The organism is Nonomuraea harbinensis, assembly GCF_019396385.1.
In the GTDB taxonomy this organism is placed as follows: domain Bacteria; phylum Actinomycetota; class Actinomycetes; order Streptosporangiales; family Streptosporangiaceae; genus Nonomuraea; species Nonomuraea ferruginea.
In genome coordinates this window covers 288358-342311 of the sequence record NZ_JAHKRN010000002.1, presented here as the reverse complement: position 1 = coordinate 342311, position 53954 = coordinate 288358, and the positions used below count along the sequence as shown (strand labels likewise).

Annotated in this window: 54 protein-coding genes and 1 pseudogene; 14 read left to right on the top strand and 41 right to left on the bottom strand. The window is 72.5% G+C overall.

Features of this window, described 5'->3' with window-relative positions:
* Positions 1–123: 123 nt before the first annotated feature.
* From KME79_RS03445 to KME79_RS03430, 4 genes are read right to left on the bottom strand one after another with little or no spacing between them, the layout of a single operon-like run.
* Positions 124–1011: a branched-chain amino acid ABC transporter permease gene (locus KME79_RS03445; protein WP_148030490.1), complete on the bottom strand. Its 888-nt coding sequence runs from the start codon at positions 1009–1011 to the stop codon at positions 124–126.
* Complete coding sequence (locus KME79_RS03440; RefSeq protein ID WP_219543269.1) at positions 1008–2858, bottom strand: AMP-dependent synthetase/ligase; 1851 nt, start codon at positions 2856–2858, stop codon at positions 1008–1010. The genes KME79_RS03445 and KME79_RS03440 overlap by 4 nt, the downstream gene beginning before the upstream one ends.
* Positions 2855–3619, bottom strand: coding sequence for an ABC transporter ATP-binding protein (locus KME79_RS03435; protein ID WP_219543268.1), 765 nt, complete (start codon positions 3617–3619; stop codon positions 2855–2857). The genes KME79_RS03440 and KME79_RS03435 overlap by 4 nt, the downstream gene beginning before the upstream one ends.
* Entirely contained in the window at positions 3616–4407 is a 792-nt protein-coding gene (locus KME79_RS03430) for an ABC transporter ATP-binding protein (protein WP_308248768.1), read from the bottom strand. The genes KME79_RS03435 and KME79_RS03430 overlap by 4 nt, the downstream gene beginning before the upstream one ends.
* 89 nt (positions 4408–4496) lie before the next feature.
* On the opposite strand from KME79_RS03430, the gene KME79_RS03425 reads away from it, so the two are divergent.
* Positions 4497–4754: a UBP-type zinc finger domain-containing protein gene (locus KME79_RS03425; protein ID WP_148030487.1), complete on the top strand. Its 258-nt coding sequence runs from the start codon at positions 4497–4499 to the stop codon at positions 4752–4754.
* Positions 4755–4764: 10 nt separating this feature from the next.
* Here KME79_RS03425 and KME79_RS03420 read toward each other — a convergent pair whose 3' ends face one another.
* A complete protein-coding gene (locus KME79_RS03420) occupies positions 4765–5994 on the bottom strand; it encodes a chromosomal replication initiator protein DnaA (RefSeq protein WP_219543267.1) in 1230 nt (409 codons plus the stop codon).
* Positions 5995–6208: 214 nt separating this feature from the next.
* Between KME79_RS03420 and KME79_RS03415 the strand changes: the two genes are divergently transcribed.
* The 3 genes and pseudogenes from KME79_RS03415 to KME79_RS03405 all read left to right on the top strand — a co-directional run bounded on the left by KME79_RS03415 (position 6209) and on the right by KME79_RS03405 (position 9653).
* Entirely contained in the window at positions 6209–8200 is a 1992-nt protein-coding gene (locus tag KME79_RS03415; RefSeq protein ID WP_219543293.1) for an ATP-dependent DNA helicase, read from the top strand.
* Positions 8201–8443: 243 nt separating this feature from the next.
* Positions 8444–8947, top strand: a pseudogene (locus KME79_RS03410) (serine/threonine-protein kinase); the annotation flags it as partial.
* A gap of 106 nt (positions 8948–9053) precedes the next feature.
* A complete protein-coding gene (locus KME79_RS03405) occupies positions 9054–9653 on the top strand; it encodes a DUF4328 domain-containing protein (RefSeq protein ID WP_219543266.1) in 600 nt (199 codons plus the stop codon).
* A gap of 42 nt (positions 9654–9695) precedes the next feature.
* On the opposite strand, the gene KME79_RS03400 is transcribed toward KME79_RS03405, so the two are convergent.
* The 8 genes from KME79_RS03400 to KME79_RS03365 form a co-directional block, all read right to left on the bottom strand.
* Positions 9696–10454 (bottom strand): SGNH/GDSL hydrolase family protein, encoded by a 759-nt coding sequence (locus KME79_RS03400; RefSeq protein WP_219543265.1) that lies wholly within the window; start codon positions 10452–10454, stop codon positions 9696–9698.
* Positions 10455–10557: 103 nt separating this feature from the next.
* Positions 10558–11634: a 3-dehydroquinate synthase gene (aroB, locus tag KME79_RS03395; protein WP_219543264.1), complete on the bottom strand. Its 1077-nt coding sequence runs from the start codon at positions 11632–11634 to the stop codon at positions 10558–10560.
* Entirely contained in the window at positions 11631–12131 is a 501-nt protein-coding gene (locus KME79_RS03390; protein WP_148030481.1) for a shikimate kinase, read from the bottom strand. Before KME79_RS03390 ends, aroB begins: the two co-directional genes overlap by 4 nt.
* Positions 12128–13309, bottom strand: coding sequence for a chorismate synthase (gene aroC, locus KME79_RS03385; protein WP_148030480.1), 1182 nt, complete (start codon positions 13307–13309; stop codon positions 12128–12130). The genes KME79_RS03390 and aroC overlap by 4 nt, the downstream gene beginning before the upstream one ends.
* 92 nt (positions 13310–13401) lie before the next feature.
* Positions 13402–14109 (bottom strand): prepilin peptidase, encoded by a 708-nt coding sequence (locus KME79_RS46830; protein ID WP_219543263.1) that lies wholly within the window; start codon positions 14107–14109, stop codon positions 13402–13404.
* Positions 14110–14268: 159 nt separating this feature from the next.
* Positions 14269–14802 carry an SseB family protein gene (locus KME79_RS03375; RefSeq protein WP_219543262.1) on the bottom strand — a complete coding sequence of 178 codons (534 nt, stop codon included), beginning with the start codon at positions 14800–14802 and terminating at the stop codon, positions 14269–14271.
* Positions 14803–14977: 175 nt separating this feature from the next.
* Positions 14978–15151 (bottom strand): hypothetical protein, encoded by a 174-nt coding sequence (locus tag KME79_RS03370; RefSeq protein WP_187281055.1) that lies wholly within the window; start codon positions 15149–15151, stop codon positions 14978–14980.
* 76 nt (positions 15152–15227) lie between these two features.
* Positions 15228–16313 carry an FUSC family protein gene (locus KME79_RS03365; RefSeq protein ID WP_219543261.1) on the bottom strand — a complete coding sequence of 362 codons (1086 nt, stop codon included), beginning with the start codon at positions 16311–16313 and terminating at the stop codon, positions 15228–15230.
* An 84-nt stretch (positions 16314–16397) separates the two neighbouring features.
* Between KME79_RS03365 and KME79_RS03360 the strand changes: the two genes are divergently transcribed.
* Positions 16398–16940 (top strand): TetR/AcrR family transcriptional regulator, encoded by a 543-nt coding sequence (locus KME79_RS03360; protein ID WP_219543260.1) that lies wholly within the window; start codon positions 16398–16400, stop codon positions 16938–16940.
* Here the strand turns inward: KME79_RS03360 and KME79_RS03355 are convergent.
* Genes KME79_RS03355 through KME79_RS03335 form a run of 5 tightly spaced genes read right to left on the bottom strand, consistent with a single transcriptional unit; the run spans position 16937 to position 20079 of the window.
* Positions 16937–17605: an alpha/beta fold hydrolase gene (locus KME79_RS03355; RefSeq protein WP_219543259.1), complete on the bottom strand. Its 669-nt coding sequence runs from the start codon at positions 17603–17605 to the stop codon at positions 16937–16939. The genes KME79_RS03360 and KME79_RS03355 overlap by 4 nt on opposite strands.
* A gap of 10 nt (positions 17606–17615) precedes the next feature.
* Entirely contained in the window at positions 17616–18023 is a 408-nt protein-coding gene (locus KME79_RS03350; protein WP_308248766.1) for a UCP033725 family protein, read from the bottom strand.
* Entirely contained in the window at positions 18005–18451 is a 447-nt protein-coding gene (locus tag KME79_RS03345) for a hypothetical protein (protein ID WP_261808420.1), read from the bottom strand. Before KME79_RS03345 ends, KME79_RS03350 begins: the two co-directional genes overlap by 19 nt.
* Before the next feature lie 10 nt (positions 18452–18461).
* The gene (locus tag KME79_RS03340) at positions 18462–19253 is read right to left on the bottom strand and encodes a carbon-nitrogen hydrolase family protein (RefSeq protein ID WP_219543258.1); all 792 of its coding nucleotides are present in this window, start codon (positions 19251–19253) and stop codon (positions 18462–18464) included.
* On the bottom strand, positions 19213–20079 hold the full coding sequence (locus tag KME79_RS03335) for a DUF418 domain-containing protein (protein WP_219543257.1): 867 nt from the start codon (positions 20077–20079) through the stop codon (positions 19213–19215). The genes KME79_RS03340 and KME79_RS03335 overlap by 41 nt, the downstream gene beginning before the upstream one ends.
* Before the next feature lie 142 nt (positions 20080–20221).
* Between KME79_RS03335 and KME79_RS03330 the strand changes: the two genes are divergently transcribed.
* The gene (locus KME79_RS03330) at positions 20222–21388 is read left to right on the top strand and encodes a pyridoxal phosphate-dependent aminotransferase (RefSeq protein WP_219543256.1); all 1167 of its coding nucleotides are present in this window, start codon (positions 20222–20224) and stop codon (positions 21386–21388) included.
* On the opposite strand, the gene bar is transcribed toward KME79_RS03330, so the two are convergent.
* The 3 genes from bar to KME79_RS03315 form a co-directional block, all read right to left on the bottom strand.
* A complete protein-coding gene (bar, locus tag KME79_RS03325) occupies positions 21385–22500 on the bottom strand; it encodes a barbiturase (RefSeq protein ID WP_219543255.1) in 1116 nt (371 codons plus the stop codon). The two genes, KME79_RS03330 and bar, sit on opposite strands and share 4 nt — an antisense overlap.
* Positions 22501–22598: 98 nt before the next feature.
* Complete coding sequence (locus KME79_RS03320) at positions 22599–24089, bottom strand: carboxyl transferase domain-containing protein (RefSeq protein ID WP_219543254.1); 1491 nt, start codon at positions 24087–24089, stop codon at positions 22599–22601.
* A gap of 34 nt (positions 24090–24123) precedes the next feature.
* Positions 24124–25281 carry a CaiB/BaiF CoA transferase family protein gene (locus KME79_RS03315; protein ID WP_148030470.1) on the bottom strand — a complete coding sequence of 386 codons (1158 nt, stop codon included), beginning with the start codon at positions 25279–25281 and terminating at the stop codon, positions 24124–24126.
* Between the two features lie 77 nt (positions 25282–25358).
* On the opposite strand from KME79_RS03315, the gene KME79_RS03310 reads away from it, so the two are divergent.
* Positions 25359–25928 (top strand): uridine kinase family protein, encoded by a 570-nt coding sequence (locus tag KME79_RS03310; protein WP_219543253.1) that lies wholly within the window; start codon positions 25359–25361, stop codon positions 25926–25928.
* A gap of 84 nt (positions 25929–26012) precedes the next feature.
* Here the strand turns inward: KME79_RS03310 and KME79_RS03305 are convergent, their stop codons facing one another.
* The 4 genes from KME79_RS03305 to KME79_RS03290 form a co-directional block, all read right to left on the bottom strand.
* Positions 26013–27167 (bottom strand): DegT/DnrJ/EryC1/StrS family aminotransferase, encoded by a 1155-nt coding sequence (locus KME79_RS03305; RefSeq protein ID WP_219543252.1) that lies wholly within the window; start codon positions 27165–27167, stop codon positions 26013–26015.
* A gap of 116 nt (positions 27168–27283) precedes the next feature.
* The gene (locus KME79_RS03300; RefSeq protein ID WP_219543251.1) at positions 27284–28003 is read right to left on the bottom strand and encodes an amidohydrolase family protein; all 720 of its coding nucleotides are present in this window, start codon (positions 28001–28003) and stop codon (positions 27284–27286) included.
* A complete protein-coding gene (locus KME79_RS03295; RefSeq protein WP_219543250.1) occupies positions 28000–28728 on the bottom strand; it encodes an amidohydrolase family protein in 729 nt (242 codons plus the stop codon). The genes KME79_RS03300 and KME79_RS03295 overlap by 4 nt, the downstream gene beginning before the upstream one ends.
* 10 nt (positions 28729–28738) lie before the next feature.
* Entirely contained in the window at positions 28739–30709 is a 1971-nt protein-coding gene (locus tag KME79_RS03290) for an outer membrane protein assembly factor BamB family protein (protein WP_246639162.1), read from the bottom strand.
* Between the two features lie 83 nt (positions 30710–30792).
* Between KME79_RS03290 and KME79_RS03285 the strand changes: the two genes are divergently transcribed.
* Genes KME79_RS03285 through KME79_RS03270 form a run of 4 tightly spaced genes read left to right on the top strand, consistent with a single transcriptional unit; the run spans position 30793 to position 35344 of the window.
* Positions 30793–31557, top strand: coding sequence for an amidohydrolase family protein (locus tag KME79_RS03285; RefSeq protein ID WP_246639161.1), 765 nt, complete (start codon positions 30793–30795; stop codon positions 31555–31557).
* Entirely contained in the window at positions 31554–32264 is a 711-nt protein-coding gene (locus KME79_RS03280; RefSeq protein WP_219543247.1) for an amidohydrolase family protein, read from the top strand. Before KME79_RS03285 ends, KME79_RS03280 begins: the two co-directional genes overlap by 4 nt.
* 55 nt (positions 32265–32319) lie before the next feature.
* On the top strand, positions 32320–34281 hold the full coding sequence (locus tag KME79_RS03275) for an NHL repeat-containing protein (RefSeq protein WP_219543246.1): 1962 nt from the start codon (positions 32320–32322) through the stop codon (positions 34279–34281).
* Between the two features lie 52 nt (positions 34282–34333).
* Positions 34334–35344, top strand: a complete 1011-nt coding sequence (locus tag KME79_RS03270) for a S66 family peptidase (RefSeq protein WP_219543245.1) — start codon at positions 34334–34336, stop codon at positions 35342–35344.
* Here KME79_RS03270 and KME79_RS03265 read toward each other — a convergent pair.
* Together KME79_RS03265 and KME79_RS03260 are read right to left on the bottom strand one after the other, a co-directional pair.
* A complete protein-coding gene (locus tag KME79_RS03265; RefSeq protein WP_148030460.1) occupies positions 35325–35885 on the bottom strand; it encodes an NUDIX domain-containing protein in 561 nt (186 codons plus the stop codon). The genes KME79_RS03270 and KME79_RS03265 overlap by 20 nt on opposite strands.
* A gap of 9 nt (positions 35886–35894) precedes the next feature.
* Positions 35895–36779 (bottom strand): dihydrodipicolinate synthase family protein, encoded by an 885-nt coding sequence (locus tag KME79_RS03260; RefSeq protein ID WP_372452398.1) that lies wholly within the window; start codon positions 36777–36779, stop codon positions 35895–35897.
* Here KME79_RS03260 and KME79_RS47360 point away from each other — a divergent pair.
* Positions 36757–36831 carry a hypothetical protein gene (locus KME79_RS47360; protein WP_364230404.1) on the top strand — a complete coding sequence of 25 codons (75 nt, stop codon included), beginning with the start codon at positions 36757–36759 and terminating at the stop codon, positions 36829–36831. The genes KME79_RS03260 and KME79_RS47360 overlap by 23 nt on opposite strands.
* A 6-nt stretch (positions 36832–36837) precedes the next feature.
* Here the strand turns inward: KME79_RS47360 and KME79_RS46825 are convergent, their stop codons facing one another.
* The 4 genes from KME79_RS46825 to KME79_RS03240 form a co-directional block, all read right to left on the bottom strand.
* On the bottom strand, positions 36838–37710 hold the full coding sequence (locus KME79_RS46825; RefSeq protein ID WP_308248765.1) for a carbohydrate ABC transporter permease: 873 nt from the start codon (positions 37708–37710) through the stop codon (positions 36838–36840).
* The gene (locus KME79_RS03250; protein ID WP_148030458.1) at positions 37707–38573 is read right to left on the bottom strand and encodes a carbohydrate ABC transporter permease; all 867 of its coding nucleotides are present in this window, start codon (positions 38571–38573) and stop codon (positions 37707–37709) included. The genes KME79_RS46825 and KME79_RS03250 overlap by 4 nt, the downstream gene beginning before the upstream one ends.
* Before the next feature lie 16 nt (positions 38574–38589).
* A complete protein-coding gene (locus KME79_RS03245) occupies positions 38590–39834 on the bottom strand; it encodes an ABC transporter substrate-binding protein (protein WP_219543243.1) in 1245 nt (414 codons plus the stop codon).
* A 62-nt stretch (positions 39835–39896) separates the two neighbouring features.
* Positions 39897–41096 (bottom strand): DegT/DnrJ/EryC1/StrS family aminotransferase, encoded by a 1200-nt coding sequence (locus KME79_RS03240; protein ID WP_148030456.1) that lies wholly within the window; start codon positions 41094–41096, stop codon positions 39897–39899.
* Positions 41097–41155: 59 nt separating this feature from the next.
* Here KME79_RS03240 and KME79_RS03235 point away from each other — a divergent pair, with 59 nt between their 5' ends.
* Entirely contained in the window at positions 41156–42361 is a 1206-nt protein-coding gene (locus KME79_RS03235) for a hypothetical protein (RefSeq protein WP_308248764.1), read from the top strand.
* Positions 42362–42398: 37 nt separating this feature from the next.
* Here the strand turns inward: KME79_RS03235 and KME79_RS03230 are convergent, their stop codons facing one another.
* The 7 genes from KME79_RS03230 to KME79_RS03200 all read right to left on the bottom strand — a co-directional run bounded on the left by KME79_RS03230 (position 42399) and on the right by KME79_RS03200 (position 50389).
* Positions 42399–43472 (bottom strand): dihydrodipicolinate synthase family protein, encoded by a 1074-nt coding sequence (locus KME79_RS03230; protein ID WP_246639160.1) that lies wholly within the window; start codon positions 43470–43472, stop codon positions 42399–42401.
* 15 nt (positions 43473–43487) lie between these two features.
* A complete protein-coding gene (locus KME79_RS03225; protein WP_219543241.1) occupies positions 43488–44495 on the bottom strand; it encodes an NAD-dependent epimerase/dehydratase family protein in 1008 nt (335 codons plus the stop codon).
* Between the two features lie 60 nt (positions 44496–44555).
* A complete protein-coding gene (locus tag KME79_RS46820) occupies positions 44556–45449 on the bottom strand; it encodes a Gfo/Idh/MocA family protein (protein ID WP_219543240.1) in 894 nt (297 codons plus the stop codon).
* Between the two features lie 175 nt (positions 45450–45624).
* Positions 45625–46194: a hypothetical protein gene (locus KME79_RS03215; RefSeq protein ID WP_219543239.1), complete on the bottom strand. Its 570-nt coding sequence runs from the start codon at positions 46192–46194 to the stop codon at positions 45625–45627.
* Positions 46195–46239: 45 nt separating this feature from the next.
* Complete coding sequence (locus tag KME79_RS03210; RefSeq protein WP_148030451.1) at positions 46240–48048, bottom strand: hydantoinase B/oxoprolinase family protein; 1809 nt, start codon at positions 48046–48048, stop codon at positions 46240–46242.
* Positions 48041–50044: a hydantoinase/oxoprolinase family protein gene (locus KME79_RS03205; RefSeq protein ID WP_219543238.1), complete on the bottom strand. Its 2004-nt coding sequence runs from the start codon at positions 50042–50044 to the stop codon at positions 48041–48043. Before KME79_RS03205 ends, KME79_RS03210 begins: the two co-directional genes overlap by 8 nt.
* A 6-nt stretch (positions 50045–50050) precedes the next feature.
* Positions 50051–50389 carry a hypothetical protein gene (locus KME79_RS03200; protein ID WP_246639159.1) on the bottom strand — a complete coding sequence of 113 codons (339 nt, stop codon included), beginning with the start codon at positions 50387–50389 and terminating at the stop codon, positions 50051–50053.
* Positions 50390–50551: 162 nt separating this feature from the next.
* On the opposite strand from KME79_RS03200, the gene KME79_RS03195 reads away from it, so the two are divergent.
* The gene (locus KME79_RS03195; protein ID WP_219543237.1) at positions 50552–51202 is read left to right on the top strand and encodes a thymidine kinase; all 651 of its coding nucleotides are present in this window, start codon (positions 50552–50554) and stop codon (positions 51200–51202) included.
* Here KME79_RS03195 and KME79_RS03190 read toward each other — a convergent pair.
* The 3 genes from KME79_RS03190 to KME79_RS03180 form a co-directional block, all read right to left on the bottom strand.
* Entirely contained in the window at positions 51187–51855 is a 669-nt protein-coding gene (locus tag KME79_RS03190) for a DsbA family oxidoreductase (protein ID WP_219543236.1), read from the bottom strand. The genes KME79_RS03195 and KME79_RS03190 overlap by 16 nt on opposite strands.
* Positions 51856–51894: 39 nt before the next feature.
* On the bottom strand, positions 51895–52791 hold the full coding sequence (locus KME79_RS03185) for a hypothetical protein (protein ID WP_219543235.1): 897 nt from the start codon (positions 52789–52791) through the stop codon (positions 51895–51897).
* Between the two features lie 267 nt (positions 52792–53058).
* On the bottom strand, positions 53059–53811 hold the full coding sequence (locus tag KME79_RS03180; RefSeq protein WP_219543234.1) for an SRPBCC family protein: 753 nt from the start codon (positions 53809–53811) through the stop codon (positions 53059–53061).
* Positions 53812–53954 lie beyond the last annotated feature (143 nt).

Genomic DNA, 53954 nt, shown 5'->3' with positions numbered 1-53954 from the left:
CCGCGCCTGGATCCGCGTGATCTGGCGCTGCTGGCTCGACGGTGTCCCCTACGACCCCGCCAAACACGGCGCCGCAGCGGCGCTCAACGAGTTCGTTGCTGCCTGAGGTTGACACAGGGAGTGTCATACCCGCTCGACCTCCCGGGTGCCGAACAGCCCGTACGGCCTGACCAGCAGGACGACCAGCATGACCACGTACGGGGAGACGACCGCGAAGTTCTGCCCCAGCCACGGCAGGTAGGCGCCCTGGTACGACTGGAACAGCGACTCGACCACCCCGATCACCAGCCCGCCCGCCACGGCGCCGCCGAGCGAGTCGAGCCCGCCCACGATGATCGCGGGCAGCGCCTTGAGCGCGACGATCCAGGTGGTCTGCTCGATGCCCTGCCCGGTGCCGACGAACATGCCGGCGACCGCGGCCAGGAACCCGGCCAGCGCCCACGACAGCGCGAACACCGCGCCGACGGAGACGCCCTGGGCCAGCGCCGTCTCCTGGTCGTAGGCGGCGGCCCGCATGGCGAGCCCGTACCTGCTGTACCGGAAGAACGCGAACAGCAGCGTGACCAGCACCGCGGCGGCGGCCATCATGGCCAGCCAGCGCTGCTGCACCACGAGCGGCCCGAGCGAGACCAGGTCGAACCCCCACGGGTCGCCCACCTGGCGCACGTCCCTGCCGATGAGTCCGTTGACCACCACCCGCACCACCACGTCGACGCCGAGCGTGATGATCGCCACCACGAACACCGGCCGGCCCACCATCGGCCGGATCGCCGCCCGTTCGATGCCGAGCGCGACGGCGGCGATGAGCAGCGCCCCCAGCAGCGCCCCGAGGTAGAACCCGGTGACGGGGGCGAGGTAGCTGACCGCGACCGCGCCGGCCAGCATGAGCGCGGGCTGGGCGAAGCTGATCACCCGGGTGGCCTTGTAGATGATCACGAAGCCGAGGGCGAGCAGCGCGTACACGGACCCGTTGCCCAGCCCTCTGATGATCGTCTCCAGCGTGCCGGTCACCGCGCGTACATCCCTTCGACCAGGTCCTCGAAGAGCTTGGCGACGGCGCTCCGCTTGACCTTCTGCGTGGCGGTCAGCTCGCCGTCCTCGTGGTCGAGCTCCTTGGGCAGGAACGCGAAGCGCTTGACCTGCTCGGCCCGCGCGAACCGGGCGTTGACCTCGTCGACGACGCCCTGCACCAGCGCCCGCGTCTCGGGCTTCCCGGACAGGTCGCGGTAGGTGGTGTACGGGATGCGCCGCCGCCTGGCCCACTCCCCCACCGTGTCCAGCTCGATGCCGATGAGCGCGACGAGGTGGGGGCGCTGGTCGCCGATGACGACGGCCTCCTTGACGTACGGGGACGCCTTGAGCGCGTTCTCGATCTCGCTGGGGGCGACGTTCTTGCCGCCGGCGGTGATGATGATGTCCTTCATCCGGTCGGTGATCCGCACGTGGGTGCCGTCGACCCATTCGCCGACGTCACCGGTGTGCAGCCAGCCGTCCGGGTCGAGCACGTCGGCGGTGGCGCCCGGCTTGCCCCAGTATCCGGCGAACGTGCCCCGGTGCCTGGTCATGATCTCGCCGGTGGCCTCGTCGATCCTCAGCTCGACGCCGGGGTGCGGCTCGCCGACGGTGCCGAGGCGGACCCGGCCGGGCCGGTTGGCGGTGGCGACGGCGGTGTTCTCGCTCATCCCGTACACCTCGTGCATCGGGATGCCGATGCCCATGTAGAACTGGAGCACGTCCGGCGCGATCGGGGCGGCGCCGGAGGCGGCGTAGCGGACGCGGCGCATGCCCAGCCGCTCGCGCAGCGCCCGGTAGCAGAACACCCACCCGGCCGCGTACAGCAGCCGGGTGGCGGCGGTGTGCGTGCCGCCGGTCCGCACCAGCGTGTCGCCGATGCGGTCGGCCACCCGCAGCCAGAACCGGCCGGTCGCCCGCTTGACCGGTGAGGCGGACCCGAGCCGGATGTCGACCTGGGCGAGCACCTTCTCCCAGATGCGCGGCACCCCGAACAGGATCGTCGGCTGCACCTCGCGCAGGTTGGCCTGGACGGTGTCGATGGACTCGGCGAAGTTCACCTGGATGCCGGCGCCGGCGTTGAACCAGACGGTGAAGGCCCGTTCGGCGACGTGGCACAGCGGCAGGTACGACAACGTCAGGTCGCGCGGCGAGGGCGGCGGGTCGGCGAAGCCGCCGCCCAGCACGAGCGTCTCGACGCCGAACTCGATGTTGCCGACGGTGAGCATGACGCCCTTGGGCGGGCCGGTGGTGCCCGAGGTGTAGATGAGGGTGGCCACGTCGTCGGGGCGCGCGCCGGCCGTCCGGCCGTCGAGCGCGCCGGGGTACGCCTCGCGGTGCCGGGCGCCGAGCGCCAGCAGCTCCTCCCACGGCATCAGCCGCGGGTCGGTGTAGCGGCCGCGGATGCCGCGCGGCTCGATGTAGACGACGTGCCGCAGCTCGGGGCACTCGCCGATGACCGCCAGCGCCTTGTCGACCTGCTCCTGGTCCTCCGCGATGAGGATCTTCGCGCCGGAGTCGGCCAGCAGGTACGCGACCTCGGCGGGCGGGTTCGTCGGGTAGAGGCCGACGGTGACGCCGCGGGCCGCGACCGTGCCGAGATCGCCGTAGAGCCATTCGGGACGGTTCTCGGCGTGGATGGCGACCCGGTCGCCGGGCTCGACGCCGAGCGCGAGCAGCGCGTGCCCGACCAGCTCCACCCGCGACCAGTAATCGGCCCAGGTCACCTCCTTCCAGATGCCGAAGTCCTTGTGCCGCATGGCGACCGCGTGCGGCGTCGCGGCGGCCCGGTCGCGGACCCTGGTGACGAGGCTGGTGAGCGTGGCGGCGACGGGGGTGGCGGTCATGCGGTCCCTCCCAGGTAGGCCTCGATGACCCGCGGGTCATGCTGCACCTCGGCCGGGGAGCCGAGCGCGACCGGGCGGCCGAAGTCCAGCACCAGCACCCGGTCGGCCAGGTCCATCACGAGCCCCATGTCGTGGTCGACGAGCACGATCGGGATGCCGAGCTCGTCGCGGATGTCGAGGACGAACCTGGCCATGTCCTCGGTCTCCTCCAGGTTCATCCCGGCGACCGGCTCGTCGAGCAGCAGCAGCTTCGGCTCCATGGCCAGCGCCCGGCCCAGCTCGACCCGCTTCTGCACGCCGTACGGGAGCAGCCGCACGGGATGGCGGCGCCACGCCTCCAGCTCCAGGAAGTCGATGATGTCCTCGATCTGGGCGCGGGCGGCCAGCTCCGCCCGGCGGGCCCGGCCGAGCCACCACAGGGCGGACAGCGCGCCGTAGCGGAAGTGGTGGTGGCGGCCGAGCATGAGGTTGTCCAGCACGGTCAGGTTGTGGAACAGCTCGACGTTCTGGAACGTCCTGGCCAGCCCCATGGCGGCGATCTCGTGCGGGCGGCGGTCCAGCAGGTCCTCGCCGAGGAAGGTGACCCGCCCGGACTGCGGCCGGTAGACGCCGGACAGCACGTTGAACACCGAGGTCTTGCCGGCGCCGTTGGGCCCGATGACGGCCAGCAGCTCGGCCGGCCCGACCTCGAACGAGACGCCGTCGATGGCCTTGACCCCGGCGAAGCCGAGGTGCACGTCCTCGACCCGCAGGATGCTCACGACAGCCACCGCTTCCTGCGCTTGTAGTGCTTGACCTCGCGGAAGGAGCGGACCGCGCCGAGGTAGAACTCCTTGATGTCCTCGTCGGCGAGCAGCTCGGCGGACGGCTTGTCCATGACGATCTTCCCGGTCTCCATCACGTAGCCGTGGCTCGCGATGGACAGCGCCATGGCGGCGTTCTGCTCGACGAGCAGCACCGTGGTGCCCTGCCTGTTGATCTCCACCACGAGGTCGCGCACCTGGGCGACCAGCGACGGGGCCAGGCCCAGGCTGGGCTCGTCCAGCAGCAGGTAGCGGGGGCCGGCCATGAGGGCGCGGCCGACGGCCAGCATCTGCTGCTCGCCGCCGGACAGGTAGCCGGCCACGCTGCCGCGCCGCTCGCGCAGCACCGGGAACAGGCCGTAGACCCGGTCCAGGTGCGACAGCGCCGCGGTGTGGCCGCCGACCCTGAGGTTCTCCTCGACGGTCAGCTCGGCCAGGATGCGCCGGCCCTCCATGACCTGGCTGATGCCGCGCCGGACGATCTGGGCGGGCCTCAGGTGGTGGATCGGCTCGCCCTCAAGGGTGATCGCCCCCTTGGTGACCTCGCCATCGTGCACGTCGAGCAGCCCCGACAGGGCGCGCAGCAGCGTCGTCTTGCCCGCGCCGTTCGCGCCGAGGAGCGCCACGATGGAGCCGGGCGGGACGGCGAGGCTCACGCCGCGCAGCACCAGCATGACGTCGTCGTAGACGACCTCGAGATTGCGGATTTCGAGCACCGCGGCTCCCGGGATTGTGGTCCAGATCACTCCCCGATGAGCACAGAGTCCACGTTCACCCGACACGCAGCAAGAGGCGCGGCCGAAATCGCTGCGAACCTGTGTTTAGGATCGCGGACATGGCTATGTGCGAACATCTGATTCAGGCGGACGATCCCGAGGCGCGCACGCCCGAGGGATGCGAGGAATGTCTGGCCGAGGGCGGCCGGTGGGTGCACCTGCGCCGCTGCCTCGACTGCGGCCACATCGGCTGCTGCGACTCGTCCCCGGCCAAGCACGCCACCGCCCACTTCCACGGCACCGGTCACCCGGTGGTGCAGTCGTTCGAGCGGGGTGAGACCTGGCGCTGGTGCTACGCCGACAGCCAGATGGGCTGACGCCGGGCGGTCACCACTCGCGGCGGTCGCGCGGGTCGTCGTACTGCTGGTCCGGGCGCAGGCGCTCGCCGGTCGAGAACAGCGGCTCACCGAGGTACGGGCGAGTCCTGTCGGGCTCCTGCTGGCCCATCGACAGCAGCGGGTCGACCGGGTTGGGGGCGCCGCCGCCGTAACGCTCCTGCCCGTAGGCGGCGTTCTGGCCGTAGCCGGGGTCCTGCCCGTACGAGGAGTCGTGCCCGTAGCCCGGGTCCTGCCCGTACGAGGGATCCTGCCGGTAATGGGGATCCTGGCCGTAGCCCGGGTCCTTGGCGTAACCGGGGTCCTTGGCGTAACCGGGGTCTTGGCTGTGACCGTAGCCCGGGTCCTGCCCGTAGGAGGGGTCCTGGCCGTACGTGGGCTCCTGGCCGCGGAACGGGTCCTGGCGGCGGCCGGCGCCCGGGATGCCGTGCATGGGCGTGCCCAGGCCGGCGCCGCCGCTGGGCGAGGTGCGCGGCTGCGCGGGCGGTGCTGGTGGTGCGGCCTGCTGCTGGTACTGGCCGCCGCCGTAGGAGTCGCCGCGCTGCTCGTAGGCGGGCTCGGCGGGGCGGGCCTGCGACGGGAAGCCGAGCGGGTCGGTGTGCGGGGGCTGGCCGCCGGGCAGCTGGTAGGCCGGCTCGTCGGCGTACTGCGGGCCGGCGAACGGCTGGGCGTCGTGCTGCACGTACTGCGGGCCCGAGTAGGGGTCGCGGTAGCCGGCGTCGACGGCGTACTGGGGGCCGGTGAACGGGTCGTTCGCCTGCTCGGCGTACTGCGGGCCGGCGAAGGGCTGGGCGTGCGGCGGGGTGGTCTCGGCGCGCGAGGCGACCAGCTTGTCCTGGTGGTTGAGGTTGCCGCGGGCGACGAGCACGTCGTTGGGGCCGAGCGGCGCGGCGGGCCGCTCGTCGTGGAGGGGCGGCGGGGCGGGCCGGTGGTAGGTGCCCGTGCCGGGGATGACCTCGGCGGCGGGGTCGGCGGCGGGCACGTCGGCCGCGTGACCGTCGGGCTCGTGCTCGCCGGTGGCCTCGGCGTATCCCTCGTCAAGGGTGTCGAGCAGCCTGCCGACGTCGTCGAGCGGCATGCGGAAGCTCGCGGTGCACATCTCTCCCCGCCACAGGCTGAGCACCAGGGTGCCTTCGTGCCAGGTGACCCTGAGGCACCGCTCCTGGCCTCGGGCATCGAAGAAGACTTCGCCGAACGACGGCAACGGGACAACTTCCGACATGGCAGACATACTGCTAGTACCAGCCTTTATCCGTCCACTCAACCCCGGAAAACCCTACCAAAACGGACTTCCCATCCCCACCTTGAACCCACTTTTTCCCATGGTCCCCAGGTGGAGTTCCACCGCCAGTGTGCCACGGGACGCGGCGGAGAGGTCCGCGAATTCCGGGATGCGCATGGCCGATCACCTCACGTCCGGCGCGACGGGCGCCGGAATGCGGGTAGCGTTTACTGCCGTGCCGGACTCCCATCTCCCGTCAGCCGACTCCCTGCTCAGCGTCGCGGTCGACGCGCTCGGGGGGACCGAGCGGCAAGGCCAGATCACGATGGTGAAGGCCGTGCAGCAGGCCATCGACGACGGCGACCACCTGGCCGTCCAGGCCGGCACCGGCACCGGCAAGTCGCTGGCCTACCTGGTGCCGTCGATCCGCCACGCGATGGACGCCGACAAACCCGTGGTGGTCTCCACGGCCACGATCGCGCTCCAGCGCCAGCTCGTCGACCGCGACCTGCCCCGGCTCGCCGAGGCGCTCGGCAAGGAGCTGCCGCACGAGCCGACGTTCGCCATACTCAAGGGCCGCCGCAACTACCTGTGCCGCTACAAGCTGACCGCCGCCTGGCCCGAAGAGGACGAGCAGGACCAGCTGTTCGACGCCCGCGACGTGAGCGCGACCGGCCGGATGGTGCAGCGCATCCAGGAGTGGGCCGAGGAGACCGAGACCGGCGACCGCGACGAGCTGGTGCCCGGGGTCAGCGAGCAGGCCTGGCGGCAGTTCTCCGTCAGCGCCCAGGAGTGCCTGGGCGCCGGCCGGTGCCCCAGCGGCGCCGAGTGCTTCGCCGAGCTGGCCAGGGCGCGCGCGGGCGAGGTCGACGTGGTCGTCACCAACCACGCGCTGCTCGCCATCGACGCGATGGGCGACCTGCCGGTGCTGCCCGAGCATCGGCTGGTCGTCGTCGACGAGGCCCACGAGCTGGTCGACCGGGTTACCTCGGTGGTCACCGGCGAGCTGTCGGAGACCACCGTCGCCCTCGCGGTGCGCCGGGTGGGCCGCCTGATCGACCAGCCGGTCGCCGACCAGCTGATGGAGGCGAGCGAGGACCTCAAGGCACTGCTGGCCGCCGCCCCGCCTGGCCGCGTCGACGAGCTGCCCGAGGTGCTCGGGCTGACGCTCGCGCTCGTCCGCGACAGCGCGGCCCGCTGCCTCACCGCGCTCGGGCCGCGCGGCGGCGACAAGGACGACCCCGACAGGGCGGGCCAGCGCAAGGCCGCGTTCACCGCGCTGGACGAGGTGCACGACACGGCCGTGCGCATGCTGGAGGCCTACGGGCACGCCTCGGAGTCCGACCGCGCCGAGGTGGTGTGGCTCGACGGCGGCACCGACCGCCGCCCGCCGACCCTCCGCGTCGCCCCGCTCAACGTCGGCGGCATGCTCCGCGACAAGCTCTTCGGCGACCGCACCGTCGTGCTCACCTCCGCCACGCTGGCGCTCGGCGGCAGCTTCGACGGCATGGCCCGCCAGTGGGGGCTCGGCGACGACGACTGGCAGGGCATCGACGTCGGCTCCCCGTTCGACCACCCCCGCGCGGGCATCCTGTACGTCGCCAAGCACCTGCCGCAGCCGGGCCGCGACGGCCTGCCGCAGGCCTACCTCGACGAGATCGCCGAGCTGATCGAGGCGGCCGGCGGGCGCACGCTCGGCCTGTTCTCCTCGATGCGCGCCGCCAAGGCCGCCACCGAGGCCCTCCGCGACCGCCTCGACGTGCCGCTGCTGTGCCAGGGCGACGACTCGACGATGCTGCTCGTCAAGCAGTTCGCGGAAGACGAGCCGACCTGCCTGTTCGGCACACTGTCGCTGTGGCAGGGCGTCGACGTGCCGGGGCCGTCGCTGCGCCTGGTCATCATCGACCGCGTCCCGTTCCCGCGCCCCGACGACCCGCTCACCTCGGCCAGGCAGCGACACGTCGCCGCCAGGGGCGGCAACGGCTTCATGACGGTCGCGGCCACCCACGCGGCGCTCCTCCTCGCCCAGGGCACGGGGCGCCTGCTGCGCTCCCAGGACGACAGGGGCGTGATCGCCGTGCTGGACCCGCGCCTCGCCACGGCGCGCTACAGCGGCTTCCTGCTGGGCTCACTGCCCCCGTTCTGGCGCACCACCGACCCGGGCGTTCCCCGCGCCGCCCTGCGCCGGCTCTCGTCCGGCGACTGAACCTCAGGTCTACAGTCAAGATCTTTTCGGGAACCCCCTCGGGCTGAGCGCCGATAGCGAGCCTTCGGCCCGCCTGTCCCGCCGTCACTCCGGCGAAGGGCGTCGAACCTCCCGTCGTAGCCGGCCGCGGTCGGTGTAGAGGCGGTCTTCGGGGACGCCGGGGGTCGAAGTCCCCTCCAGGACACGCGCCTTTTTGGGATCATCACCACCGGCTGTCAAGATCTCAACGCGGAAAGCGGTGCCATGGCCAACCCCCTACGCGACGGCGACCCGACCCAGATCGGCCCGTATCGGCTGCACGCACGGCTCGGCGGGGGCGGGATGGGGCAGGTGTTCCTGGGCCGTTCCCCGGGCGGGCGCCTGGTGGCCGTCAAGGTGGTGCGCCCCGAACTGGCCGACAACGCGGACTTCCGGCGCCGCTTCGCTTCCGACGTGGAGGCCGCCCGCAAGGTCGGCGGGTTCTACACCGCCCAGGTCGTGGACGCCGACACCGAGGCCGCCCGGCCGTGGCTGGCCACCGCCTACATCCCCGGTCCTTCCCTGCACCAGGCCGTCGAAGAGCACGGGCCGCTCCCCCTGGAGTCGGCCGCGGTGCTGGGAGCGGGGCTCGCCGAAGGACTCGCCGCCGTGCACGCCTGCGGGATGGTGCACCGCGACCTCGAACCCGCCAACGTCATCCTCGCCGAGGACGGGCCCCGCCTGATCGACTTCGGCATCGCCCGCGCCCTGGACGCCACGAGCCACACCCAGACCTCCACCGTGCTGGGCACCGCCGCGTTCATGTCCCCCGAACAGGCCATGGCCCAGAAGGATCGCCATCTATGTGCTCCTTGCCCTCTTCGCCGTGGTCTCCGTGAGCACGGTGGTTCACCAGTTCGACATCGCCGACGACGCGGGACGGTGGCGCTCGGTGGAGACCTACGGCGACCTTCACGAGTCCGACGAGCTGATCAGCACGATCACGTGGGTGGCCCAGATCGTCTCCGGCCTGGCGCTGACGGCGTGCTGGGTGCTCTGGTTCTTCCGGGTACGAGTCGTCGCCGAACAGTTCGCGCCTGGCCGGCTGCGCTACCGCCCCTCCATGGCGGTATACGCCTGGTTCATCCCGATCGCCGGCCTGTGGCTTCCCAAGCAGATCGCCGACGACGTCTGGCACGCCTCCAGCCCGCCCGGACGCGGCCGCGCGACAGCCCCGGCCGGTCTCCTGCACACGTGGTGGGCCATGTGGCTGGTCACGTTCCTGACCTGGCCCCTCTTCTGGATCGACTGGACGACACTCCTCGCCACCCAGTACGAACGCAGGGAGGACAACGACCTTTACCGGATATACGAGTTCACGCCGGCCGGCTGGGCCAGCCTGGCCCTGCACATGGCGGTCGTGCCGACGGCGATCGTCACCGCTCGGTTCGTGCGGCGGCTGAGCGCCATGCAGGCGGCCAGACTCAACGGCTGAGCGGGCCGCCGGGCAGAAATCCTCCGGGATGTGAACGGGGTTCTACACCGTCCAGTGAGACAGCTCCGGACGCTTGGGAGACATCCCGTCGCCGGAGGAGACGCCGCGGACGCGGCGCGACACCCACGGGACGAGATACTCGCGGATCCACTGGGCGTCCTCGCGGCGGCGGGCGCGAGGGTCGACGACGCGCTCCGGCCACACCTTGTGCCACTCGTCGAACGGCACGCCGAGGACGTCGAGGACGCGGGCCGCCACCAGGCGGTGACCGTCGGCGTTCATGTGGAGGCGGTCCGGGCTCCACGCCCGCCAGTCGCGCAACCCCTGCATCGACCACTGGTCGACCAGCCGGCACCCGTAGAGGTCGGCGATCGAGCGGATGTGCAGGTAGTAGATGGCGAAGCGGCCGCGCAGGCGGCGCATCAGCGGCGTGTCACGCGGGTCGACCCCGGTGAACAGCAGCACGTCCGCGCCGGTGGCGCGCAGCGCGCGGACCGCGCCGGAGAGCTTCTTGGCCATCACGTCCGGGTCGCTGCCGGGACGCAGGAGGTCGTTGCCGCCGGCGCAGAGGCTGACCAGGTCGGGCGACATCTCGACCGCCTGCGGCACCTGGTCGGCGACGATCTGGTCGAGCAGCCTGCCGCGCACCGCCAGGTTGGCGTAGCGGAAGGACGAATCGTCCAGTGCGAGCCGTTCGGCGACCCGATCGGCCCAGCCGCGGAAGTGGCCGTTGCTGCCGGGGTCGTTCAGGCCTTCGGTGAAGCTGTCACCGAGAGCGACGAAGGAGCCGTAATGCCTCATGACCTGCTGTTCATCTCCGCGTTTCTCGTGCTGCGGCGTGGGCCCCACGACTGTAGTGGCTCGGCCGCGCCCGCGCGCGCCGCCACCCCGGCGCGCGCCCGTTTCATGACCGCCCGATGACCTTGTACGCGTCCTCCAGGAGCTCCTCGGGCGGGCCTTCCAGCCGGGCGGGCACGGCCAGTTCGTCGAGGACGACGAAGCGCTGTTTGGCCCCGCGGTTCTTCTTGTCGAGGCGCATGTGGTCGCGCAGCCGGGGCCAGGCGTCGGCGTGGTAGCCGGTGGGCAGGCCGACCGAGGTGAGGATGGCCCGGGTGCGCTCGACGAGGTCGGCGCGGCCGTCGAGCCTGGACAGCTCGGCCGCGTACATCATGCCGATGGCGACGGCCTCGCCGTGGCGCATCCGGTAGTGCTCGGCCCGCTCGATGGCGTGGGCGAGCGTGTGGCCGTAGTTGAGGATCTCGCGCAGGCCCGACTCGCGCAGGTCGGCGCCGACGACCTCGGCCTTGACCCGGATCTTGCGCTCGATCAGCTCGCGGGTGTGGGGCCCGCCGGGGCGGGCGGCGGCCTCGGGGTCGGCCTCGACGAGGTCGAGGATGACGGGGTCGGCGATGAACCCGCCCTTGATGATCTCGGCCAGGCCGGCCACGTAATCGGCGCGGGGCATGCCGTCGAGCACCGACAGCTCGCACAGCACCCCGGCAGGCGGCAGGAAGGTGCCGACGAGGTTCTTGCCCTCGGGGGTGTCGATGCCGTTCTTGCCGCCGACCGCGGCGTCGACCATGGCGAGCAGCGTCGTGGGCACCAGCACCACCTGGACGCCGCGCAGCCAGGTGGCGGCCACGAACCCGGCCAGGTCGGTGGTCGCCCCGCCGCCGACGCCGACGACCGCGTCGGACCGGGTCATGCCGTGGCGGCCGAACGCCGACCAGAGGCCGGCGGCCACCTCCGCGGTCTTGCACGCCTCGCCGTCGGGCACCGGCAACGCCACCACGTCGTAGCCGGCCTCGGCCAGGACGGCGGTGACGGGGCGGGCCAGCTCCGGCAGGCTCTCGGGGTGGATCACGGCGACGGTGGAGACGCCGGGCCTGAGCAGGCCGGGCAGCTCGCCGTGGACCCCGGTGCCGACCACGACGTCGTACGGGCTCTCGCCCTTCACGGTGATGCGGGTAGCCGCGGTCATCGGCCCAGCCCTTCCACGATCTCGTCGGCGAGCTCGGCGGGCTCGCGCTTGTCGGTCGCCACGGTGAGCACGGCGAGCCGCTCGTAGACGGGCCGCCGCTCCTCCATGAGCTTCTTCAGCCGGCTGCGCGGGTTGAGCACGAGCAGCGGCCTGGCCGAGCCGAGGCCGACGCGCTGGACCGCGTCGGCCAGGCCGACCTGGAGGTAGACGACGGGGCGGCCGTCGAGCATGGCCTGGGTCTCCTCGCGCAGCACGGCGCCGCCGCCGAGGGACAGGACGCCGTCGTGCTCGTCCAGCGCCCTGCGCACCGCCTCCAGCTCCAGCTCGCGGAAGTGTTCCTCGCCGTCCTCGATGAAGATGTCGCTGACGGGCTTGCCCGCGACGGCCTCCACGTCGGCGTCGGTGTCGCGGAAGGTGACGCCGAGGCGCTCGGCGAGCAGGCGGCCCACGGTCGTCTTGCCGGACCCGGGCGGGCCGATCAGCACGGCCTTGATCATTTGATCACCATGGATGAGAGGTAGCCGGACAGGTTGCGGGCGACTTCCTCGACGGAGTCGCCGCCGAACTTCTCCACCGCCGCGTCGGCCAGCACCAGCGCGACCATCGCCTCGGCCACGACGCCGGCGGCAGGCACGGCGCACACGTCGGAGCGCTCGTGGTGGGCCTTGGCCGCCTCGCCGGTCTTGACGTCGATGGTGGCCAGCGCCCTGGGGACGGTGGAGATGGGCTTCATGGCGGCGCTGACGCGCAGGATCTCGCCGTTGGTCATGCCGCCCTCGACGCCGCCGGCGCGGTTGGTGAGGCGCCGCACGCCGTCTTCGGAGGTGTATTCGATCTCGTCGTGGGCCTCGGAGCCGGGCCTGCGCGCGGTCTCGAAGCCGTCGCCGACCGCCACGCCCTTGATCGCCTGGATGCCCATGAGGGCGGCGGCGAGACGGGAGTCGAGCCGGCGGTCCCAGTGGGTGTAGCTGCCGAGGCCGGGCGGCAGGTTGTAGGCGAGGACCTCGACGACGCCGCCGAGGGTGTCGCCGTCCTTGTGGGCCCGGTCGATGCGCTCGACGATGGCGGCGCTCCCGTCAGGGTCGGCGCAGCGGACCGGGTCGGCGTCGATGCGGGCCAGCTCGCCGGGGCCGGGCAGGGTGGTGGCGGGGCTCTGGACGCCGCCGATGGAGGTCACGTGGCTGAGGAGGTCGACGCCGAGCGCCTGCTTGAGGAAGCGCCTGGCGACCTCGCCGAGCGCGACGCGGGCGGCGGTCTCGCGGGCGCTGGCCCGGTCGAGGACGGGGCGGGCGTCGTCGAAGCCGTACTTCTGCATGCCGGCCAGGTCGGCGTGGCCGGGGCGGGGCCGGGAGCGCGGCGCGTTGCGGGCCAGGCCCTCCAGCTCGGCCGGGTCGACCGGGTCGGCGGCCATGACCTTCTCCCACTTGGGCCACTCGGTGTTGCCGATGCGGATGGCCACGGGGCTGCCGATGGTGCGGCCGTGGCGGACTCCGCCGACGATCGTCACCTCGTCCTGCTCGAACTTCATCCGGGCGCCGCGGCCGTAGCCGAGACGGCGGCGGCGCAGGGCCTCGTCGATGGCGGCCGTGGTCACCTCGACGCCTGCGGGCAGGCCCTCCAGGATGGCGACGAGCTCAGGGCCGTGGGACTCTCCGGCGGTCAACCAGCGCAACATGAGTCCAAGTCTTCCATGCGCGGCCGGGTGCGACGTCCGCGCGTTCACCTGCCGAGACGTTCCGGGATCGAGACTTTCGTCGACGGAGACGTTCAGGGCTGGAGACAGAGCGCGGCGAACGCTCCGAGCAGCATGAAAGGACCGAACGGAAACTCGGTGCGCCGGTCGCCGCGCCGGGTGACCAGCAGCAGGATCGCGTAGAGCGCGCCGAGCAGCTGCCCGCCGACGGCGGCGACGACCCATGCCTGCCAGCCGGCCGCGGCGCACGCCATGCCGATCAGCCCGGCCAGCTTGACGTCGCCGAGGCCCAGGTCGGCGGGCCTGATCAGCCAGAGCAGCCCGTAGCAGGCGGCCAGCGCGAGCCCGCCGAGCAGCGCCCTGGCCGGCTCGCCGGTGGGCAGCAGGGTGAGCGCGAGGATCGGGTACGAGGGCAGCGTGATCACGTCGGGCAGCCGGGTGGTGCGCCAGTCGACCGCGGCCAGCGCCGTCCCGGCGACGGCCGCGTACGCGTACGGCCATCCGGCCCGCCACACCACCAGCGTCAGCACGACGGCGGTGATCAGCTCGTACGTGGGCGGCCAGGCGGGGACGGGCACCGTGCGCAGAGTGGCCAGGAGCGCCGCGCGCCCCTCGGCGCGCGCGTCGGCCGGTTCCTGCTCGAACGCCCCGGCGAGCGTCCGCGCATAACGCCCCGCCACGACCCCCAGCAGTACGAGGGCGGCGGGCGCGAGCCAGGACGACGGTCCGGCGAGCACCAGGGCGTCCGGCGATGCGGCCTCCACCACCGGGTGTACGAGCACGCGCCGCACTCTAATGCGCGACGGCCCGCCCCGCCGGAAAAGCCGGGACCGGACACCTGACCACCACCGGCCGCAGTGCAGCCGAGACCGGCTGCTGTCAGCTGTCGCCTTCCAGGCGCCGGGACCGCCGGTCGGGAACCTGGGACCGCGTGCTGGTCGCTAGCGCCCGCGGGCGACCTTTCTGGCGAACCAGCCGCGCTTCCTGACCGGCTCGGGTCTGGCCACGGTGAGGCCGTCGAGGGTGCCGGACTCGATCGCGGCCAGGGCGCGGAGCACCTCGCCCTCGATCACGAACTGGACCGGCCCGGCCACGTCGACGACCACGGCGGCGGCGCCCTCGGCGGCGGCGGCGCGGCAGACCTGGAGCGTCGTGGCCTGGATGGGCCGGGCGTCGGGCCGCCACAGGCGCAGCGGCTCGGTGCCGGTGAAGGCCAGCACCGCCTCGCGCCCGTCCTTGCCGACCAGCTTGGGGAGCGCCATCTCGCTCTCCTTCTCCTGCCGCACGCCGTGCGCCCCGATCTCGGACGAGGTCAGCAGGGCGACGACGGGCACCAGCAGCCGGCTCTCGCCGAGCGCGTTGAGCACCCGCTCGGGCCCCGCGGCGCCGGCCTGGTAGGCGGCCAGCGCGGCGCTCACCAGCGGCGGCGTGCTGCCGTCGTCGCCGGCGTCGAGGGGATCGGGAATGGTCAGCACGCCTCCGACCCTATCCGGACGCGGCCCCGCCCCCGTCCCCGGAGCGTGCGGCGTTCCTCGCCGGAAGACTGGAGCGCGCGGGCCGCCGCCCGGCCCACGGGATGACGGGTCGTGCGCCGCCGCCTTCTCCCGCATCCCGTCCTTGAGCTCCAGCAGCCGCTCGGCGGCACAAGGCTCATGTCAGGTCGTCGAGGCCCTTGCCCGACTCGCGCATGGCCCGCTCCATCGCCGCCCTGCCCTGGGTCCTGGGCTCCCTGCCGGGCTCCTCCACCGGCTCACGGTCGTCCTCCGCCGGTTCCAGCAGCGGCTCGGCGTCGGTCTTCGGGGCGTTCTCGTCGGGCGTGCTCATCGGTCGTCCTCCCTGGTCAGAGCCGTTGACTGCGCTCTTCTACCCGTCGGGGGACGAGGGAACCCGCACGCGGCCGTCAGCCGGCCACCGGCGGCAGCGCAGCGGAGCTCTCCTCCTGGTCGGATCCGGTCGCCCGCAGCAGGTCGACGACGATCGACCGCAGCTGCGCCACGATCACCGCGGAGGAGAAGCCGACGCCGTCGTCCGGCCGCTGCCGGGTGGCCACCGCCAGCAGGGCCTGCCGGGCGAGCACGGGCTCGCGGCCCGCCCCCAGCTCCAGCTGGAGGAGCAGCGCCGCCTCCGACACCTCGCGCATGGACTCGGCCAGCGACGCCGGCGGCGGCTGCGGCTCGCCGAGGGCGGCGATCGTGCGCCGGGCCAGCACCCTGGCGTTCCTGAGCGCGTGGTCGACCGGCTCGGCGGCGGTCTCGTACCGCGCCAGGACGGCCCGCCGGTGCCAGTGCATCGGCGAGATCAGGATGATCTCCTTGCTGGTCTCCAGCGCCTGCTCGAACTCCGCCACCACCGCCTGCGTGCCGCGCGCCTCCTCCAGCGCCTCGGCGGCCAGGTCGGCGTCGCGTTTCTCGATCGCCTCGGCCGCCTGCTCCAGCGCGGTGGACAGCGCGTCCAGCACCCCGGAGGCGTGCTTGGCCGCGAGGGCGAGCGGGCTGGCCGGCATCAGCGCGACCGCGGCCAGGCCCACGGCGCCGCCGACGAGCGCGTCCACCATCCGGTCCAGGCCGCCCATGTCGTCGCCGGGCAGCACGGCCGCGACGAGCACGGCGGAGGAGGCGACCTGCGCCACGAACAGCGCCCCGCTGTCGAGCAGCACCGCGGTCGTCATGGCCAGCGCCACCACGAGCGCGATCTGCCACGGCCCGGACCCGATCCAGGCCACCAGCAGGTCCCCCACGCCGACGCCGAGGCTGACGCCCACCACCAGCTCGGCCACCCGGCGCAGCCGCTGGCCGAGCCCGATGCCGACGCTGATGAGCACCGCGATGGGCGCGAAGAACGGCCGGACGTGGCCGAGCAACTGGGTGGCGACGAGCCACGCCACGCCCGCGCCCACGGAGCTCTGCGCGATGGCGGGGGCCATCAGCCCGAACGTCCCCACCCGGCCCCGCATGTGATCGCCGAGCTTCGTTCCCACCCTTGTCATCCTTGCCGATCATAATGACATTCCGGTCACCTCGGCCATAGTGGCCGATATAGGCCCAGGATGCGCATGGCTATTGTCGTGAGCATGAGACCGAGGAGCCGGGAGGGGACCCGGCGGCGCATCCTCGACGCGGCCCGCCGCCTGTTCGCCGAGAACGGCTACGACCAGGTGACGATGCGCATGCTCGCCGCCGAGGCACACGCGAACGTGGCGCTGATCAACCGCTACTTCGGCTCCAAGCGGAAGCTGTTCGCGGAGGTGCTGGCCGAGCAGGGGCGCTTCCCCGGCGTCCTCGACGACGGCGGCGGCGACCTGGCGGTGCGGCTGGCCGAGTACGTCGCCGACCGGCTCGGCTCCGACTCCGACAACCCGGTGCTGGCGACGCTGACCCGCTCGGCCTCCAGCGCCGAGATCGGCACGCTCGCCGCGGACCGGGTGCGCACCGCCCTGCTGGAGCCGCTGACCGCCCGGCTGGACGGCGGGCAGGCCGAGCTGCGCGCCGCCATTGCCACCGCGCTCATCATGGGCATCGGGCAGTTCCGCCAGCTCATGGGCCCGGTCACGCCGGTGCGGCGCGACGAACTGGTGACGCGGCTGACCGCCGTGTTCCGCGCGTGCCTGGACTAACCGTCCAGGAAGTCGTCGACCACCTGCCGGAAGGCCACGCGCTCGGTGGTGTGCACCAGGTGACCGGCCTCGATGGTGACCAGGCGGGCGCCGGGGATGCGCGCCGCCAGCAGATCGGCGCGGAACGGGCTGGCCTGCCCGCCCGAGATCACCAGGGTCGGCGCGGTGATCCGGGCCAGCCCGTCGAGCCAGGCCGGGTCGGGGTGCAGGAACTGCCGCTCGGTGTCGTGCATCATGCGCCAGTCGAAGCCCGTGGAGTCGTCCTCGACCAGGACCGGCCGGTCGCGCATCGGCACGGGCAGCGCCGAGTCCTCCACCACCAGCCGCGTCACCCGCTCGGGGTGGCGCATGGCCAGGTGGTAGGCGACCATGCCGCCGAGCGAGTGGCCGATCACCGTGGCGGTCGCGGCGTCGTGCAGGTCGAGCAGGGCGGCGACGTCCTCGGCCATCTCCGGGATGGGGTAGGTGCCGGGGAAGTCGCTGGCGCCGTGGCCGCGCAGGTCGGGGACGAGCACGTGGTAGCGGCCGGCGAAGTGGCGGGTGAAGCCGTTCCAGTCGTTGTGGTCGGCGGTCCGGCCGTGCAGCAGCACCAGCGCGGGCGCCGCCGGATCGCCCTCTTCCCGGTAGGCCAGCCGGATCCCGTTGACGTGGGCTTCACGTATCACATCAGGGACCCTACGGCACCGGGATGCGCTCGACGCGGATGGAGAAGACCTCCTCGCGCGGCACCACGACCTCGTAGGCGCCATGATCGACCATCCAGTAGCCGAGCGCCTCGGCCTTCATCCCGCTGTGGCCGGTGTAGGCGATGTGCAGGCCGTCGTCGTCCTCGTCGAGCACGCTGCAGGGCTCCCCGCCGAACGTGCCGACCGTACGGATGAGCACCAGCCACTCCAGCTCGGAACGGGCGACCGTGCGCCGCCAGTAGCCGGAGGCGGACTCGAACCCGTCGAGCTCCTCCTCGCTCAGCAGCACGACCCGGTCGTCGGGCCCGAGCGCCGCGGGCAGCGTCAGCTCTCCGAACCGGGCGACGAAGCCGGACGCGACCGGCGTGATCTCCTCGCTCATGCCGAAGGCCGCCACGTCAGCCCGTCGTACTCGGCGAACGGCCGCTCGCCCGAGCCGGTGACATGCATGATCCGCGCGCCGGCCGGAATCGGCATCGGGACGGTGTGGAACTGCGGCACCACGTGCTCGCGCGAGGTGGTGAACCCGTTGCCGGCGAACGGCGGCGCGTCGCTCCAGTCGCCGCCCATGTGCGGGCCGTACGGGACGGAGTAGGTGTCGACGTCGCGGGCGTGCCAGCGCAGCACGTAGAGCTCCGGCACGTCGGAGGTCAGCTCCGAGCCGTCGAACGACAGGTCGAGGCCATGGTAGAAGTCGCGTGGGGTGGTCAGTCGCGCGCAGTCCTGCACGCGGTAGACGTAACCGGAGATGACCGTGCGCTTGCCCGACAGGTAGGGGACGAGCAGACGCGGCGGGACCACCTTCTGCATCTGCGTTCCGCTCACGATGACCACTTTACGATCTGTTGACCCCGAGAACGCGATGTTCGAGGCAGGGCAGGGCGGACCTGGCCCGGGCGGTGACCTCCGGGTCGAGCTCCACCACCTGCACCCCGGCGGACGAGCCGAGGTCGGCCCTGACCACGCCCAGCGGGTCGACCAGCATGCTCCGCCCCACCCCGTAACCGTCGGACGACTCGGCCGGGTTGGGCGCCTGGCCGACGGCGGCGGTCCACATGGTGTTCTCCAGGGCGCGGGCGCGCACCAGCGTCACCCAGTGGTCCTCCTTCAGCGGCCCCGAGCCCCAGGCGGCGATCACCGCGAACATGTCGGCGCCCTGGTCGACCAGCGCCCTGGTCAGCTCGGGGAAGCGGATGTCGTAACAGGTGACCAGCCCCACCCGCAGACCCGCCAGCTCGACCACGACCGGCTCGGCGCCGGGCGCGACCAGCCCCGACTCCTTGGCGCCGAACGAGTCGAACAGGTGGATCTTGCGGTAGGCGCCCCTGAGCTCGCCGGAGGCGTCCAGAGCGACGGCGGTGTTGTGGACCAGGCCCTGGCCGGGCTCGAAGACGCCCGCGATCACCGCCACGCCGTGCCGCCTGGCGGCCTCGGCCACGCCGGTGACGAACGGCCCGTCGAGCGGCTCGGCCAGGTCGGTGATGCGTTTGCCGTAACGCGTGAGCGTCGCCTCCGGGAAGATCGCGAGGTCGGCGCCCTCGGCCCGGGCGAGCGCCTCGCGCACCCGTGTGAGGTTGACCGAAGGGTCAGGTGACACCGGGACCTGGCAGAGGGCGATTCTCGTCACGGCCCGACTCTAGCCGGTTGGGCACGCGGCGGAACCGGGTGAGCATGCGCCAGATCCATTCCAGCGGCCCGTAACGGAACCGGCGCAGCCACCACCGGCTGAACACCGCCTGCACGGCCACGGTGACGCCCGCCACGGCGAGCACCGACCAGCGGGTGGGATCCGCGTCGACCAGCCCGCCTGCGAAGAAGATGACGAGCGTGCCCGTCACGTAGTTGGTCAGCGCCATCCTGCCCAGCGGCTCCAGCACCGCCGACAGCCACGGCCGCAGCACCAGGACCAGCCCGGCCGAGTAGGCGGCCGCGCCGGCCAGCGCGCCGAGGGTGTAGAGCGTCCAGTCGCCGGACCACGACGCCGCCGCGGAGAGCAGCACGCCGCACACCGCGCTCACCCCGAAGGCGGGCAGCAGCAGCTCCCGCTGCGGCCGCAGCTGCATCAGCGCCATGCCGACGAGGAACATCCCCGGGATGAGCAGCACCCCGCCGCCCGCCATCACCCCCCACGCGGTCACGCCCAGCCCGAGCAGCAGCACCGGCACCCCGCGCCACAGGAACGAGGCGGGCAGCAGCACGATCAGCCCGTAGAAGGCGTAGTCGGTGAGCACCTCGCCCGGGTACCAGATGTGCTGGACCAGCCCGAAGACCATCAGCCAGAGCAGGCGCGACAGCAGCGACCACCGCCCGGCCCGCTGCAGGTACAGCACGAAGCTGATGCCGAACAGCAGCGAGAAGATCGGGTAGAACCGGCTCTGGAAGAAGGACTCGACCGTCCAGTCGATCCCGGTGTAGGTCTCCTTGGCGGCGTGCTGCCACGTGTTGACCAGCATGATGCCGCCCACCGCGAAACCGCGGAGAGCGTCCAGCTCACGAATACGCGATGGGGAACTCAGGTGAACCACCCTACTGAGGGAACTCCGCGACCCGGCCCGCGCGCGTCGGCCCGCCCGGCCGACACCTTACTGTGAACATGTGACGGAACCACTTGTCTCCAGGATGCGCTCCTTCGGCACCACCATCTTCGCCGAGATGAGCGCGCTAGCCGTGCGGACCGGAGCGATCAACCTGGGCCAGGGCTTCCCCGACACCGACGGCCCGGCCGCCATGCTCGACCACGCCGTGCACGCGATCCGCTCCGGCGCCAACCAGTATCCTCCTGGCCCCGGCGTGACGGAGCTCAGGCAGGCGGTCTCCGAGCACCGCGAGGAGCACTACGGCCTCTCCTACGACCCCGACGGCGAGATCCTGGTCACCGTCGGCGCCACCGAGGCCATCGCGGCCTCGATCCTGGCGCTGTGCGAGCCGGGCGACGAGGTGATCGCCTTCGAGCCCTACTACGACTCGTACGCGGCCTCGATCGCGCTCGCCCAGGCGCGGCTGGTCGGCGTGACGCTCCGCCCGGACGGCGGGCGGTTCGCGTTCGACCCCGGCGAGCTGCGCGCGGCGATCACCCCGCGCACCCGGGTGATCCTGGTCAACTCGCCGCACAACCCGACCGGCACCGTCTTCACCCGCGAGGAGCTGACGCTCGTCGCGGAGCTGTGCCGCGAGCACGACCTGATCGCCGTCACCGACGAGGTGTACGAGCACCTGACGTTCGACGGCGTGGAGCACGTCCCGCTGGCCACGCTGCCGGGCATGCGCGAGCGCACCGTGATGATCTCCTCGGCGGGCAAGACGTTCTCCGTCACCGGCTGGAAGACCGGCTGGATCTGCGCCCCGGCCCCGCTGGTGGGCGCCGTGCAGACGGTCAAGCAGTTCCTCACCTTCACCGCGAGCGCGCCCTGGCAGGCCGCGGTGGCCTACGGGCTGCGGCACGAGCGCGAGTGGGTGGCGGCGCTGCGCGCCTCGCTGCAGGACAAGCGCGACCGCCTCATGGAAGGGCTGGCCGCGGCCGGGTTCGAGGTGTTCCGCCCGGCCGGCACCTACTTCGTGCAGACCGACATCCGGCCGCTCGGGTTCGACGACGGGGTCGCGCTCACCCGCCGGCTGCCCGAGCTGGCCGGTGTCGTCGCCATCCCCACCCAGGTGTTCTACGAGCACGCCGAGCGGGGCCGCCCCTTCGTCAGGTTCGCCTTCTGCAAGAAGGACGAGGTCATCGACGAGGCGGTGACCCGGCTCAAGCGGCTCTCGGGCTAGTCGGCGCCCAGGTCGGCGCCCAGGTCGATGATGGCCGCGACCGGGCCGCCGCCCGACGGGCCCTGGTGCACGGCGGCCACCGACACGAACACCGCCGGGTCGCCGGTGACCGCCGCGGCCACGCCGCCGACCGTCGCCTTGATCTGGCGGTGCCAGTGCACGTCGGAGTCGTCGAGCATGATGTTGCGCCGCCCGCGCACCCGGCCCGACGGGTCGGCCTCACACTTCATGAACACGTTGACCAGCCGCCCGCCGAGGTCGGAGTGGTGGGGACGGTCCGGCAGCGGCAGGCCCGCGTCGCGGATCGCCTCCCAGATCCCGTCGGCGTCGAGCGCGTCGCGCATGACGCTGTGGCCGATGCGGTAGCGGCCGCCGATGCCGCGCACGTTGCCCACCAGCACGATCTGCGCCCGGTCCAGCTCGACGCCGGACGAGCAGGACGCCACCGACGAATACAGCGAGAGGTCCTTGTGGATCTGGTCGGCGCGCGGCATGTCGATCTCGCCGAGCGCGACCGCGATGCCCAGCGCGGTGGTCGAGTTCGACAGGTCCATCGACGGGCCCGTCTCCTCGATCGCGGTGTCCTCGCCGCGGCTCTTGGCGTCGGTGATCGTGGCCAGCGTCAGCAGCGGCGTCTTGGTCTGCACGTAGTGGACGTCGCGCGGGTCGTCGATGCCGGCGATCTTCATGGCCTCTCGCACGCCCGCCGCGACCTTCTCCACCATGGCCGGCCTGCCGATGTCCTCGGGCAGGATCACCTCGCTCATCGCCACGCCGACCGACAGCCGCGGCTCGTCCGACGGCGGCGCCGACGCCGGGTCCACGCTCGCGAAGATCGTCGCGTGCGGGCTGAGCACCCCGTCGGTGCCGCCCGACCAGACCAGCGGCACGCTCTCCGGCGCCGGATGACCCTTGACGGACAGCACGTCGCGGAACGCCCGATCGGCCAGGATGCGGGTGTAGTCGTTGACCCCGCCGTTGCCCTCGGTCTTCCCGATCACCGCGAGCACCCGCCGCGCCTCGATCGCCCCGTCGTCGATGAGCCGCTCCAGCCCCGAGGCGTCCGTGACGCTCTCGATCGGCACCTTGCGCACGTCAATCGGATCCGGCATCCCGCGCCCCTTCTCACCAGTGCAACCGCGTCGAACGGCATACCCGGGGCTCACACTAATGACGCAGGAAACGGTCTTTCACTGGCAATGTCTGCCAACTAGCCGCCCAGGTTGCGGTAGCGCTCCAGCCGGACGGCCTTGCGGTCCGCCGGGCTCCGCCGCAGCAGCATGGCGATCTCGTACTCCAGAGCCCGCCCCACCCGCTCGCTGAAGGCGTGGTGCTCGTACGCGGCGTCCGGGCGTTCCGGGATCACCCGGTCCACGATGCCGTCGCGGCGCAGGTCGGTGGCGCGCACGCGCTGGGCCTGGGCGATCTCGGGGGCGAAGTCGACGCTGCGGTAGAGGATCGTCGAGGCGCCCTCGGGCGGCAGCGGCGACAGCCACGCGTGCTGGGCGCTCAGCACCCGGTCGGCCGGCAGCAGCGCCAGCGCCGCGCCGCCCGCGCCCTCGCCCAGCAGCAGGCAGACCGTCGGCGCGTCCAGCATGACCAGCTCGGCGAGACAGCGCGCGATCTCGCCGGACAGGCCGCCCTCCTCGGCCGCCTTCGACAGCGCCGCCCCAGCGGTGTCGATCACCGTCACCAGCGGCAGCCGCAGCTCCTCGGCCAGCCGCATGCCGCGCCTGGCCACCCGGAGCCCGCCGGGGCCGAGCGGGGAGCGGGCCCGCTGCCCCCGCCGGTCCTGCCCCAGCACCACGGCAGGGGCCGCGCCGAACCTCGCCAGCGCCAGCACCAGCCCCGGTTCGTTCTCGCCCGCGCCGCTGCCGCTGAGCGGGGTCACCTCGGTGGCGGCCAGCTTCAGCAGCTCGCGCACGCCCGGCCGGTCGTCGCGGCGCGACCGGGTGATCGCCTCCCACGCCTCGACCGGCCGCAGGTCCTCTTCCGGCTCCTCGCCGGCCGGGACCCGCTCGCCGCCGGCCGTCAGCACGCCGAGCGCCCTGATCGCCACCTCGCGCACGTCCTCGGCCGGCACCACCGCGTCGATCAGGCCGTTCTCGTACAGGTTCTCCGCCACCTGCACGCCCGACGGGAACGAGTAGCCGTACAGCGACTCGAACACGCGCGGCCCGAGGAACCCGATGAGCGCGCCCGGCTCCGCCGCCGTGACGTGGCCGAGCGAGCCCCACGAGGCGAACACCCCGCCGGTCGTCGGATGCCGCAGGTAGACCACGAACGGCAGGCAGGCCGCCCGGTGCTCCTGCACGGCCACCGTGATCTTGATCATCTGCGCGAAGGCCAGCGCGCCCTCCTGCATCCGGGTGCCGCCCGACGCCGGGGCGGCCAGCAGCGGCAGGCGCTCCCTGGTGGCCCGCTCGACCGCCGTGACCAGCCGCTCGGCCGCCGCCACCCCGATCGACCCGGCCATGAACGAGAACTCGCACGCCACCACCGCCACCCGGCGGCCGCCCAGCAGCCCCTCCCCCGTCACCACGGCCTCGTCGTAGCCGGACTTGACCCGCGCCGCGGCCAGCTCCTCGGCGTAGGAGGAGCCCGGCTCGGCCGGCTCGGCGGGCGGCGCGTCCCATGACCGCCACGACCCTCTGTCGAGGACCGTCTCGATCATCGTGCGCGCGTCCGGACGGCTCACCATCGCTCCTTCGTGTCGGCCCTCGGGCGGAACCTGATCATCGCTCACGCTCTTGGAGCCAGTTCAGCACGGCCTCCTCGTCCTGGCCGAGCATCGGCGGCGCGGTGTGGCGCATCCCCGTCAGCCCGTCGAAGCGCAGCGGCGGCCCCGGCAGCTCGATCCTGCCCAGCACCGGGTGGTCCACCTCGACCAGCAGGCCCTGGGAGCGGGTCTGGTCCCACGCGTAGACCTCGTCGATCGAGCGGATGGCCCCCGCCGGCACCCCGGCCTCGCCCAGCCTGGCCAGCCAGTGGGCGCGGTCGTGGGCGCCCAGGGCCTTCTCCATGTCGGCGATCAGCTCATCCCGGTGCGCGAATCTGTCCCTATTGCTGGCATATTTCGCCATATCAGGATCGATGTCGAGTAGCTCGGCCACCTTTCTCCACTGGCCGTCGTTCGCCGCCGCGATCTGCAGCATCCCGTCGGCACACCGGAAGGCGCCGTAGGGGGCGATCGAGGCGTGGTGGTTGCCGTTGGCCCCCGGCACCTTCCCGCCGACGGTCCAGGCCGTGCCGTGGTAGGAGTGCACGCCGGTGACCGCCGCCAGCAGCGACGTGCGCACCACTCTCCCCTCGCCCGTACGCTCCCGCTCGTACAGCGCGGCCACCACCCCGTACGCGCCGTGGATGCCCGCCAGCAGGTCGGCGATCGAGGCGCCGACGCGGTAGGGCTCGTCAGGCGACGGGCCGGTCAGCGACATCAGCCCGGCCTCGCCCTGGGCGATCTGGTCGTAGCCGGGGCGGCCGCCCTCCGGCCCGTCGTGGCCGAACCCGGTGATCGACAGGATCACCAGGCGCGGGTTCAGCTCGTGCAGCCGGTCGGCCGTGAAGCCCAGGCGGTCGAGCACGCCGGTGCGGAAGTTCTCCACCAGCACGTCGCACTGCCGGACCAGGCGCTCGACCAGGTCCTTGCCCTCCGGGGTCTTCAGGTCGACGGCGATGGACTGCTTGTTGCGGTTCGCCGCCAGGAAGTATGTCGATATTTCGTGATCCGGACCTACGAAGGGCGGGCCCCAGCCGCGCGACTCGTCCCCGCCCTCCGGATGCTCCACCTTGATCACCCGCGCGCCCAGATCACCCAGCATCTGCGCGGCATGAGGGCCCGCCAGAGCCCGCGACAGATCGAGCACCACGATGTCACCGAGGGGTCCGGGCAACGTCAACCTCCTGCGTGCGGGTCGGAGCGGGAGCACATTGTCTCAGCCCCACCACCCCAGTCATCTACCCTGGGCCCGTGGAATCCCTGGCCCGCCGCATCCGGGCGCTCCCCCCGTCATGCGGCACGGTTCGGCTGGTCGCCGTCGACGGCCCCGCGGGGTCCGGCAAGACCACGTACGCCAACGCGCTCGCGGCCACGCTCGGCTGCCAGGCCGTGCACGCCGACGACTTCCCCGTACCCTGGCACGAAGGCCCCGCCACCTGGTTCGCCGCCCTCTTCGACCAGGTTCTCGAACCGCTCCGGCAGGGACGGCCCGGCGGTTTCCGACGCTATGACTGGGTTCGCGGCGCCTACGCCGAGCCGGTGGCGGTTCCCGTCGCGCCGGTGCTGATCATCGAAGGCGTGGGCACGGCCAGGAAGTCCGCGGCCGATCTGCTCGCCTACGGCATCTGGCTGGAGGCGCCCGACGACGTCCGGCTCCGGCGGGTGCTGGAGCGCGACGGGCCGGGGCTGGAAGAGCGGTGGCGGGAGTGGTTCGAGGCCGAACGCGCCTGGTTCGCCGCCGACGGCACGCGCGCCCGCGCCGACCTGATCGTCGCCACGGCGCCTTCCGGCGGCGGCCCCATGGGTGACGCGCCGCGTTGACGGCGGTCCTATAGGTGACGCATCGCGTTGATGCCGGCCGACGCCTTTACAAAGTAGATTCGCGCCCGGGACGCGGCGCGGCGATCAGGACTTCAGCACCTTGGCCAGGGCCTCCGCGACGTCGGCGGCGCGGGCCGGGTCGTCCATGAGCATCGCCTGACGCACCCACACCACGCTCCCGGCCGCCTCGTCGGCGGCGGGGCACGGCCCGGTCCTGGCGCCCTCCGCGGCGAGCGCGGCCATGGTGCCGAGCGGCGGGTATCCCGCGTCCAGCGGCACCCCTTCGGCGGCCATGGCGGCCAGCAGGAAATCACGCTCGACGGGCACGCCGATCCGCAGCATGACCAGGTGCCGCGAGTCCCGCGTCGTGCCCGGCGGCGGCCCCAGCATCGTCACCGGCAGGCCGGCCAGCTCGCGTTCGAGCGCGGCGCAGAAGGCGGCGCGGCGGGCGAGCTCGTCGTCCAGCCGGTCCAGCCACGGCAGCAGGAGCGCGGCCTGGATCTCCGTGAGGCGCAGGTTCCAGCCGACCGAGGGGTGGCCGTACCACTGGCCGCCGGGGCGGCGGCCGACGTTGCACACCGACCAGATCGCCTCGTACGCGGACTCGTCCCGGCAGACGACGAGCCCGCCCTCCCCCGCCGTCATCGCCTTGCTGGACTGGAAGCTGAACACGCCCGCGTCGCCCAGCCCGCCCACCGGCCGGTCCTTGTAGGCGGCGCCGTGGGCCTGGGCGGCGTCCTCCACCACCGCGAGTCCGTGACGGGCGGCGAGGCCGGTGATCGGGTCCATGTCGGCGGGGCTGCCGGCCAGGTGGACGGGCATGACGGCGGCCGTCCTGGGGGTGAGCGCGTCTCGTACGGCATCCGGTGACACGTGGAGGTGGGCCGGGTCCACGTCCGCGATCACCGGGACCGCGCCCGCGAGCAGCACGGCCGTGGCCGAGGCGACGAAGGTGTAGGCGGGCACGATGACCTCGTCGCCGCGACCCACGCCCAGGCCCTTGAGCGCGGCGAACAGGCCCAGCGTGGCGTTGCCCGCGGCGACCCCGTACGGGACGCGGGCGGCGCGGGCGAACGCGGCGACCAGGTCCGTGACCACGGAGCCGCCCTGGGTGGCGCCCCACCGCCCGCTCTCCAGCACGTCCATGACGAGCTCGCGCTGACGGGGGTCGAGCGGCGGCGGCCACGCGGGCCAGGGGTCGGTGCGGACCGGCGAGCCGCCGTGGATCGCGAGCGTCACGGGAGATCCCTTCTTCGGCGCGGGTTTCGGTACGGGCGGGGGTTCCGGCGTGGGCGAGCGCGGGGCGGCCGGCGTCTCCCGCCGGTCCTCCGCGCGTCTCGGGGTGCGGCGGGAGGTCAGGGGAGGCGCGGGCCCAGGATGCGGGCCAGGTTGCCGCCCTGGATGAGGGCGCGGTCGGCGGGGGCGAGGGGAGCCAGGGCGACGCGGCCGTAGCCGATCCTGAGGTCGAGGAAGCAGGCGTCCGAGCCGAAGACCACCCGTTCCGCCCCCGCCAGCGAGGCCAGGCGGGCGATCCAGCGGCCGGTCGACTTGGAGCCGCACACCTCCAGGAACACGTTCGGGTGGCCGGCCACGAGGCGGGCGGCGCGGGCGAACCCGGACGGCCACAGGCCGGTGTGGCCCATGAGGATCGGCACGTCCGGATGCCGGGCGGCGACAGTGGCGAACTGTTCAGGGTCGCTCCACGGAGAGTCCGTCTGCCCGTGGGAGAGCACCGGCAGGCCGAGCTCCCAGACCGGGTCGTACCGAGGGTCGTCGAGGCGGCACTGGTGGACGTCCGGGTGCAGCTTGACGCCCCACACGCCGTCGAGCGACAGCGGGGTGCGGTGGTGCGGGTTGTAGACCTGCCAGACGCCGAACCGGCCGGGGTGGCGTTCGGCGATCTCGAGGGCCAGCCGGTTGCCGCGCCCGGCGTCGGGGCCGACGGCGAGCAGGTGGCTGATGCCCATGGCGGTGACGCCGATCCGGTCCATGGCGGCGACCAGGCCGCCGGCGGTGGGGTCGGGGATGAGGAAGTCGGGCCAGGTGCCGACGTGGCCGTGCGCGTCGAGGATCATGGGCGGCCTCCGAGCAGCCTTTCCAGGGAGCCCGCCGCGATCAGGTCGGTCTCGCGCGGGGTCAGGCCGAGGTGGTCGAGGAGGAAGCGCGGGCCGCAGTCGTCGGCCACGGGGGCGCCGGTGCCGAACACCAGCCGCTCCGCGCCGAACCGCTCGGCCAGCCACTCCACGCCGCCCTGGGTGTTCACCGTGCCGGTCTCCACCCGGACGCCCGGCGCCTCGGCCATCAGCTCGGCCAGCGCGCGCAGGCGGCGGTAGCCGGGGTTGAGCACGAGGATCCGCAGGCCGGGCAGCCGCTCGGCGAGGGTGCGGAGCTGCGCCGTCGAGGTTTCGTCGAGGTCGACGGCGACGGCCGGGCCGGGCGCCGCCCCCGCGCCCAGGGCGGCGAGCCAGCGGAGCGCGACCGGGCCGGTCAGGTCGAACCGGTGGCGCTCCGGGCAGAGCCGCACCATGCGCACCCCCCACGCCCGCACGGCGTCCGGCGTGGCGGGCGCGCACGCCCCCGGCACGCCGGGCACCACGACGGGCACCGGGACGAGCCGGGGGTCGCCGAGCGCGAAGAGGGCGTCGTTGCCCGCCTCCGCGTCGGAGTAGAGGCTGAGGGTGTGCGTCACCAGCGCCCTGGCGATGCCCAGACGGTCCAGGTCGGGCCGCGGGTCCACCGGCAGGTCGTCGAACGGCACGGGGCCGGCCAGCCGGTGGGCGTCCACGATCAATTTCGGCACAGACCGAAATCTAAGACCCGGGAGTGGGAACCGTCAAGGCGGGGCAGCGCGGGTCCAGCCGGATCCGCGCCAGGTCGCGGCCCGCTATCGCCCAGGCGTGCCAGGAGCCGGGCTCGAAGTGGAGCTGCGGGTTGGTGTGCCACTCGTCGCCGAGACCGGTGGCGAGCAGCGTGGCGCCGCGCTCCGCGTCGAGCTCGTAGGCGTTGCCTCCCTCCCGGAACACCGAGGCGAAGACCCGCCCGCGGTGCACGGTCAGCTCGCCGTACCCGGACAGTTTGCCCTGCTGGACGATCTGCCGGGTGGCCGGGTCCAGGGCGATCCAGGCGCCCGAGTCCCGCTTGTACGACGCGTACAGGAGCCCGTCGTGCACCAGGACGTCCTGGAAGGTGCGGTGGCCCGGCACCGGGTCGGCCTGCCACAGGACGGTGCGGGTGCGCAGGTCGAAGGCGGCGATGGACGCGGTCGGCGTGCTCGTGCCGAACACGTCGCCGGCCAGGTAGACCACGCCCTCGTCCGCGTCGAGTGACAGGCTCATGAGGTTCTGGCCGGGGATGACGTCCTGGTAGACGTCCGCCTCGCCGGTGCGGGGGTCCACGACGGACAGCGCGCCGGGGATGGACGCCGACAGCGACGAGGTGGCGACCAGGAGCTTGCCGGTGCGCGGGTCGTACTCGATGTCCCAGGGCCGCTTCTGCTCGTGGCCCAGGTAGCCGAGGCTGCGCACCTCGTCGGTGCGGATGTCGACGGAGACGATCTCGCCGGTGGGGTACATGGCGGCGTAGATCTTGTTCCCGTGCCTGACCATGGCCTTGGGCTCGCCGGGGACGCGGATCCTGCGCTGCTCGCCGGTGCGGAGCGCGCGGACGTCCATGGCGAAGTGGCCGCCGACGTACAGGGCCCGGTTGGGGACGAGCACCATGCTCTGCGGCCGTTCGGCGCCGGCCGGCATCCCCGCGTCGATCAGGTCGGTGAACTCGGCGGCGCCGGTGCGGGCGTCCAGCGACCACAGTCCGCCGCTGCCCGCGAACGACAGCAGGGTGTCCTCGCCGGTCACGTGGAGCAGGCGGGTCTCGTCCCCGTAGGACGGCGGGTCCACCACGCGGGTCAGCGCGGTGTCGCCGGTCCGGTAGCGGTAGACGGTGCCGTCGGGGCGCGAGGCGGCGTAGACGGTGCCGTCGGCGGTCACGGTCAGGGCGTCGAGCAGGCCGGACTCGACGGTGACGCGCCGCAGGTCCGTGCCGTCCTTGCGGACGTCGATGAGCTCGCCGCCGGCGGCCGCGAGCACCCGGTCGCCGTTGAGCGTGACCACCCCGAACGCCGCGCCCGCGTCGGCGAGCCGCCGGATCTCGCCGCTCGCGCGGTCGATCCGCATGAGGAGCCGCTTCTCCAGCAGGCCGGCGTACACGTGGGTGTCGTCGGCCGCCACCGCGCGGACGTAGTGCTCGCCCGGGGCCAGCACGCCGAACCTGCGGACCGCGCCGCTGCCCGGGACGTACTCCCAGACACGGCCGTCGGAGGAGGTGCCGGCGTAGAGCGTGCCGTCGGGGGCCGCGGCCAGGCTCCACACGAAGCCGCCGGCGGCGCCGAAGGAGTGCAGGTGCGCCACCTCGCCGGTGGCGATGTCGAAGCTGTAGAGGTCGGGCACCGGGTACGTGCCGACGTAGACCTTGCCGCCGGACACGGCGACCGCCCAGCCGCCCTCGGGCTCGCCCGTGGCCGGTCCGTCGGGCAGCGTGACGCTTCTGATCACCTTGCGCGTGGCCAGGTCGAGCTCGGCCAGCACCGGCGGCTTGGGGCCGCGGCTGACGAGATAGGCGCGGCCCTCGTGGACGGCGGCGCCGACGACGGCGGCCGTCACCGAGGCGGGCCCGTACGTGGTCACCGCCGGGTCGCCGCAGCGCGACGGCGCGGCGGAGGCGGGCGCCGGGAAGACGAGCGCGGGTAACAGGACCGCCGCCACGGCGAGCAGGGATCGGATCATGCCCATACCTCGTTCATTCGTGCTTGATTTTGGGCCAGACCGTAACTTTATGAACGGGATACGTCAATGGCATGATGGCCCGCATGTCGATGGAGGAGGGGGCCGCCATGGCTTTCGACGCGTGGAGTCTGATAGGCGACCTGGAGGTGGCGCTGGACGTGGACGTGCTGGTCGGGGCCTATCCCGACCGTGACGGGCCGCCCGGCGGCGCGGAGTCGGTGGGCGGCCTGCTGGCGGAGCACCGCACCGCGGCCGGGGCGGTGGCGAGCCTGCGGGCGGCCCTGTTCGACATGCGATCGGGCAACGACGAGGTGCTGGCCCTGGGCGGCGACCCGCGCTGGCTGCCCGTCGGCACGGTGGACCTGCGCGACCCGATCGGCGCGGGCCGCGAGCTCGACCGGCTGGCGGGCGCGGGGGTGCGGGCGGTGCGGTTGTTCCCGGACGAGCAGGGCGTGGAGGCGTCGTTCCCGTCGGTCCGGCATGTCGCCCGGCGGGCCGCGGAACTCGGGCTGGTGGTGCTGACCGGCGGGGACGTGCGCCGCTTCTGGCAGCCGTTCGCGGGTCTCGGCGCCCGGGTCGTCTTCCTCGACACGCACTTCTACCATCTGGGCGACTTCCTGGTGGCGGCGCTGGACGAACCGGGGTTCCACACCTCGACCCGGCTGCTCAACTCCCCCGACGCGCTGGAGACGGTGGCCGCCGAGGTCGGCGCGGAGCGGCTGCTGCACGGCACCCGCGCGCCGCACTACGAGCCGATCGTGCCGCTGCTCCGGCTGGCGACGAGCGGGCTGGGACCTGACGAGGTGGCCGCCGTGGCCGGGGGCAACGCGAGGAGGCTGCTTTCATGATCATCGACGTGCACGCGCACTGGGGGCCGTGGTTCTTCACCATGGACGTGGCCGGGGCGAGCCTGGCCACCATGGACCGCTACGGCATCGGCAAGGCGATCGTGTCGGCCACCGAGGCGGTGATCTACGACGCCCCGGCGGGCAACCGGGCGCTGGCCAGGATGCTCGACGGGCAGGACCGGCTGTACGGGTACGTCACGGTCAACCCGCGGCGGCTCGGCGAGGCGGCCGGGGACCTGCGGGAGCTGACCGGCCCGTGGGTCGGGGTCAAGATCCACACGGACTACACGGGCTCCCCGGTGACCTCGCCGCGGATGCGGGCCGCCCTGGAGCTGGCCGCCGAGGCGGGCCTTCCGGCGCTGGTGCACACCTGGGGCGCCTCGGTGCTGGACCTGGCCCAGGTGTGCCTGGACATCCCGGAGCTGCGGGTGATCGCGGGCCACATGGGCGCCGACGGTCACCGCCACGCGATCGAGGCCGCCAACGCCTGCGACCGCCTCTACCTGGAGCCCTGCTGGTCGCACGCGCCGGCGGGCCGGATCGCCGAGGTGGTGGCGGCCGTGCCCGACCGGCAGCTGCTGTTCGGCACCGACTCGACGCTGATCGACCCGTCGTCGGCGTTCGGCGCGGTCGCCGCGGCCGGGCTGACCGGCGTGACGGCGGAGCGGGTCGCCTGGCGCAACGCCGCCGAGCTGTTCAAGATATAGACATTACGGCCCAGTCCGTTATAGCGTGCGGCGAAACTTCACCTGGGAGCCGCACATGATCCCCCGCCGTCGATTCCTGCAGGCGGCCGCCGCGTCCACGGTGGCCGCCGCCCTGCCCGCCGCCCTGCCCGCCGCGCTGCCCGCCGCACCCGCGCACGCCACGCCGGTCCCCGAGGGGACCCTCACCGACCTGGGTCCCGCCAGCGTCGCCAGCCCGCTCGGCAACGCCGAGTTCGTCGGCGGCGTGCTCTACGCGGGCTCGCGCGGGCTGTCGCCCAACGTGGTCGGCGCGTACGATCTCGCCGAGGATTCGGTCACCGCCCATTTCGACATCCCGACGGGCATCGGGGTGTGGGCGATGTGCAAGACGGGCACCGACGTCTACGTCGGCACCCACTCCAAGTCCGACCTCTACAAGCTCGACACGGTGGCGGGCACGCTGACCAAGGTCGCCTCGGTGCCCGACCACTTCATCTGGAGCCTGGCCGCCTCCCCCGACGGCAAGGTCTACCTGGGCACCTCCGAACCGGGCAAGGTCAAGGAGTACGACCCGGCCACGGGCGTCGTGCGCGACCTGGGTGAGGCCGCGCCCGGCGAGGCGTACGTGCGCGCCGTCCAGGCCGACGACCGCTACGTCTACGCCGGCGTCGGCGCCAACGCCCACCTCATCGCCATCGACCGGGCCACCGGCGAGCGGCGCGACCTGCTGCCGCCCGAGCTGGCCGACCGCGACTGGGTGTCGAGCATGAGCGTCTCCGACACGCACATCGCCGGCGGCATGAACTCCCTGGCCGAGCTGCTGATCCTCAGCAAATCCGACCCTTCCGACCACAAGGTCGTCAAGGCCACGGCCCCGGGCGAGAAGTACATCGTCTCGGTGCTCATCCACGACGGCTACGCGTACTTCGCGGGCCGCCCCACCGGCACCTTCTACCGCTGCCGCCTGGACTCCGGCGAACTGGAGGTGCTCGGCGTGCCGTACTTCGAGGCCGCCACCCACCGCATCCTCGCCCACGAGGGCCGGATCTACGGTGTGCAGGACAACGCGGTGTTCGTCTACGACCCCGAGACCGGCGCCATCGACTACCGCAACCTGGTGCAGCGCGGGTTCAGGGCCGCGCCCGAGGAGCCGATGTCCGTGCACAGCGACGGCCGGCGCGTCTACGTGGGCGGCAAGAGCGGTGCCGACATCCACGACCTGGCGACGGGCGAGGTCACCAGGCTCGCCATCCCCGGCGAGCCGAAGACCATGCTCACGCTCGGCCACACCACCTACCTCGGCGTCTACACCCAGGCCGCGCTCTACGCGCACCGCTCGGGCCAGGCCGAGGCGGAGTTGCTCGCCCGGGCCGGCAACCAGCAGGACCGCCCGCGCGACCTGGCCTACGACGCCAGGACGGGCCTGATCGTGATGCCCTCCCAGCCGGAGCCCGGCCACATGAACGGCGCGCTGACCCTCTACTCCCGCCGCACCGGCGAGTACACCGTCCAGCGGCCCGTCGTCGAACGCCAGACCGTCTACTCGGTCGCCACCAGGCACGGCACCGCCTACCTCGGCACCCTGATCCAGGAGGGCCTCGGGCTGCCTCCGGTCACCACCACCGCCCGTCTGGCCGCCTACGACCTCGTCCGGCGCAAGCTGCTGTGGGAGCTCGAACCCCTGCCCGGCGCCCGCTCGATCATCTCGCTCTCGCTCGGCGTCCTGAATCTGTACGGCATCTCCAGCACGGGCGAGGTGTTCGAGTTCGACCTGCTGCGCAAGAAGGTCACCAGGACGCTCAAGGTCGGCAACCGCGGCAGCGACCTGCACGTCGTCGGCCGGGTGGCCTACTGCACGGACGGCGACAAGGTGTACAAGATCGACCTGGTCACGTTCACCGTCAGGCCGATCGCGGAGGGCCTGGCCGGGCAGTGGTTCGGCGGTGAGCCGAAGCTGGCGCTGGATCCCTCGCGCAAGGCGTTGTTCGGGGTGAAGGGCCGCGACCTGGTCCGCATCGCCATCACCGGCCGCCGATGAGGCGGCGTGAACCCTGTGGTTTCGGATGATCCACGGGTGATAGGACGAGGGGATGCGATATCCATCCCCTCTGCGCCCCGGTGACCGGATCGGCGTCACCTCCCCGTCCAGCGGCGTGGACAAGACCCTGCACGACCGGCTCCGGGTCGCGATCCGCACCGTCGAGGCGCGCGGCTACGAGGTCGTGACCGGGTCGTGCATGGACGGCGCCGGCCACGTCAGCGCGCCCGCGGCCGAGCGGGCGCGCGAGCTGACGGACATGCTCACCGACCCCGCGATCAAGGCCGTGGTGCCGCCGTGGGGCGGGGAGACCGCGATCGACCTGCTGCCGCTGCTCGACTGGGAGGCGCTGCGCGCGGCGGAGCCGACCTGGGTGGTGGGCTACTCCGACCTGTCGACGATCATCACCCCGCTGACCCTGCTGACCGGCGTGGCGACGATCCACGGCAACAACCTCATGGACACGCCGTACCGGGTGCCGGACGGGCTGCTCGGCTGGCTCGACATCGTGGCGCTGCCGTCCGGCGCCATGTTCACCCAGACGCCGCCGGGCCGCTACCGGGCGCAGGGTTTCGACGAGTGGCAGATCTCTCCCGAGGCGGACGAGTTCACCCTCGACACGCCCGGCGGCTGGACCCGGCTGGACGGCGACGGCCCGGTGACGGCCGAGGGCCGGCTGATCGGCGGCTGTGTCGAGACGCTGTGCGACGTCGCCGGGACGCGGTACGCCGACACCTCTTCCTTGTCCGCCGACGGGCTCATCGTGTACGTCGAGGCGGACCAGCACGACGCCGGCACCATCTGCCGCCACCTGCACGGGATGCGCCTGGCCGGGTTCTTCGACGGCGCCACCGCGATCCTCGCCGGGCGCACCCGCGCCCCCGGCCTGCTCACGCTGACCCAGCACGAGGCGGTGCTCGACGCCCTCGGCGGGCTCGGCGTGCCGATCATCGCCGACGTCGAGTGCGGCCACGTCCCGCCGTACCTGCCGCTGGTCAACGGCGCCCGCGCGCGCGTCACGTACGCCGGGGGGCGGGGCGAGATCACCCAGACGCTGGCGTGACGCGCTCGTGCAGGGTCAGCAGGGTGTAGGCCGCGACCGACCCCGAGTCGCCCACCTCGCCGGCGCGGAGCATGTCCTCGAACTCGGCCCGGCTCACCCACCGCCGGCGCATGTCCTGCTCGGTGTGCTCGCGCTCGGCGGCCCCCGCCTCCAGGCCGGTGGCGAGGTAGACGTGCAGCCGCTGGGTGGCCAGGCCGTGGGCGTTGTCGAGCGCGCCCAGCGGGGTCCAGGTCCGCGCGCGCAGGCCGGTCTCCTCCGCGAGCTCCGTCCGCGCGACGTCCTCGGGGGTGGGCTCGGCGGCCGAGCCCTGCGGGAAGCTCCACGACCGGCGGCGCACCGGGTAGCGGTACTCCTCCACCAGGTGGAAGCCGTCCCGCTCCATCGGGATGACCAGGGCGAAGTCTGGCTTGTCGACGTAGCCGTAGGTGCCGCGTGATCCGTCGGGACGTTCGATCTCGTCCTCCCGGACCTTCATCCACGCGTTGGCGTAGACCACCTTGGTCGAGAGCTGCCTGATCGTTCCGGCTTCCGCATCGCGCATGATCCGATGCTAGCTGTCTGGTTTGTCCGCTGGTGGTGTGACGGATCGGAGTACGGTCTCGCGCTCTCCGACCGGCAGGGCGGGGCCGTACGGGTCATGGGCGTGATCGGGCGGGATGCGGCCTTCGGCGGCGGCGAGCCAGAGCATGCGCTGGACGTAGCACTCCATGGGGTCGGTGAACGTGGCCGCGGCCAGGCGGTCCAGGCGGGACGACGCCTCGTGGAAGGCGGGCAGGTCCGGACCCCGGAAGGCGCGCATCACGGCGGCGGTCAGCCCGACCTGGGCGGCGGCGATACCGACCAGAGCCGCTTCGGCACCCCACAGCAGGGACGGGGCGAACATGCGGTCCTCGCCGGTGATCGCGAGCCGGCCCGCGTCCCTGGTGAGGGCGATGGCGCGCTGGCAGCCCATCGCGTCCGAGAGCAGGGCCGTCTTGAGGCCCGCCACACCGGGATGGGTGAGAAGGCCGCGCATCACCTCGGGCGGGCAGGGCCGGGTGTAGAGGTCGAAGGCGATCATGGGGAGCCGGGCCGCCCGCCAGACGGCGTCATGGTGCGCGAGCCGGTCACCGGGCGACGGGAACACCAGCACCCCGGTGGCCCCCAGCTCCGCCGCGAGCCTCGTCTGCTCCGCTGCGCCGTCAGGCTCGCCGTCCTCCGGGATGGCGCCCTGTCCGGGTGTGCCGCCCACGCCGACCAGGACCGGGACGCCGAGGGCGACCGCGCGCCCGATCACGGCGGCGCGCGTGTCCGGCGTCAGGAAGGGGCCGCGGCCCGTGTGGGCGAGGACCGCCAGGGCGCCGGCGCCGTCCGCGACGAGGGAGGCCAGGTAGCGGGTCACGACGTCCGGGTCCACCTCGCCCGCGGCGGTCATGGGCGTGGCCGCGGCGGCGATCAGCGTGCCACGGAGGCGATCCCGGAGCTCACGTGCAGCAATATCCACATAAATGAGCTTATTTGAACCCGGTCATCGCGATGCTGTTCACCAGATACCGCTGCAGCAGGAAGAACACCAGCAGGCACGGGATCACCGAGATCGTCGCCGACGCCATGAGCATCGACAGCTGCATCTCCTCGGTGCGCAGCGTGGTCAGTCCCACGGTCAGCGTCCTGGTGGCGTCGCTCTGGCCGACGACCAGCGGCCAGAGGAAGTCGTTCCAGTGCCACAGGAACACGAACACGCCCAGCGTGGCCATGATCGGCCGGGTCAGCGGCACCACGATCGTCAGATAGACCCGCAGCTCCGACGCCCCGTCCACCTTGGCCGCGTCGAACAGCTCGTCCGGCAGCCCCATGATGAACTGCCGCATCAGGAAGACCGCCTGCGAGTTGGCCAGCGTCGGCACGATCAGGCCCCAGAACGTGTCCACCCCGTCCAAGCTGTTGACCAGCACGAACGTGGGGATGAGCGTGGCCTGGAACGGCACCATCATGGTCGCCAGGAACGTCCAGAACATCGTGTCGCGGCCAGGGAAGCGCTTCTTGGCGAACGCGTAGCCGGCCATCGACGCGGTGAGCAGGATGACCACCACGGACACGACGGAGTAGACGAGCGAGTTGACCGTCCACTCCACGAACCCGGACGCCGACAGCACCCTGGTCAGGTTGTCCAGCGTGAGCGTCTCGGGCCACCGCGCGGGCAGCGTCGGCTGGCCTGCCGGCGACAGCGCCACGATCAGCATGGCCAGGAACGGCGCGACGGTCAGCACCGACAGCACGGCCAGCAGGACGGCGAGCGGCCACCTGGCCCGTCGGCGCGGCGCCCGTCCGGCGGCGCGGTCGCGGGCGAGCGGCCTGGATGCGGTGCTGGATGAGGTGAGCGTCACGTGTTCCCCCGGTCCAGGAAGCGGCGCTGGATCAGCGACACGGCCAGGACGATCGCGAACAGCACCACTCCCCAGGTCGCGGCGTAGCCGAAGTCGAAGGAGCGGAAGCCGTGGTCGTAGATGCCGTAGATGAGCGTGTACGTGGCCCGCGCCGGGCCGCCGCCGGTCATCACGTAGATGGTGTCGAACACCTGGAAGGCGCTGATGGTCTCGATCACCAGGACGAAGAAGAGCGTCGGTTTGAGCAGCGGCAGCGTGATCCGGCGGAACTTCTGCCAGGCGCCGGCCCCGTCGACCGTGGCGGCCTCCAGGTAGCTGGCCGGGATCGACTTGAGACCGGCCAGCAGGATGAGCATCGAGTAGCCGAACCCCTTCCACACCGACACCACGGCCAGCGCGGGCAGCACCAGCGACGCCTGCTCCAGGAACGCCACCGGGCCGAGCCCCAGCTTGCCGATCAGGCCGTTGATCAGCCCGTCGAACTCGTAGATCCAGCGCCAGACGATGCCCGCCAGCACGAAGCTGGTCACGTACGGCAGGAAGAGCATGCCGCGGAACAGGCCGCGCATGAACACCACCTGGTTGAGCAGCAGCGCGGTGCCGAGCGCCACCAGGACGGTGAGCGGCACGTAGATCGCCGCGTACACCAGCGAGACCCGCAGGCTGAGCCAGAAGTTGACGTCGCCGAGCAGCCTGGCGTAGTTGTCCGCGCCGACGAAGCTCCACTCGCCGCCGATGTTCCAGTTCGTCAGGCTCATGCCCGCCGCCCCCAGTGAGGGGAAGATCCGGAAGATCAGGAAGAGCACGAACACGGGCAGCACGAACAGCAGCCCGGTGACCGGGTCACGCAAGCGATGACGCACGGCGTTCCTTTCTCGTTCAGCCGCCGTTGGCCAGCAGCGCGTTGGCCTCCTCGGCCGCCGCGTCGAGGGCCTGCTTGGCGTCCTCCTGGCCGAGCAGGGCCGCCTGGATGTGCGGCGCGATGAGGCCCATGACCTGACGGGCCTGGGGGTGGGTGTCGCCGGGGAAGGCGTACTCCAGGGACTTGGCGAACTCCTTCGCCGACTCCGACTGGTCCGGCACGGTGACGTCGGTGCGGGCCGGGAAGAAGCCGGACTCCTTGGCCAGCTCGCCCGTGACCTCGGGCGAGGCCAGGTAGCCGGCCAGCTTCCTGGCGGCGTCCTTGTGCTCGGAGTGCTTGGCCAGCACGACCCCGCCGGGGATGCCGAACGCGACCCGCTTGGCACCTTCGAGAGGCAGGCCGATGCCGACGTTCTCCTCGCCGATGACGGCGCCGAGCTGGACGGCCTGCCCGGCGGTGGCCGCGTGGTACATGGCGGTCTTGCCCGCCGCGAGCGCGCCGCCCTCGATGTCGTTGCCCTTGCTGGCGGTGTTCTCCGGGAGCCCGCCCGCGGCCTTGAGGTCGAGCAGGAGCTGCAGGCTCGCCACGCCCTCCGGGCCGTTGAACGCCACGCTCTTGCCGTCGGGGGCGAACACGGTGCCGCCGTTGGCCCACAGGAAGGGGTAGAAGCTCTGGTTCAGGCTGACCTCGGGCTTGCCCGGGTAGTCCAGCACGGCGACCTTGTTCGCGGCGAGCTTGGGGGCGGCCGCCTTGAGCTCGTCCAGCGTCTCGGGGATCTTCTCGACGCCCGCCTCGGCGAACAGCTTCTTGTTGTAGATGGGCGCGGTGATCGTCTGGTAGATCGGCACGCCGTAGAGCTTGCCGTCGACGGTCAGCGCGGTGAGCGAGCTGGGCAGGTAGGCGTCCTTCGCCTCGGCCACCACGTCGTCGACCGGCTCGATCGTGCCCTGCTGGGCGTACTGCGGGATCTGGTCGGGGCCGAGGACGACCAGGTCGAAGCCCTTCTTCGAGACCAGGGCGGTGGTGACCTTCTCCTGACGGCCCTCCCACGGCTGCTGGTCGACGGTGACGTCGACGTCCGGGTTCTTCGCTTCGAAGTCCTTCTCGACCTTCTGCCAGAACGCCTGGCTCTTGGCCTGGTCGCCGATGACCGGATACATCCACAGGGTCACCGTGCTCTTGTCCGAACCGCTGGACGATCCGCACCCGGCGGCGGCGATGCTCAGCGCGATCGCGACGCCCAGGGTCGCTGTCTTTCTCATCGGCGGCAACCTTTCCTTAATACCGGTCCTGACCGAAACCTAGTAACGCGATCCGTCTCGGGTCAATCCCCGATATCCGACCGTGACGAGGACGGCGCCAGAAATCTGGTCATCTCCCGCGCGATGAGGTGGACGTGATCGGGTGTGTAGTTCTCGTTCCAGTCGATGACCATCAAGGTCTCCGCGACCATCCGCTCGGCCTCCGGGCAGGGCCGGGGGGCGTACCCCTGCAAAGGGTAGCGAGAGGCCCCGTAGATCGGCCCTTGCCATACGGGGGCGTGGTTCAGCGGCTCGTCCAGATATCCGGCCCGCGCCGGTATCCCGGCCGCCCGCAGCTTCCCGGCCAGCTCCGCCGCGCCGCCGCCGGGGAGCACGACGGGGAAGAGCCACCAGGCGTGGCCCTCCGGGCGCGGCAACCGTACGCCTGGAAGCCCCTGCAAGGCCTCAAGGAGCTGTACGGCCGTGCGGCGGCGGGCGGCGACCACCCCGGGCAGCTTGGCGAGCTGGGCCCGCGCGACGGCGGCCTGAAGCTCGGTCATGCGGTAGTTCAGCCCGAAGGCGGCGTGCGAACGGCCCGCCGAGCGGTCCCAGCCCTTGTCGGAGAACAGCCGCATCCGGCGGGCCAGCTCGTCGTCGCCGGTCAGCGTGAGGCCGCCGTCGCCGCAGGTGATGTGCTTCCACTGCTGCAGGCTCAGGCAGGCGACGTCGCCGACCGTCCCGGCGAGCCGCACGTCCCTGCCGCCTCCGCCCGCCGGGTCGGGCAGTTCGGTGAGCCAGGCCTGGGCGCAGTCCTCGATCAGGGCCAGGCCGTGCGCGTCCGCCAGGGCGCGCAGCTCGTCCACCCGCGCCGGCGCGCCGAACAGGTGCACCGCCATGATGGCCCGCGTGCGCGGCCCGATGAGCGCCGCGACGGCGGCCGGGTCGAGATTGCCGTCGGACGGATCGACGTCGGCGAAGACAGGGACGGCGTTCTGCGCCAAGATGGGGGCCACAGTGCCGAAGTCCGTGATCGGTGTCGTGATGATCTCGTCGCCGGGGTCCGGCGCGGCGGCCACGACGGCGAGATGGAGGGCTGCGGTGCCCGAGCTGCACGCGATCGCGTGGCGCACGCCGTGCAGCTCGGCGATCTCGCGTTCGAGCGCCCGCGCCTCGGTTCCCCAGACGGAGTTGAGCATGCCCGAGCGGATCACCCGCTCCAGGGCGGCCACCTCCTCGTCGCCGAGCGTGCGGCCTTCCGGCTCGGCCATGGACGGGAACTTCACAGAGCACCTCACAGGATACGATTGCGGCCTTGACCGTAATAAGCGAGAGGGGGACATGGGTGGCGATCGTCATCGGCGTCGTCGGCCCGCATGACCTGGTAGACCAGGTCGCGGCCACCTGCGAGGAGCAGCCGGGCGTCAGCGCCCTGCGGCTGGACTACGACCACGAGTCGCAGGCGCCCGCGATCGTGGAGGCGCACACCGCGGCCGTCGAGGGATGGCTGTTCACCGGCATCGTGCCGTACATGCTCTCCCGCGACGCCGAGGCGCTGACCCGCCCCGCCGCGTTCGTCGACTACACGGGCGCGACGCTGCTCAGCGCCCTGGTACGACTCCAGCACCAGGGCGTGGACGTGACCCGGCTGTCCATCGACACGCTGCCGGCCGCCGACGTCGTCGCCACGTTCGCCGAGGCGGGGCTGCCCACGGGCGAGCTGCGCACGCTCCCCTACCGGCCGGAGATGACATCGGAGAAGGCCGTCGCCTTCCACCGGCGCGGCCCCGCCCACCCGGTGATCACCTGTCTCAGCAGCGTCCACGAGGCTCTCCGCGACGACATGCGCGTGCTGCGGCTGGCCCCGTCGACGCACTCGGTGCGGGTGGCGCTGCGCCAGCTCCTGCTGACCGCGCAGGGCCAGGCCCAGGAGGACGCGCAGATCGCGCTCGGCCTCGTCGAGGTGGCGAACGACGAGGGCCTGCTGCGCGAGGCCACCGCGCTGGGCGGCACCGTGGCCGCCTTCCGGGGCGGCACCCACCTGCTGGTGACCACCCGGGGCCCGCTGCACGACGCCACCGGCGGCTTCACCGGTCTGCCGCTGCTGGCCCGCCTGGCCGTCCAGAACAGCGTGGTGCGCGTCGGCTTCGGCCTGGGCCGCAGCGCCGCCGAGGCGGAGAGCCTGGCCCGCCGCGCGCTCGCCCGCGCCCGCCGCATCGGCGACGTCGCGGCGGTCCTGTCGCTGCGCGCCGACACCGACATCGTGCTGGAGTCGGTTCCCACCGGGCCGGCCGGCGAGCAGAACCTCTCCGTCATCGCCCGCCGCGTCGGCCTGTCGGTGCCCACCCTGGAGAAGCTCCTGGAGGCGCGCAGGGCCGCCGGCGACGAGCCGCTGACGACCCGGGAGATCGCCGACCGGCTCGCCGTCCAGCAGCGCACCGCCCGCCGCATGCTCCACCGCCTGGAGCTCGCCGGCCTCGCCGAACGCACCGGGAATCTGACCAGCGGGTCCAGCGGGCGGCCGCTCACGCTGTACCGGCTGACACTGTGACACCCCGCGGCCTCCTCCCGCTCATGGACGGAGGCCGTCAGGACAGCCAGCGGGCCAGGCCCTCGGCCACGAAGTCGTCGTCCCTGAGCCAGGGGTAGGCCGCCCAGACCCGGTCGATCTCCGCGAGCTGCCCCGGCGACAGCTCCTCCGCCGGGTCGAGGCACCAGCGCCCCTCCAGCAGACCCTGGCGGCGCAGCACCTCGTGGATCCCGGGGATGCACCCGTGGAAGCCGTTGACGCTGTCGAAGATGGCCGCGTTGGCGTCGGTGAGGTGCCCGTCGAGCGTGAGCAGCCGCCGGACGGCCGCGTCGTCGCCCGCCCTGGCCCTCTTGGCCTCCTCCAGCAGCTCGACCGCCCGCCGCACCCAGACCGCCCACTGGCCGAGCAGGCCGCCGACGAACTCGACCTCCACCTCCCGCCCGTCCACGACCACCCGGTGCGGGGTGATGAGGTCGGCCAGGATGTGGTCGTCGTTCCCGGTGTAGAGCGCGACCTCCTCGGCCCGCCCCGCGCGCACGACGCCGTGCAGCACGTCGAGCGTGCGGTAACGGTCGAACGGCGCGACCTTGATGCCGGCCACCGACTCGACCGCCGCCAGCCTGGTCCAGAAGTCCCGTGACAGCGGCCGCCCGCCGACCGCGGGCTGCAGGTAGAAGCCGATCACCGGCAGCACCTCGCCGACCGCCCGCGCCCGCTCCACCAGCGCGTCCTCGCCGAGCTCCGCGTACGGGCTCAGCAGCACCATGTGGTAGCCGAGCGACCGGGCCAGCTCGGCCTCGGCCACGGCCTGGGCGGTCGGCCCGGTGGCGCCCGCGATCAGCAGCACCTCGCGCTCCGACTCGCGGGCGGTGTCCGCGGCCAGCTCCAGCACCGGCGGCAGCAGGTCCGTGCCGTGGATGGCGAACTGCGTGGTGTGCACGCCCACCGCGAGACCGCCGGCGCCCGCCTCCACGTAGTAGCGGGTCAGGGCGCGCTGGCGGCGCTCGTCGAACGTCCGGTCCGCGGTCAGCGCCAGCGGGTGCGCCGGGATGACCAGGCCGCGCCTGAACAGGTCGCGCGCGGACGTCTTGGCCTCTGGAGCCGTGCTGAGCACGTGGGTCCCCCTCGTCATGTGATGTCGCCGGTCTCAGAAACGGCCGTCACGGCGTTCGAACTTGGTGGGCTTGCCCAGCAGCGGCCCGCCGCCGGCCACCCAGCCGGCGATGTGGTCGATCAGCTCCAGCGGCGTGATCCCGGGATACCCGAACAGCCGGTGGCACCGCGACGCGTCCGACAGCAGCGCCGTCGGCGCCTCCTCGCCGGTGAACACCGGCTCCACCCCGAGCCGCGCGCCCAGCTCCAGCGCGGCCCACCGTACCGAGATCCGCTCGGGGCCCGTCACGTTGAGCACGTACGGCGGGGTCGCGGCGAGCCGCAGGGAGCGGAGCGTCACCTCGTTCGCGTACCCCTGCCACACCACGTTGACCTGGCCGGTGGTCAGGTCGACGGGCTCGCGGGCCAGGACCTTCTGCGCCAGGTCGACCAGCACCCCGTAGCGGAGTTCGACCGCGTAGTTGAGCCGGATCAGCGCCATCGGGGTGCCGTGCGCCTCGGCGAAGTGCGCCAGCGTGCGCTCCCGGCCGAGGCAGCTCATCGCGTACTCGCCGACGGGCCCGGCGGGGTCGTCCTCGACGCTGCCCCCGCCGGCGACCGGGACGAGCGGGTAGACGTTCCCGGTGGACAGGGCGGCGATCCTGCTGCCGCGGAACCGGTCGGCGACCCGGCCGGGCAGGTAGGTGTTGGTGAACCAGGTGGCGTGCTCGCGTCCCTGGGTGCCGAACTTGGCGCCGACCAGGAACACCACGTTGGGCGCTTCGGGCAGCTCGCGCAGCGCCCGGTCGTCGGCCACGTCGGCGCTCACCACGGTGGCGCCCGCGCCGGCGAGCGCGTCGGCGAGTCCGGGCTCGGAGAAGCGGGAGACGGCGATGATCCGCCGGTCGCCCCCGGTGGCGTTCAGCGCCAGCCGCACCAGGCTGGGGCCGAGCTTGCCCCCGGCGCCGAGGATCATGATGTCGCCGTCCAGCGCGGCGAGGTCCGCCACGAGCCCGGCGCTCGGCCGCGCCAGCCGCTCCTCGAGTTCCGCTGTGGTCCGCACGCGGGGTCCCCCTTTGTCCTTATTTACGGTCCAGACCGTAACCGGGAGGGACTGCCGCTGTCAACGGACGGGCACGCTCTCGCGGGCCGAGACGAGGACGCCGAGGATGGCCCGGGTCTCCGCCCACGGCACCGGGCTGGGCCCGCCGCCCGCCATCTCCAGGAACGCCTCGATCGTCCTCGCGTAACCGAGGCCCAGCACCGGGTCGTCACCGGCCTCGATCACCACGTGCTCGTCCCCGCCGCGCCGGTGGACGGTGACGGCGTACGACTCCTCGTCGCTCACGCCGACGACCTCCACCACGCCCGTCACGCCGCTCCCCCACCGCAGCGCCATGACCCCGGTGTCCTCCGACCGGAGCGTCCCGTAGTGCCGGACGGCGCCCGCCGCGCCCGCCAGCCGCACGTCCGGGCCGAGCAGCGCCACCAGCAGCTCCACCCCGTGCACCCCCATGGTCACCAGCGTCCCGCCGCCCTCGGACGGGTTGTCCTGCCAGGCGTTGTAGCCGGTCGCCCAGAGCCCCACGTCATGCCGTACGGTCGCGCGCACCGACAGCACCCCGGCCGGATCCGCCGCCCACCCGGCGAAGGCCGGCGCGAACCGCAGCACGGACCCCGACATCACCCGGTCGTGGATCGGCAGCCGGTCCAGCCGGTCGAGCTGCTCCCTGGTGGCCGCCGCCGGCTTGTTCACGAAACACGCCGCCCCCGTCTCCAGCACCGCCGCCAGCGCCTCCGGCACCCGCGGGTTCGGCACGGTCAGCACCACCCCGTCCGGCCCGCCGTCCAGCGCCTCCCCCAGGCTTCCCGCCACCCGCGCCTCCGGGTGCTCCTCGGTGAACCTCCGCAGCCGTTCCCCGTCCGGCTCCCACACCACGAGCTCGGCATGCCTGGCCAGGGTCCTGGCGTCGGTGTACGGGTGGCTGGTGGCGAGCCCGGCGAGAGCGATGCGCACGATGTCCTCCGATGTCGCACTTCACGAAACGCGCCCATCATGGCAGCCACCGCATTCAGGTGACACTGGGTACGCAGACGGGTACGCTTACGACTGCCGCCCATCGCTGATGGGCCGGAAGTGAGCCCGGGTGGACTGCCGGACGACAGGAGCCCGGGCTTTGCGCTGTCCGGACTCAGCCGGCCGCCACGAAGACCATCTCCGCCCCCGTGCCGAGCCCCTCCCAGAGCTCGGCCTCCCCCGAGGCGGCCAGCGACGCCGCTCCCGCCACCACGTCGGGCAGCCACGTCAGAGGCTCCTCCACGGCCGGCACCCACAAGGCGCGCAACCTCGGGCTGATGGCATGACGGGTACGCAGGATGTCGATCAGCTTGCGGTCGGCCGCGTCCAGCCAGGGGCCGCGCGACTCGAAGAAGATCTCCGTCACCGGCCGCCGGCCGAGCTCCCAGAGCAGGTGTTCCATGCACTTGCGGCGGGCCCGCTCCTGCCGCCTGGCTTCGAGGCCCGTCCCCACGACGACGAGCGCGGACGGCCGCAGGCCGGCGACCGTCTCGATGATGAGAGTCCGCCGCTTGGCGTTCTCGTCGCGCCAGTGCAGCCGCCGCTGGCGACGCAGGAGCAGCCCGCGCAGCGCGGCTCGGTGGAAGTCCGCCTGCGCCGGCGGGACGAGCACCGCGGCCATCAGGTAGAGGCCGTGGGACAACCGCATCGACTCATCGACATAGGCGGAGAACGGGGGGTTCATGAGGGGTCATGTTATCCCCGGCGATCACGTACGGTGATTGCCTTCTTACAGTTCGTCTACCTCTGCGAAGGTACGGCCGCCGGACAGTTTCGGGTAGCCGGGGCCGCGGTCGAAGAAGCGGTCGGCCGGGGGCCGGAGGCGGGCGCGGAGTTCGGCGGTGCCCTGCTCGTCGATGCGGTCGCCGTCGAGGACGACGCCGTAGTCGCCGAGCGCGCCGGCGATCGAGACCTTGCCGTCGCGGACGTCGGCCGCCACCGCGCGGGGGTCGCGGTCGTACGGGGAGCCCCAGCCGCCGCCGCCCGTGGTGCGGATGCGGATGGTCTCGCCCGCCTGGACCGGGTGGTCGTCGACCAGGCCTTCCATCTCCTTGCCCGCGATCTCCACGCGGAACGGCCGCCCCGCGAGGCCGCCGTTGACGCCCCAGCAGGACAGGATGGACCGGTCGGCGATCGACATGTAGGAGGCGTCGCGCAGCATCCGGATGTGCTTGTCGTAGCCGAGGCCGCCGCGGAACATGCCGGGCCCGCCCGAGTCGCAGGCCAGGCCGAGGCGCTCGACCCTGAAGGGCCAGCGGGCCTCGGCGAACTCGACCGGGATGTTGCGCGAGTCGGGGACGACGTGGATGGTGTCCTCGCCGTCGGCGTACCAGCGCCCGCCTGAGCCGCCGCCGAGCACCTCCCGCATCAGGTAGGGCTGCCCGCCGGCGTCCGTGCCGTACACGCCCGTGTAGCGGATCGTCTCCTGGTCGGCCGGCATCCGCCCGCCGGTGGCCTTGGCCAGCACGCCCGCCAGCACGCCGAGCAGGCGCAGGATGACGAACGTGCGGGCGTTGGTGGGCGCGGGGAAGACCGGGGTGAGCAGGGTGCCCTTCTCCGGGAAGACCATCTTGATGAGCGGCACGACGCCCTCGTTGACGTCGAGCTCGGCCATCCGCTCGGGCGTGTCGGCCAGGTTGCGCAGGATGGGCGCGAGCCACTTCTTCAGGAAGACGCCGTCGGCGTAGTCGCCCGCGTGGTTGATCGGCCCCTTGGCCTGCGGTGAGGTGCCGGTGAAGTCGATGGTGAGCGGCGCGTCCGCGGCGTGGTCGACCGTGAGGGTGATGCGCTGGGTGTGCAGGCGGGGCTCGTCGACGCCGTCGTGCTCGGCGTAGTCCTCCCAGACGTACGTGCCCTCGGGGATCTTGGACAGCAGCTCGCGCCGGAACGTCTCGGTGGTCTTGCCGATGATGGCGTCGAAGCACGCCTCCACCTCGTCGCGCCCGTACCGGTCGAACAGCTCGCCCAGCCGCCGCGCGCCCATGAGGCAGGCGGAGCACTCCGCGTCCAGGTCGCCGGCGAGAGAGTCGGGCATGCGGGAGTTGCGGGTCATGATGCGCAGCGCGGCCTCGTTGGGCACGCCCTGGTCCCACAGTTTGATCGGCGGGACCATCAGCCCTTCCTCGAACGCCGACCGGGCGTGCGACGGCATCGAGCCCGGCACCGCGCCGCCGATGTCGTCGTGGTGACCGAACGCCTGCACGAACGCCACCACCTCGTCGCGGTGGAAGACGGGCACGGTGACGCACAGGTCGGGCAGGTGGCCGATGCCGCCTTCGGACAGGTAGACGTCGTTGTGGAAGTAGACGTCGCCGGGCTTCATCGTCTCGATCGGGAAGTCGCGGACGACCGGCTGGACGAGCGCGCTGTAGGAGCGGCCGGTCAGCTTGCGCATCTTCCTGTCGTGGATGCCGGCGCGGAAGTCGTGCGCGTCGCGGATCATGGGCGACCGGGCGGTGCGCGCGATGGCGGTCTCGACCTCCTTCTCCACGGAGGCGAGGGTGCCCTCGACGATCTCGATGAGGATCGGGTCAGTCACGACGGATCTCCACGTTGCCGTATTCGTCCACCGTGGCGGTGAACCCGGGGTGCAGGGGGATGGTGGAGCCGTACTCCTCGATGACGGCCGGGCCGTGGACGGCGGCGCCGGCCTCCAGCGCGGCGCGCTGGAGGATCGGGGTGTCGTGCGGCTCGTCGAAGATCACGCGCCGGCTCGCCTCGACGGGCTCGGTCTTCGGGTACGGGTCGCGCCGGATCACCGGCCGGTTGATCGGCCCGATGCCGGAGACGCGCAGGTTGACCCATTCGACGGCGTGGCGTGGGTCGTCGCGGTAGGCGTAGCCGTACAGCTTCTCGTGCGCGTCGTGGAAGCGGCCGGTGACCTCGCGCAGCCAGTCCTCGTCGAGCGGGCCGGCCGGGGCGGGCACCCGGACCTCGTACGCCTGCCCGTAGTAGCGCAGGTCGGCGCTGCGCGCGAAGACGGGCTCGTCGAAGCCCTCGCGTTCGAGCTCGTCGGCGGCCTGGCTCTCCAGCTCGCCGAAGATCTGCGCGGCCTTGTTCAGCGCGAGGTCGCGGGTGACGTACGTGCGCACGTAGTCGTTCTTGACGTCGACGGTGAGCAGGCCGAACGCGGAGACGTTGCCGGGCTCCGGCGGGACGATCACCGCGGGCAGGTCGAGGATGTCGATGAGCCGGCAGGCCAGCAGCGGCCCGGACCCGCCGAACGTCACCAGCGGGAAGTCGCGCACGTCCAGCCCGCGCTTGACGGTGAGCTGGCGGATGGCGTTGCTCTGGTTGAACGCGCTGATCTCCAGGATGCCGGCGGCGGTCCGCTCGGGGGTGAGGCCGAGCTTGTCGGCCAGTGCCTCGACGGCCATCCTGGCGGCGTCGTAGTCGAGCGGGATCTCGCCGCCGAGCAGGTGCGGAGGGATGCGGCGCAGGTAGACGTGGGCGTCGGTGACGGTCACCTCGGTGCCGCCGCGGCGGTAGCAGATCGGGCCGGGGTCCGCGCCGGCCGAGCGGGGGCCGACCTTGAGCGTGCCCTCGGGCGAGATCCACGCGATCGAGCCGCCGCCCGCGCCGACGGTGACGATGTCGATCATCGGGATCTTGCACGGGAAGCGGCCGACGCTGCCCTCCGTGGTGACGGACGGGTCGCCGTCGACGACCACGGTCACGTCGGTGGAGGTGCCGCCGCCGTCCAGGGTGATCACGCTCCGGTGGCCGGCGGTGGCGGCGATCAGCGCCGCGCCGAGCGCGCCCGCGGCGGGGCCGGACAGGACGGTGGTGATGGGCTGGTTGACGACCTCGCGGGCCGACAGCACGCCGCCGTTGGACTTCATCACCGAGAACGGGCGGCCCAGGCGGCTGGACAGGTTGGCGATGTAGGCCCGCATGCCGGGCTTGACCGCGGCGTCGACCAGCGTGGTGACGGCCCGCTCGTACTCGCGGTACTCGCGCAGCACGTCGCTGGAGAGCGACACGACCGCCTCGGGGAACTCGCGGGCCAGGACCTCGCGCATGCGCCGCTCGTGTTCGGGGTTGGCGTAGGAGTGGAGGAAGCAGACGCCGAGCGTGGTGATGCCGCGGGAACGGTACCAGCGGGCGACCTCGACGGCCTGGGTCTCGTCGAAGGGGCGCACTTCGCCGCCCTGGTGGTCGAGCCGGCCGCCGACGGTCTTGACCAGGTGGACGGGCACGATGCGGGACGGCTTGACCCAGAAGTAGGAGTTGCCGTAGCCGTCGGGCACGCTCTGCCGGCCGATCTCCAGGATGTACTCGAAGCCCTCGGTGGTGATCAGCCCGAGGCCGGCGATGCGGTCCTCGAGCAGTTGGTTGGTGGCCACGGTGGTGCCGTGCACGATGCCGGCGACATCCAGTTCGCCGAGCTTCTCGATGCCGGCGATGAACCCGTCGGCGGGGTTCGCGGGGGTCGAGGGGGTCTTGGTGGTGACGATCTCACCGGTCTCCTCGTCCACCGCCACGACGTCGGTGAAGGTGCCGCCGGTGTCGACTCCGATTCGGACGCTACGCATGGCTCCTCAGCTTCGGCGCTTGCCGAGCACTTCGTCGATGACCCGGGGCGCGTTGTCGGTGCCGACGTAGGCCGCCAGCCTGACCACGAGCTCCTGGGTCCTGCCGAGTTCGGCCTCCACCCTGGCCTTACCCGACTGGCCCGCCTGCACGCCGAAGTACGCCCCGATGATGGTGCCGACCACGCCCGCCACACCGGCGAACAGGGCGGCCGACTCCCCGGTGGCGTACACGGCCGCGCCGAACGCGACGAGGGTCGCCACGATGCCCGTCAGCACCACGTAGAAGCCGTACCGCCAGCGCGCCGCGTCGGCCTGGGCGGCGGTGAGGTCGTCCGGCGTCATCATGGCGTCGAGCGTGGGGGGTTTATCTGTGACCACTAGATTTTCCTCCTGATACTCCAGAGGAGAAATCTCCCATGAGGTCAGGGAACAAGCCAAGCGCTAAGGTGGCACCCCGTGACCGAACTGTCCGCGTTGTCTCCTGCACCCCATGCGCCACGTGATGCCGTGCTCAAGTTCTACTTCGGGCCGATGGACTGCGGGAAGTCCACTTTGGCCCTGCAGATGAACTACAACCACGGCCGTCAGGGCAGGAGAGGGCTGGTGCTGACCAAGCACGACCGGTCGGGCGAGCCCAGGGTCACCAGCAGGATCGGCCTGGGCCTGGAGGCCGTCGAGGTGGTGGACTCGATGGACCTGGTGGAGCTGGTGCGCGGGCACGACCGGATCGACTACCTGATCTGCGACGAGGCGTGCTTCTACACGGTGGAGCAGATCGAGCAGCTCGCCGACCTGGTCGACGGGCACGGCGTCGACGTGTACGCGTTCGGGCTGGCCTCCGACTTCCGCTCGGTGCTGTTCCCGGCCTCGCGGCGGCTGTTCGAGCTGGCCGACGAGGTGTGCCGGCTGCAGGTCGAGGTGCTGTGCTGGTGCGGGCGGCCGGGGCAGCTCAACGCGCGCGTGGTGGGCGGGGAGATGGCGCGTACGGGGGAACAGGTGGTGATCGGGGACACCGACGCCTCGCCGGTGCGTTACCAGGTGCTGTGCCGCCGCCATCACCGGGCGGGGCTGCTCGGCGAGGGCACCGGCGTCGGGGGCGGGACGGTTCAGACGGCTCCTCAGACGGCCCCTCAGACGGCCCCTCAGACGGCGCAGTAGCCGTCGTCGCAACCGTCGGCGGGGGCGGCGAGCTGCTGGATCGGGGTCTCGCCGATGCGGCCGGCCACCTCGTCGATCGCGGCCGTCATCGTCTCGTACGGCTGCGCGCCGGACACCGCGAACTGCCCTTCGAACAGGAACAGCGGCACACCCGTGATGCCCAGCCGCCTGGCGCGGCCGATCTGCTCGCGTACCTCGGCGGCGCCCTCTCCGGTGTCGCGCACGCCCGCCTCGGCGGCGAGCTTGGCGAGCACCCCGGCGTCGCCCACGTTCAGGCCGTCGGTGAAGTGCGCGCGGAACAGCCGGTCGGCCATCTCCTCGCCCAGGCCCTGGCCGGTGGCGACCTCGACGAGCCGGTGCGCCTCCAGCGTGCCGGTGCTGATCGCCCGGTCGAAACGGAGGTCGAGCCCTTCCTCGGCGGCCACGTCCGTCACCCTGGAGGTCATCTGGGCCACGCCGGCGCCGAACTTGCGCTCCAGCGCGGGCAGCAGCGGCTCACCCTCGGTGGACGCGTCCGGGTTCAGCTGGAAGGGGCGCATGGTGACCTCGATGGACCCGCCCTTGGCGCGGAACGCCTGCGCGGCGCGGGCGAAGCGGGCATGGCCGACGTAGCACCACGGGCAGACGACGTCGGAGAAAATCTCAACCTTCATGTTTCTTGACAACCCCTTGGCACAGCGGTCCATTCCGGTTCAGCCCGCGGCCAGCTCCTCCAGCCGGTAGGGAAGGTAGGCGGAGTCGTCCACCAGCGCCGACGCGCCGCGCCACCAGCCGAACCACTCGCCGCTGCGCCACATCCAGTCGACCCGCTCGATCGCGGCCACCACGTCGCCGACGGTCTCCCAGCGCTCGCCGAGCTGCTGGCCGGTGGCACCGTGCCTGAGCGCCCAGGCGCGCAGGACGCGGGCCGCGTAAGCGTCCACGCGGCGCGCGTACGGGTCGGGCTTCTCCCCCGGCAGCCGGTGCGGCCCGAGACCGGCGGCCACCCCCCAGCTCCACTGCGCCTCGGCGGGGCGTGAGTAGCGCAGCGAGTGGAAGTCCAGGTTGGAGCCCAGGTTGTCGTCCGGCCTGCGCGTCACCACCGCGTCGAGGCGGCCGCCGGCGTCGAAGTGCACCACCAGCCGCTGCCCCGGCCGCACCCCCGGCGGCAGGCCGAACCGGTCCTCCGCCTGCCAGGAGTTCAGGTCGACCTGCGCGACGGGCCTGCCCCACAGCTCGTCGGCGGCGTCGTCGGACATCCAGGCGGCCAGCATCTCCAGCGCGGTCAGGTCCGTCCACGGCTCGATCGCCACCGCCGTGTGCAGCACCTCGTCGGGCGCGGGCAGCTTGCCGCCCCTGGGCCGGGTCCACCACTGCTCGCCCAGCTCGCGGGTGCCGACCAGCAGGGCGGCGAGCGCGGCCAGCTCGGCCGAGCGCCGCGTCAGGGACGCGCCCAGCGCCAGCCCGACGCACCGGTCGCAACGCTCGTCGCCGATGACCGGCCGGGCTGCGGCGATCAGCGCGTCGGCGGTGGGGTGGTCCTCGCCCAGCAGGTTGCGGACAACCCGCCGGGCCTCGGTACGCGCGTCTTCAGCATGAGCCTGCCGCATATTGCCACGCTACGCCCGGAGATCCTTTTCCGCGAGAGGCTCTGACCTGGTCGTTTCTCGCATCCCCTGAGGGCGTGCCCCTCCCCTGCCGAGCCCGCCTTCCTCGAACACGGACGGCCGCCGCGTGCTCGTCCACCGCCCACTCCTCGACGCGCGATCCGCCTTTCACGGCGTCACATGACCGAGGAGGGGGCGCATACGAAAGGACGGGGTTCGAAGGAGGCGCGCCCACATCGGGCTCGCCTCCTCCGGAACCGCCCGGGCGGGTCAGCGGCGGGCTCGGCCGAAGAGCCAGCCGATGGCCGCGCTGCCGAGCGCGACGCCGGCGCCCATGCCGAAGGCGGCCAGCATCACCCACGGCGGAGTCTCCGTACGGCGCTTCTCCGCGACCGGGGGGCGCTCGTAGACGGCGGGGCGGCTCGCCGCGGGTGTCAGGGCGGAGGGCTCCCGGAGAGGTCCGGGGCCTTCCGTGGTGGGGCGTGGGACCGGTACCGCGGCCGGGGTTCCCGACGGGGCCAGGACTCCTTCCGAAGGCAGGGTTCCCGCAGGGGCCAGGGCTTCTTCTGGAGGCAGGATTTCCGCTGGGGTGCGGAGGTGGCGTTCGACGGCGGCGAAGAACTCGCCGGCCGTCTTCCGGGCCACCGAGCCCAGCATCCGCTGCCCCACCCCGCCGATCATCCCGCCGATGACCGCGTCGGCGTCGTACTCGACCCGGGTCCCGCCGTCGATCTCGCTCAGCCGTACCAGGACGGTGGCGTCCACCGTCCCAGGGGCGCCCTGGCCGCGCGCCCGCAGCACGAAGCTCACCGGGGCCGCCGGTTCCGCGAGGGCCACCTCGCCCTGGTAGACCCCTTTGAGCGAGGCCACCCCGGCGTTGACGGTCATCCGGTACGTGTCGGGCCCGCACTCCTCCAGGCGCTCGCATCCGGGGATGGTGCGCACCAGGACCGCCGGGTCCTGCAGGGCTGCCCACACGCGGTCTCTTTCGACGCCGATCTCGGCGCTGCCTGCGACTTTCACACCGTCACTCTAGAAAGCCACCGCCCGCCGGGATAAGGGCAACACCTGCCCAACGTCCCCGCGTCGCCCTGTGGCCGGGTCCACCGCCCGGTGTACGCGGGAATCCACCCGGCGGGTGACGCGGCGGGACGGGCCGGAACGGC

Coding starts and splice junctions, on each gene's coding strand:
- KME79_RS03440 (WP_219543269.1), bottom strand. CDS start 2,858: ATGACCGCCACCCCCGTCGCCGCCACGCTCACCAGCCTCGTCACCAGG.
- KME79_RS03425 (WP_148030487.1), top strand. CDS start 4,497: ATGGCTATGTGCGAACATCTGATTCAGGCGGACGATCCCGAGGCGCGC.
- KME79_RS03420 (WP_219543267.1), bottom strand. CDS start 5,994: ATGTCGGAAGTTGTCCCGTTGCCGTCGTTCGGCGAAGTCTTCTTCGAT.
- KME79_RS03415 (WP_219543293.1), top strand. CDS start 6,209: ATGCGGGTAGCGTTTACTGCCGTGCCGGACTCCCATCTCCCGTCAGCC.
- KME79_RS03400 (WP_219543265.1), bottom strand. CDS start 10,454: ATGAGGCATTACGGCTCCTTCGTCGCTCTCGGTGACAGCTTCACCGAA.
- aroB (WP_219543264.1), bottom strand. CDS start 11,634: ATGACCGCGGCTACCCGCATCACCGTGAAGGGCGAGAGCCCGTACGAC.
- KME79_RS03390 (WP_148030481.1), bottom strand. CDS start 12,131: ATGATCAAGGCCGTGCTGATCGGCCCGCCCGGGTCCGGCAAGACGACC.
- aroC (WP_148030480.1), bottom strand. CDS start 13,309: ATGTTGCGCTGGTTGACCGCCGGAGAGTCCCACGGCCCTGAGCTCGTC.
- KME79_RS03370 (WP_187281055.1), bottom strand. CDS start 15,151: ATGAGCACGCCCGACGAGAACGCCCCGAAGACCGACGCCGAGCCGCTG.
- KME79_RS03365 (WP_219543261.1), bottom strand. CDS start 16,313: ATGACAAGGGTGGGAACGAAGCTCGGCGATCACATGCGGGGCCGGGTG.
- KME79_RS03360 (WP_219543260.1), top strand. CDS start 16,398: ATGAGACCGAGGAGCCGGGAGGGGACCCGGCGGCGCATCCTCGACGCG.
- KME79_RS03335 (WP_219543257.1), bottom strand. CDS start 20,079: ATGCTGGTCAACACGTGGCAGCACGCCGCCAAGGAGACCTACACCGGG.
- bar (WP_219543255.1), bottom strand. CDS start 22,500: ATGCCGGATCCGATTGACGTGCGCAAGGTGCCGATCGAGAGCGTCACG.
- KME79_RS03320 (WP_219543254.1), bottom strand. CDS start 24,089: ATGGTGAGCCGTCCGGACGCGCGCACGATGATCGAGACGGTCCTCGAC.
- KME79_RS03300 (WP_219543251.1), bottom strand. CDS start 28,003: ATGATCCTCGACGCGCACGGCCACGTCGGCACCTGGCCCGACTTCCTC.
- KME79_RS03290 (WP_246639162.1), bottom strand. CDS start 30,709: ATGATCCGATCCCTGCTCGCCGTGGCGGCGGTCCTGTTACCCGCGCTC.
- KME79_RS03285 (WP_246639161.1), top strand. CDS start 30,793: ATGTCGATGGAGGAGGGGGCCGCCATGGCTTTCGACGCGTGGAGTCTG.
- KME79_RS03280 (WP_219543247.1), top strand. CDS start 31,554: ATGATCATCGACGTGCACGCGCACTGGGGGCCGTGGTTCTTCACCATG.
- KME79_RS03275 (WP_219543246.1), top strand. CDS start 32,320: ATGATCCCCCGCCGTCGATTCCTGCAGGCGGCCGCCGCGTCCACGGTG.
- KME79_RS03270 (WP_219543245.1), top strand. CDS start 34,334: ATGCGATATCCATCCCCTCTGCGCCCCGGTGACCGGATCGGCGTCACC.
- KME79_RS03265 (WP_148030460.1), bottom strand. CDS start 35,885: ATGCGCGATGCGGAAGCCGGAACGATCAGGCAGCTCTCGACCAAGGTG.
- KME79_RS03245 (WP_219543243.1), bottom strand. CDS start 39,834: ATGAGAAAGACAGCGACCCTGGGCGTCGCGATCGCGCTGAGCATCGCC.
- KME79_RS03230 (WP_246639160.1), bottom strand. CDS start 43,472: ATGACGAGGGGGACCCACGTGCTCAGCACGGCTCCAGAGGCCAAGACG.
- KME79_RS03215 (WP_219543239.1), bottom strand. CDS start 46,194: ATGAACCCCCCGTTCTCCGCCTATGTCGATGAGTCGATGCGGTTGTCC.
- KME79_RS03205 (WP_219543238.1), bottom strand. CDS start 50,044: ATGCGTAGCGTCCGAATCGGAGTCGACACCGGCGGCACCTTCACCGAC.
- KME79_RS03200 (WP_246639159.1), bottom strand. CDS start 50,389: ATGATGACGCCGGACGACCTCACCGCCGCCCAGGCCGACGCGGCGCGC.
- KME79_RS03190 (WP_219543236.1), bottom strand. CDS start 51,855: ATGAAGGTTGAGATTTTCTCCGACGTCGTCTGCCCGTGGTGCTACGTC.
- KME79_RS03185 (WP_219543235.1), bottom strand. CDS start 52,791: ATGCGGCAGGCTCATGCTGAAGACGCGCGTACCGAGGCCCGGCGGGTT.